50 protein-coding genes and 3 pseudogenes (1 of these 53 running past the window's edge) are annotated in these 57,671 nt (G+C 37.9%); 50 read left to right on the forward strand and 3 right to left on the reverse strand.

Features of this window, described 5'->3' with window-relative positions; translation table 11 throughout:
• The first annotated feature begins 255 nt into the window (after positions 1–255).
• The 12 genes from I2484_RS21480 (at position 256) to I2484_RS10495 (ending at position 17,863) form a co-directional block, all read left to right on the forward strand.
• Positions 256–741 (forward strand): DUF6431 domain-containing protein, encoded by a 486-nt coding sequence (locus I2484_RS21480; RefSeq protein WP_346014182.1) that lies wholly within the window; start codon positions 256–258, stop codon positions 739–741.
• Positions 742–789: 48 nt separating this feature from the next.
• Positions 790–2,142, forward strand: coding sequence for a DDE-type integrase/transposase/recombinase (locus tag I2484_RS10445; protein WP_207150971.1), 1,353 nt, complete (start codon positions 790–792; stop codon positions 2,140–2,142).
• Positions 2,135–2,935: an ExeA family protein gene (locus tag I2484_RS10450; protein ID WP_207150972.1), complete on the forward strand. Its 801-nt coding sequence runs from the start codon at positions 2,135–2,137 to the stop codon at positions 2,933–2,935. Before I2484_RS10445 ends, I2484_RS10450 begins: the two co-directional genes overlap by 8 nt.
• Before the next feature lie 118 nt (positions 2,936–3,053).
• Positions 3,054–4,259, forward strand: coding sequence for a BREX-1 system adenine-specific DNA-methyltransferase PglX (locus I2484_RS10455; protein ID WP_207150973.1), 1,206 nt, complete (start codon positions 3,054–3,056; stop codon positions 4,257–4,259).
• Between the two features lie 137 nt (positions 4,260–4,396).
• Positions 4,397–6,907 (forward strand): BREX-1 system phosphatase PglZ type A, encoded by a 2,511-nt coding sequence (pglZ, locus tag I2484_RS10460; RefSeq protein ID WP_207150974.1) that lies wholly within the window; start codon positions 4,397–4,399, stop codon positions 6,905–6,907.
• A gap of 51 nt (positions 6,908–6,958) precedes the next feature.
• Positions 6,959–10,132: a DEAD/DEAH box helicase gene (locus I2484_RS10465; protein WP_207150975.1), complete on the forward strand. Its 3,174-nt coding sequence runs from the start codon at positions 6,959–6,961 to the stop codon at positions 10,130–10,132.
• 40 nt (positions 10,133–10,172) lie between these two features.
• The gene (locus I2484_RS10470) at positions 10,173–10,706 is read left to right on the forward strand and encodes a hypothetical protein (protein ID WP_207150976.1); all 534 of its coding nucleotides are present in this window, start codon (positions 10,173–10,175) and stop codon (positions 10,704–10,706) included.
• Positions 10,707–11,083: 377 nt separating this feature from the next.
• The gene (locus tag I2484_RS10475) at positions 11,084–12,265 is read left to right on the forward strand and encodes a hypothetical protein (protein ID WP_207150977.1); all 1,182 of its coding nucleotides are present in this window, start codon (positions 11,084–11,086) and stop codon (positions 12,263–12,265) included.
• The gene (locus tag I2484_RS10480) at positions 12,262–13,341 is read left to right on the forward strand and encodes a hypothetical protein (protein ID WP_207150978.1); all 1,080 of its coding nucleotides are present in this window, start codon (positions 12,262–12,264) and stop codon (positions 13,339–13,341) included. The genes I2484_RS10475 and I2484_RS10480 overlap by 4 nt, the downstream gene beginning before the upstream one ends.
• Before the next feature lie 720 nt (positions 13,342–14,061).
• On the forward strand, positions 14,062–14,916 hold the full coding sequence (locus I2484_RS10485; protein ID WP_207150979.1) for a tyrosine-type recombinase/integrase: 855 nt from the start codon (positions 14,062–14,064) through the stop codon (positions 14,914–14,916).
• A gap of 821 nt (positions 14,917–15,737) precedes the next feature.
• Positions 15,738–17,165, forward strand: a complete 1,428-nt coding sequence (locus I2484_RS10490) for an MATE family efflux transporter (protein ID WP_207150980.1) — start codon at positions 15,738–15,740, stop codon at positions 17,163–17,165.
• 20 nt (positions 17,166–17,185) lie between these two features.
• A complete protein-coding gene (locus tag I2484_RS10495; protein ID WP_207150981.1) occupies positions 17,186–17,863 on the forward strand; it encodes a hypothetical protein in 678 nt (225 codons plus the stop codon).
• Between the two features lie 281 nt (positions 17,864–18,144).
• Here the strand turns inward: I2484_RS10495 and I2484_RS10500 are convergent, their stop codons facing one another.
• Positions 18,145–19,080 carry a metal ABC transporter solute-binding protein, Zn/Mn family gene (locus I2484_RS10500; protein WP_207150982.1) on the reverse strand — a complete coding sequence of 312 codons (936 nt, stop codon included), beginning with the start codon at positions 19,078–19,080 and terminating at the stop codon, positions 18,145–18,147.
• Between the two features lie 543 nt (positions 19,081–19,623).
• Here I2484_RS10500 and I2484_RS10505 point away from each other — a divergent pair.
• From I2484_RS10505 to spoIIP, 5 genes and pseudogenes are all read left to right on the forward strand, one after another.
• Positions 19,624–20,172 (forward strand): TVP38/TMEM64 family protein, encoded by a 549-nt coding sequence (locus tag I2484_RS10505; RefSeq protein WP_207150983.1) that lies wholly within the window; start codon positions 19,624–19,626, stop codon positions 20,170–20,172.
• A gap of 466 nt (positions 20,173–20,638) precedes the next feature.
• Complete coding sequence (locus I2484_RS10510; protein ID WP_207150984.1) at positions 20,639–21,004, forward strand: DUF5412 family protein; 366 nt, start codon at positions 20,639–20,641, stop codon at positions 21,002–21,004.
• A gap of 553 nt (positions 21,005–21,557) precedes the next feature.
• A pseudogene (locus I2484_RS10515) lies at positions 21,558–22,151 on the forward strand (rod shape-determining protein); the annotation flags it as partial.
• Positions 22,152–22,436: 285 nt separating this feature from the next.
• Positions 22,437–22,847, forward strand: a complete 411-nt coding sequence (locus I2484_RS10520) for a rod shape-determining protein (RefSeq protein ID WP_481886400.1) — start codon at positions 22,437–22,439, stop codon at positions 22,845–22,847.
• A gap of 130 nt (positions 22,848–22,977) precedes the next feature.
• On the forward strand, positions 22,978–23,934 hold the full coding sequence (gene spoIIP, locus I2484_RS10525; protein WP_255551298.1) for a stage II sporulation protein P: 957 nt from the start codon (positions 22,978–22,980) through the stop codon (positions 23,932–23,934).
• A 199-nt stretch (positions 23,935–24,133) separates the two neighbouring features.
• Here the strand turns inward: spoIIP and resA are convergent, their stop codons facing one another.
• The gene (gene resA, locus I2484_RS10530) at positions 24,134–24,670 is read right to left on the reverse strand and encodes a thiol-disulfide oxidoreductase ResA (protein ID WP_207150986.1); all 537 of its coding nucleotides are present in this window, start codon (positions 24,668–24,670) and stop codon (positions 24,134–24,136) included.
• Between the two features lie 222 nt (positions 24,671–24,892).
• Here resA and I2484_RS10535 point away from each other — a divergent pair, with 222 nt between their 5' ends.
• The 24 genes and pseudogenes from I2484_RS10535 to I2484_RS10650 all read left to right on the forward strand — a co-directional run bounded on the left by I2484_RS10535 (position 24,893) and on the right by I2484_RS10650 (position 49,281).
• Positions 24,893–26,254 carry a sensor histidine kinase gene (locus I2484_RS10535; RefSeq protein WP_207150987.1) on the forward strand — a complete coding sequence of 454 codons (1,362 nt, stop codon included), beginning with the start codon at positions 24,893–24,895 and terminating at the stop codon, positions 26,252–26,254.
• A 19-nt stretch (positions 26,255–26,273) separates the two neighbouring features.
• Positions 26,274–26,951 carry a response regulator transcription factor gene (locus I2484_RS10540; protein ID WP_207150988.1) on the forward strand — a complete coding sequence of 226 codons (678 nt, stop codon included), beginning with the start codon at positions 26,274–26,276 and terminating at the stop codon, positions 26,949–26,951.
• Between the two features lie 15 nt (positions 26,952–26,966).
• Positions 26,967–27,887: a F510_1955 family glycosylhydrolase gene (locus tag I2484_RS10545; protein WP_207150989.1), complete on the forward strand. Its 921-nt coding sequence runs from the start codon at positions 26,967–26,969 to the stop codon at positions 27,885–27,887.
• 22 nt (positions 27,888–27,909) lie between these two features.
• A complete protein-coding gene (locus I2484_RS10550) occupies positions 27,910–28,644 on the forward strand; it encodes a cytochrome c biogenesis CcdA family protein (protein WP_207150990.1) in 735 nt (244 codons plus the stop codon).
• Between the two features lie 81 nt (positions 28,645–28,725).
• Positions 28,726–29,436, forward strand: a complete 711-nt coding sequence (locus I2484_RS10555; RefSeq protein ID WP_207150991.1) for a cytochrome c biogenesis CcdA family protein — start codon at positions 28,726–28,728, stop codon at positions 29,434–29,436.
• A 170-nt stretch (positions 29,437–29,606) separates the two neighbouring features.
• Positions 29,607–30,290 (forward strand): cell division ATP-binding protein FtsE, encoded by a 684-nt coding sequence (gene ftsE / locus I2484_RS10560; protein WP_207150992.1) that lies wholly within the window; start codon positions 29,607–29,609, stop codon positions 30,288–30,290.
• Positions 30,280–31,164 (forward strand): permease-like cell division protein FtsX, encoded by an 885-nt coding sequence (gene ftsX, locus I2484_RS10565; protein ID WP_207150993.1) that lies wholly within the window; start codon positions 30,280–30,282, stop codon positions 31,162–31,164. Before ftsE ends, ftsX begins: the two co-directional genes overlap by 11 nt.
• 661 nt (positions 31,165–31,825) lie before the next feature.
• Positions 31,826–32,749, forward strand: coding sequence for a plastocyanin/azurin family copper-binding protein (locus I2484_RS10570; RefSeq protein ID WP_346014179.1), 924 nt, complete (start codon positions 31,826–31,828; stop codon positions 32,747–32,749).
• Between the two features lie 303 nt (positions 32,750–33,052).
• A complete protein-coding gene (locus tag I2484_RS10575; protein ID WP_207150994.1) occupies positions 33,053–34,096 on the forward strand; it encodes a C40 family peptidase in 1,044 nt (347 codons plus the stop codon).
• Between the two features lie 222 nt (positions 34,097–34,318).
• Positions 34,319–35,090, forward strand: a pseudogene (locus I2484_RS10580) (ZIP family metal transporter).
• Positions 35,091–35,224: 134 nt separating this feature from the next.
• On the forward strand, positions 35,225–35,512 hold the full coding sequence (locus I2484_RS10585; protein WP_207150995.1) for a metal-sensitive transcriptional regulator: 288 nt from the start codon (positions 35,225–35,227) through the stop codon (positions 35,510–35,512).
• A gap of 84 nt (positions 35,513–35,596) precedes the next feature.
• Positions 35,597–35,800: a copper chaperone CopZ gene (gene copZ, locus I2484_RS10590; RefSeq protein WP_186668905.1), complete on the forward strand. Its 204-nt coding sequence runs from the start codon at positions 35,597–35,599 to the stop codon at positions 35,798–35,800.
• Between the two features lie 152 nt (positions 35,801–35,952).
• A complete protein-coding gene (locus I2484_RS10595; RefSeq protein WP_186668912.1) occupies positions 35,953–38,370 on the forward strand; it encodes a heavy metal translocating P-type ATPase in 2,418 nt (805 codons plus the stop codon).
• 266 nt (positions 38,371–38,636) lie between these two features.
• On the forward strand, positions 38,637–39,167 hold the full coding sequence (locus I2484_RS10600) for a hypothetical protein (protein WP_207150996.1): 531 nt from the start codon (positions 38,637–38,639) through the stop codon (positions 39,165–39,167).
• A 309-nt stretch (positions 39,168–39,476) separates the two neighbouring features.
• Positions 39,477–40,988 carry a multicopper oxidase family protein gene (locus I2484_RS10605; protein WP_207150997.1) on the forward strand — a complete coding sequence of 504 codons (1,512 nt, stop codon included), beginning with the start codon at positions 39,477–39,479 and terminating at the stop codon, positions 40,986–40,988.
• A 184-nt stretch (positions 40,989–41,172) separates the two neighbouring features.
• On the forward strand, positions 41,173–42,252 hold the full coding sequence (locus I2484_RS21485) for a stage II sporulation protein P (protein ID WP_255551300.1): 1,080 nt from the start codon (positions 41,173–41,175) through the stop codon (positions 42,250–42,252).
• A 130-nt stretch (positions 42,253–42,382) separates the two neighbouring features.
• Positions 42,383–42,709 carry a four-helix bundle copper-binding protein gene (locus tag I2484_RS10615; RefSeq protein WP_186668924.1) on the forward strand — a complete coding sequence of 109 codons (327 nt, stop codon included), beginning with the start codon at positions 42,383–42,385 and terminating at the stop codon, positions 42,707–42,709.
• A 112-nt stretch (positions 42,710–42,821) separates the two neighbouring features.
• Entirely contained in the window at positions 42,822–43,385 is a 564-nt protein-coding gene (locus I2484_RS10620) for a YdhK family protein (RefSeq protein WP_207150998.1), read from the forward strand.
• A 526-nt stretch (positions 43,386–43,911) separates the two neighbouring features.
• On the forward strand, positions 43,912–44,805 hold the full coding sequence (locus I2484_RS10625; RefSeq protein ID WP_207150999.1) for a DUF6744 family protein: 894 nt from the start codon (positions 43,912–43,914) through the stop codon (positions 44,803–44,805).
• A gap of 25 nt (positions 44,806–44,830) precedes the next feature.
• On the forward strand, positions 44,831–45,025 hold the full coding sequence (locus tag I2484_RS10630; protein WP_207151000.1) for a hypothetical protein: 195 nt from the start codon (positions 44,831–44,833) through the stop codon (positions 45,023–45,025).
• 87 nt (positions 45,026–45,112) lie between these two features.
• The gene (locus I2484_RS10635; protein ID WP_207151001.1) at positions 45,113–46,279 is read left to right on the forward strand and encodes an AAA family ATPase; all 1,167 of its coding nucleotides are present in this window, start codon (positions 45,113–45,115) and stop codon (positions 46,277–46,279) included.
• A gap of 76 nt (positions 46,280–46,355) precedes the next feature.
• Positions 46,356–47,798: a VWA domain-containing protein gene (locus I2484_RS10640; protein WP_207151002.1), complete on the forward strand. Its 1,443-nt coding sequence runs from the start codon at positions 46,356–46,358 to the stop codon at positions 47,796–47,798.
• A gap of 354 nt (positions 47,799–48,152) precedes the next feature.
• Entirely contained in the window at positions 48,153–49,070 is a 918-nt protein-coding gene (locus tag I2484_RS10645; protein WP_207151003.1) for a YIEGIA domain-containing protein, read from the forward strand.
• Between the two features lie 4 nt (positions 49,071–49,074).
• On the forward strand, positions 49,075–49,281 hold the full coding sequence (locus tag I2484_RS10650) for a capping complex subunit for YIEGIA (protein ID WP_207151004.1): 207 nt from the start codon (positions 49,075–49,077) through the stop codon (positions 49,279–49,281).
• A 235-nt stretch (positions 49,282–49,516) separates the two neighbouring features.
• Here I2484_RS10650 and I2484_RS10655 read toward each other — a convergent pair.
• Positions 49,517–49,657, reverse strand: a pseudogene (locus I2484_RS10655) (multicopper oxidase domain-containing protein); the annotation flags it as partial.
• A 241-nt stretch (positions 49,658–49,898) separates the two neighbouring features.
• Between I2484_RS10655 and I2484_RS10660 the strand changes: the two are divergent.
• The 9 genes from I2484_RS10660 to I2484_RS10700 form a co-directional block, all read left to right on the forward strand.
• Positions 49,899–50,099: a hypothetical protein gene (locus I2484_RS10660; protein ID WP_207151005.1), complete on the forward strand. Its 201-nt coding sequence runs from the start codon at positions 49,899–49,901 to the stop codon at positions 50,097–50,099.
• 1,103 nt (positions 50,100–51,202) lie between these two features.
• Entirely contained in the window at positions 51,203–51,400 is a 198-nt protein-coding gene (locus I2484_RS10665) for a hypothetical protein (protein WP_207151006.1), read from the forward strand.
• 92 nt (positions 51,401–51,492) lie between these two features.
• Complete coding sequence (locus I2484_RS10670; protein ID WP_207151007.1) at positions 51,493–51,669, forward strand: hypothetical protein; 177 nt, start codon at positions 51,493–51,495, stop codon at positions 51,667–51,669.
• A 616-nt stretch (positions 51,670–52,285) separates the two neighbouring features.
• Positions 52,286–53,644, forward strand: a complete 1,359-nt coding sequence (gene mtaB, locus I2484_RS10675) for a tRNA (N(6)-L-threonylcarbamoyladenosine(37)-C(2))-methylthiotransferase MtaB (protein ID WP_207151008.1) — start codon at positions 52,286–52,288, stop codon at positions 53,642–53,644.
• A gap of 115 nt (positions 53,645–53,759) precedes the next feature.
• Positions 53,760–54,431: a deoxyribose-phosphate aldolase gene (gene deoC, locus I2484_RS10680; protein WP_207151009.1), complete on the forward strand. Its 672-nt coding sequence runs from the start codon at positions 53,760–53,762 to the stop codon at positions 54,429–54,431.
• Between the two features lie 105 nt (positions 54,432–54,536).
• Positions 54,537–54,710, forward strand: coding sequence for a 30S ribosomal protein S21 (gene rpsU, locus I2484_RS10685; protein WP_067208368.1), 174 nt, complete (start codon positions 54,537–54,539; stop codon positions 54,708–54,710).
• Positions 54,711–54,900: 190 nt separating this feature from the next.
• Positions 54,901–56,235, forward strand: coding sequence for an NfeD family protein (locus I2484_RS10690; RefSeq protein WP_207151010.1), 1,335 nt, complete (start codon positions 54,901–54,903; stop codon positions 56,233–56,235).
• Positions 56,235–57,248 (forward strand): flotillin-like protein FloA, encoded by a 1,014-nt coding sequence (gene floA, locus I2484_RS10695; protein ID WP_207151011.1) that lies wholly within the window; start codon positions 56,235–56,237, stop codon positions 57,246–57,248. Before I2484_RS10690 ends, floA begins: the two co-directional genes overlap by 1 nt.
• 37 nt (positions 57,249–57,285) lie before the next feature.
• Positions 57,286–57,671, forward strand: the 5' portion of a protein-coding gene (locus I2484_RS10700; RefSeq protein ID WP_207151012.1) for a hypothetical protein. The gene runs 115 nt beyond the window's last position; only the first 386 of its 501 coding nucleotides appear in the window; its start codon is at positions 57,286–57,288; its stop codon lies off the right edge, out of view.

The raw sequence follows: 57,671 nt of genomic DNA on the forward strand, positions 1-57,671 counted from the left end.
CTGCCTTATTTGATACTGCATAAATATTGTTAATGCTGCATTCAAAGGTCCAATTGTTGACGGGGTTATCTGTCCAAGGCTTGATGGCTATACTGTCCATTAGAGTCTACAGAAAGGAAAAACGTCTTCCATTTATGTATAACCATTCGAAGTGGTTATACGGAAGACGTCCCCAAAAACACATGATTATTATATCAGATTATCGCTTAATTGAAAACTTTGAAACAGGCGTTTTCAGTTACCAGTACAGAACAAGTGCCTTGCCCTTGTTGCGGAGAGCTTGATTATAAAGTTATTGGCAGCCGTATACGAAAGGGAAGAATTGAAACAGGTGAAAGAAATCTCTACTCTATCCGAAGATTGCGATGTCAACCATGTTGGAAAATTCACCATGAACTCCCGGATCTATTGATACCCTATAAGCGTTACGAAGCTTTCGTTATAGAAGGATGTATTGAGGGGTTTGAACCATTGGTTCTTGAAGTGGATGAGTTAACGACAGCTCGTTGGATATCCTGGTTTTCAAAATTGGTGGAGTATTGGATTCAAATTATTATTTCCCTACTCGTTCAAAGGCAACTTGAGTCTACTCTAGTGACGGTTTTGTCCGACCGCTCACTATCTGTACTGGAACGAATCGGATGTTTAACAGGTGATGCTCCTGATTGGCTGGCTCGTCTTGTCCAACCGGTAGTAAATCATCATTTTTGGCTACATACCCGTTTTGCCTGTTTGTCCTGAAAAGATTGATTTACACTCAAGGTAATTAAACCGAAAGGAATGAAACCCTTGAAAAATCAACAAAAGGATGAGGAAATGGCCGCTTCGAAGTATCAATTGATTGCACCGTTACTCGAAGATGGACTGGACCCGGCGAAAGAGAGAGAACTCAGGATGAAAATCAGTGAATCTTGTGGTCTTTCTGAGCGAAGCTTACGGCGATATGTGGCCAACTATCATAAGAATGGATTTATGGGATTGAGGCCTGCGCCCCGAAAAGGGCAGGCTTCTTCAGATGCGATCAATAAAGCAGTAGAACATGCGATACTGTTGCGTCGAGAAGTACCTGGACGAAGCGTCTCACAAATTATTCAGATACTGGAGTGGGAAGGCGTTGTAGAAGTTGGAGCGTTGAAGCGATCTACGCTCCAGGAGAGATTATCTGAAAAAGGATACAGCTCTAGACAGATGAAAATGTATAGACAGACTTCGACTGCCACACGTCGCTTTCAAAGACGGCATCGTAATCAACTATGGCATTCAGATATCAAGTATGGCCCTTACCTTCCTATCGGTCCCGCTGGGACAAAAAAACAAGTGTATCTTGTGGTTTTTATAGACGATGCAACACGCTTTGTAGTGCATGCATCTTTCTATGCGTTACAAGATTCGCATTCCATCGAGGATGCTTTTCGCCAAGCAATTCAAAAGCATGGTGTGCCTGAATCCGTTTATTTCGATAACGGAAAACAGTATCGGACAAAATGGATGAATCGGACCTGTTCTAAAATGGGCACACGTCTCCTTTACGCAAAACCATATTCGCCCGAATCAACCGGGAAAGTTGAACGTTTTAATCGAACGATTGACTCATTTCTAAGTGAAGTATCTTTAGAAAAGCCGAATCGTTTGGATAAACTTAATGAGCTTTTGGAAGTGTGGTTAAGTGAATGTTATCAACATAAGGCGCACACATCCCTTGGTGAAAACGTAAGTCCAATGAGTGCTTTTCGAAGCGATCAAAAAGCGCTCCGATTTATTTCGTCGGAAGAATTGATAGATGCTTTCCTACATTGTGAAGCCCGTAAAGTAGATAAGTCAGGCTGTATCAGTTTCCTAGATAAAAAGTATGAAGTTGGAATTTCTTTTGTTGGATGCAAGGTTGATGTTCTATATGATCCAGCGGATGTCTCTGAGCTAACCATTGAATATCAAGAATATTCGCCTTGGAAAGCTACGGAATTAGTTATAGGGGAGCAGACTGGAAAACGGCCAGAATTACCCGAAACTCTTCAGAAGCTTCCGGTGGATAAATCACGTCTATTAAGAGCAGCAGAAAAACAACGTGAATCTAGACAAGAAATACAGCCTCCAGCCGTCTCTTATCGGAATGTGAACAAGGGTGTGAATACAGATGTTTGAGAAGTTTTACGAAATGTCTCATACACCGTTTTCACGTGACATTCCTCCGAAGGAATTGTATCGATCAGTAACGCAAGATGAGATTCTTGGTCGTCTTGAATATGCGGCAAAGCGACAACTATTTGTCGTCATGACAGGTGATTGTGGGGTTGGAAAAACAACAATTATTAGACAATTTTCGTCTCAGTTGGACGAAGCTAAATACAAGTGCCTCTATTTATCTGATTCAAAGCTCACCCCTCGAAATTTTTATAAAGGATTATTGGAACAATTGGGCTGCGAAGCGAAGTTTTATAGGGGCGATTCAAAAAGACAACTTCACCGCGAAATAGAATTGATGAAAGGGATTCATGGTATTATTCCGGTCGTCGTTGTAGATGAGTCGCATCTTCTCGACCGGGAGATGCTTGAGGAAGTTCGTTTTCTCTTGAATTTCAAAATGGATGCACAAAGCCCGATGGCGCTTGTTCTTGTCGGACAAAGCGAACTCTGGGATCGGCTCAGGTTACAGTCCTTCACTGCGATTCGGCAGCGAATTGACCTTCAGTGTAAACTCGTCTATCTGGACCGCGCGGATTCAGATGGTTATGTAATGAGACACTTGAACTATGCAGGAGTAGAAAGGGACATCTTTTCAGAAGCAGCATTGGAAGAGATTCATCGGTACTCAGGAGGAGCCGCAAGGCTCATTAACAAATTAGCAACTCACTGTCTACTGTATGGAGCACAAAATGGTCAACGAATTATAGATGATCGCATGGTAATTCGAGTGATCGAAGGGGAACTATCATAGTTCCCTTTTTCTCTAATTTACGTTGGACATTAATTTAGCAATCATTGGACAATGGTTACCGTCAATCGATGGACATTAAGCCGTGTCAGTAACAACAATATCGAGCGGAAAACTATCAATGAGATTCAGTCCAGCTGGACATTTATTTGAAACAAAAGGTTCAGTCTGTTTTGTTAAACAAAACGAGAACACTAATTATTTATTGGGATTATTAAATAGTATTATAGTAAATAATTTGTTGTTAATCTTATCTCCTACATTAGATTATCATGAAGGACCAATTGGGAAATTACCAGTTATAATTGAAAAAGATATTATTGAAACAGTAGATAGTTTGGTTTCTATAAATATTTCCACATCAAAAATCGATTGGGACAATTTTGAAATGTCATGGAACTTTATAAAACATCCTTTATTAAAATTCGCAACAGTTAATCTTCAATCCGCATTTTCGGCATGGAAACAGCACACTGAATTTCAATTCAACCAACTAAAAGCGAATGAAGAAGAGTTGAATCGTATTTTCATTCAAATTTATGGCTTGAAAGATGAACTAATGCCTGATGTAGAAGATAAAGATATAACGATTCGCAAAGCTGAATTAGTGCGTGATACGAAGAGTTTTCTTTCTTACTTTATCGGCTGCACAGTAGGTCGTTATAGCTTAGAGGTGGAAGGTTTAGCCTATGCCGGAGGGGAGTGGGATGAGTCGGAGTATGCTTCATTTAAGCCAAATAAGTATGGCATTCTGCAGTTTACGGATGCGGAGTATTTTGAACATGATATCATTGCTCGTTTGCGTGAGTTTTTGGCTGTGGCGTTTCAAGCGGATACGGTGGATGACAATCTACAATGGTTAGCGGAGGCACTTGAGATGAAGAAGGGCGAATATGCGGAAGCACGTTTGCGTCGTTACTTTATGGATGAGTTTTTCACGGATCATTGCAAGCCGTATCAAAAACGCCCGATTTATTGGCTTGTGGATTCTGGAAAACAGAAGGGCTTGCGTACGCTCATTTATATGCATCGTTATCAACCAGATACGATGGCAACGATCCGTTTTGAACATTTGCAGGAGATTCAAGCGAAATACAATAATGAAATCGATGCACTAGATATTCGCCTTGTGAATCCAAATTTAAGTGCGACGGAAAAACGTAATTTGGAAAAGCAAAAAGATCTCTTTAAAAAACGTCTGGAAGAGTTGCTTGAATTCGATAAAAAGTTAGCTAAATATGCGAATGACCAAATTGGAATTGATTTAGATGATGGTGTAAAAGTCAATTATGCGAAGTTTGATGGGGTTCTTGCGAAGATTAAATAAAGATTACCGAAAAAAGAAAATAACTATGCCTGTTAATCCGAATAGCCGTCATGCCTTTGTGCATGCGGCTATTTTATAAATAGTTTGATATTTACTGGTATACTATTCACATATATATTAATAGATGAGGTGACACTATGGATATCGTGGAAATGCTACGGGAACGGATTGTAGATGAGAAGAGCAAAAAAGCACGTGCTATTGTGTTCTGGTATGACGATTCTGCGCAGGAAACACTGGCTAGTTTAACAGAAGCATTTGCTGCAGACGATATTAAGGTCAGGGTACTAACGACAAACAATTTCTTTTCATTAAAAATAGACATAGAAATTGAGCATAAGGATGATTCCTTTTTATTATATGCACCTTTTGCAAAACTAGCGGACGAGGATAATCTTTTACTTGATATGCAGCTTTACGGAATAGAGTTTAAGGCGGATCAGATTGCAATTTTGGCTGAACAATTGCTTGTAAATGATTCTATTTTACGTCCGATGATTCAACGCTACCCATCATTCTTTAAAAGTAAAGGGCGCAAAGACAAACTTAAAAAAGTATTACCTCCAAATGCGAGTGAGCGTGATATCGAGTACAGCATGTTGGCGGTGCTAGCAAATTCGCCGGTGGCCAATATGGCTGTAATTACTCGCCACTTGCTTGTTGATGGGTTGGATGAACAAACAAATATGGTGTATAAAAATATAGAGAAACATTTCAGTACAGGGCGCATGTGGATTTTATTAACAGAGTATTTTGGTATGGGAGTAAATACGGCTCATCAATCTTTACAGCACTTGCTAGAATATTTATTAGTTGCTCACTTTCAACGAAATGCATTATTTGAACTTACATCGCTTGGTGAAAAGTATGCGACAACACGTGGAAATGCTTGTGCGCTCTTTATTGATGACTGGTTACGTGCGAAAGAGAGTGAGGTTCAAGTTCTTGAAATGTATGTGAAGAACGTTGAAAATACATTACAAATTCGCGAATTATTGCAAGAACTTCCTGTAGAACAATATGATGCGATTTCGACATTTCCACTCATTGATGTATTAATTATTGAGAAGGTAACAGCTGAATTATTGCATCAAACATCAGATTTAACTGCTTGGAATGATCGTCTTCAAAAACGTTTGAAGACGCACTGGGCAAGAAGACAGGATTCTATTGCGGGTCTTTATCAAGTGATGTTGGAAGCGGTTCGTTTAACAGAATATAAAACGTACGTGAAGGAGTATGATACACGCGAGAATCTGTATGTGCAATATACCGAAAAGCTCTACTTAGTCGATCAAGCATATCGTCGTTTTATGTTGGCTACCACACAGCTTGAGCACCGTGAATATGTAGGGCAGTTAGTAGAGTTATTAACGAATTGGTATGAAAATAATTACCTTCGTAAGCTTGTAGAGGAAACGAATCATGTGTTGGAAAATGAAACGGCTATAAATTTGCCAAAGCAGCAGTTCTTCTTCAATAAAACGATTCAACCTATTATAGATAAAGAATCTACGCGTGTTTTTGTCATTATTTCCGATGCGCTACGCTTTGAAGTGGGTATAGAGTTAACGGAGCGTCTAAATAAGCGTGCAAATGGAGCAGCTACAGTTTCACCGATGATGAGCAGTTTGCCGTCTTATACACAGCTTGGTATGGCTTCTCTATTACCCCACCGCACCCTATCAATCAGTGATAATAAAACAGTAATGGCAGATGGATTGCCGACAAATGGACTAGCAAATCGAACGAAGGTTTTACAACAGGCACATGAATCGGCTGTGGCGTATCGTTTAGATGAGATGCTGGATTGGTCTCCAAAGGAAGCGGACGAGTATTTTAAAGGCAAGCGTGTTGTGTATTTATATCATGATATTATCGATGCGACAGGAGATTCTATAAAATCTGAGCGTGAGACATATGCTGCTACTGAACGTGCGATTGAGCTGTTGCAACGAGCGATTGATCGTTTATCTCGTTTACAGGCGAAACGTATTTTTGTTACTGCCGATCATGGATTCTTATTCCAGTATTCAAAAATCGGAATGGATGTGAAAGTGGAAGCGGTACAAGGAGATATTGTTGAGTCTAATCGGCGTTTTGCAATCGGGAAGAATCTTCAAGTACCTGCTGGCGCGGTCAAACTAAATGACCTATTTACTCCTTTGAAAAATGTCGAAGTCGTTATTGCTAAAGGTGTGAACCGTTTTATCGGTGGTGGTGGTTTGCAGTTTGTCCATGGTGGTGCGATGCCACAAGAAGTAGTCATTCCGCTCATTGATTACCGTCGAATAAGCCAAGCAGACTTGGTTGATATTAGTGTGGCAATGCCTAAGCGGATTATTACTAATTTCCGTATTCAAGTCCCGTTTTATCAAGAACAATCGGTATCAATAAGTTACTTACCGAGAACTGTGAAAGCTGCACTTTACATTGAGGATGAACGTGTATCCGACGAAATTGAGTGTACATTCAATTTTACAGGAGATAACCATGAACGTAGAGAAACATTAACATTCAACATGGTAGAAAAATATTATGAATCTGGTCAAGTATGTACGTTGAAATTAATGACTATTGAAGACGACATAACAACACTCTATACGGAAACACCATTTACCATTCATATGTACAATGCACTGTACTAACCAGGAAGCCTGTTTATGATGAACAGGCTTCCACCGAAGGGGGTTCTCTTAATGCTAAAAGCAGGCGAAATAATAAAAGGTCCTTTTTGGCCAGAGATTGTCGAGATAAAACACTGTGAGTTAATTGACGATGATTTGTATGTTGTAGAATCCATTGGGCGAAAAACAAATAAGTTTTATGATCATTATTTAGAACAGTTTCAACTGGAGCAGCTTGAGAAAATTCAACAAAAAGATACATACTTTAATTCAGACCGCTTACAGCATTATCTTCAATTTCATGTGTTAAAAGCGGAAGAACGTTATTCTCAGTCAAGGGCTAGGGGGAACAGCAAGATTATACCGTTACCGCATCAAATAGAAGCAGTTTATAGTCGTATGCTCCAATCTCCACAAGTTCGCTTTTTGCTTGCAGATGATCCGGGTGCAGGCAAAACGATTATGTCTGGTATGTTGATTCGGGAACTATTGGCTAGACAAAGTATAGAGCGGGTACTTATTCTCGTTCCACCGCTTGTTCTTAAACAATGGCAGGGAGAAATGAAAGAGAAATTTAATGAAGATTTTACAATCGTTACCCGCAATCTATTAAATAGCTCGAACGAAGTTAATCCTTTTGAAGCAAATGACAAGATAATAAGTTCTGTTTATTGGGCTTCAAGGGAAGAAATCAAATCCCTCATTCTGAAATCTCAATTCGATTTAGTAATTATTGATGAGGCGCATAAAATGGCAGCGTATACACATGGGGTAAAGAAAAGAAAAATACAGCGCACAAAAATGTACCAACTTGGTGAAGCTCTGTTAAGGCATACAGAGCATTGTCTACTATTAACAGCAACACCACATAAGGGAGATAAAGAAAACTTTCGACATTTAATGAGTTTAGTTGATCATGATATTTTCTCACATTTAAATAGTAGCGAATCGATGTTTGAAAAAAGTAATCCATTTATCATTCGTCGTTTAAAAGAATCGATGGTCAATTTCGATGGAACACCGATTTTTCCTAAGCGAACAACAAAAACATTGTCTTTTGAACTTAGCTCGGAAGAAAAAGAGCTGTATGAGGATGTTACTTCATACGTCAGTGAGCATTTTAATAGGGCAAGAATGAACAATAAACCAAACGTGGCATTTGCGATGATGATTTTACAACGAAGATTAAGCTCTTCACTTGAGGCCATTTACCTGTCACTTGTACGTAGAAAAGGGAGACTAGAAGAGCTACTCTATACTCAGCAGCAAGAACAACAAGTAGATGTAGAGAATTTTGATGACATAGCTGCGGATGAACAAGAAGATTTGGAAAGTCAATTGGAAGGTGAAGCAGAAACCTTCGACTTGGCTGAATTACAAGTGGAGATTGATGTACTCAGTAATTTGATTGATAAAGCCTATAATATTCGCCAGATAGACGTCGAACGAAAATATATAGAACTCGAAAAAACTCTTTTTGGATCCAATGGCCTTTTAGCGCAGGAAGAGAAAATATTAATTTTCACGGAATCGAAAGATACACTTTATTATTTAGAAAGTAAATTACTCAATTTTGTTCCTGAAGTAGCAAAAATTGTAGGGGATTTTTCTATGGAGCGACGTGGGATAGAAGTAGAAAAGTTTCGTAACGAATTACAGGTAATGCTAGCTACAGATGCGGGTGGTGAGTCGATAAACCTTCAATTCTGTAATCAAATGATTAACTATGATATTCCGTGGAATCCAAATCGATTGGAACAAAGGATGGGACGAATACACCGTATTGGTCAAAAAAATGAAGTGTTTGTTTTCAACTTGGTCGCAATCAACACTCGTGAAGGTGATGTGCTAGTTCGTTTGCTAGAAAAGATGGAGCAAATGAGGACTGACCTAGGACAAGAGCTAGTGTATGACTTTGTCGGTGAAATATTAAAAGAACAAGGTGTGGATCTATCGAATTTGATGGAAGAAGCTATTAGCGGTAGGGAACATTTAGATGAACTGATTGATAAAATGGAGAAAACATTGTCAGAAGAACACAGTCGCTTGTTGAATTTAGCCAAGCAAGAAAGGTTGGACGAACATAGTTTTGACCTGCCAGGGATGCGTAGGGAATATCAAGAGCTGTCTATTAATAGCTTACCTTCAAGAGTATATGGAGAGTTCGCGGTGAAGCAATTTGAAGAGACAAGAATTCGGCTGAACATTTCCAATGACGGAGCAATCGGTCGTATTGATAGGTTTCCGAAAAATGTCCGTGAATTAGCAAAAAGACGTCGAATTTCGCTGAAATCAGATCAGTCAATTAGGTTTGCACTAAAACCTGATAAAGAATCGGCAGAAACACCATTATTACAAAATGACCATCCTATATTTAAACTAGCTTTGGAATTAGGCGGTACTGAAATACAACAGGTAGCAATTCCAGTCTGTCGTGTAAAAACATATGTCAGTGAAAGAATTATAGTTGAGCTAAACCAAGTAAGTGTTGTAGATGGTACCGGCAGAGAATTAAACCGTTCAATAATTTTACTGGGAAAACGAAAATCTGAAGAATGGATTCAAGTAGATCCGTATTGTTTATTTAATATTGATTTCGAAATGATTGATACCGACAGTGCAAAGGATTCGACATTCAAAAGAGAAGCGATTATTGAAGCGCGTAGGACTTTGCAAGAAGTCCAAATGAAACGGAATGATTACATTAATAAAAAGAGCATTTATTTACGGAAATCATTCGACGAACAAATGGGCACACTCCAAAGTCGTCTTTTTGAATACGAGCAAAATAATATAGAAAATAAAAATAGTGCTTTGATTAACCAAACATATACACAAATTGAAGATCTCGAAGAACGTAGTAGCGAGCGTTTGGATGATATTGAACGGGAGCGTAGTATTCAACTACAGCCAATTAAACGCATTGCCCAGCTGATTTTGGAGCCTATGGAACAAAGCAGTGGACGGTTAATTCCCGATGATGTATTCGAAAGTATAAAGGAATATGAGTACAGAAGCGGAAGATTAAGTATTCAGAAGAGAAAAGCGTTCGGTCTCGTGGATTTCACAAGTGAAGGTGCAATGGATGAATCACGTTTTATTATTGTTACAAATTCATTGGCAGATTTGGCGAAGGTCATTCAATATGATGATTATATTGGGATTGAAGAGTTTGTTTATATTTATGTGGTGGAGAATGCAAAAGTGAAGGAAGAGCTGGAGCTAGGAAAATTAATGATAACCTGAAAATACTTATTCTTGTTATATTTCATGGGGGGGATAGATATTGAGCGAAACCATCTTAGTTGGGGTTATTGCTTTGATTGGTGTTATAATTGGAAGTATAACTACTTTTTATAGTCAACATTTATCTAATCGTTCCAAGGAAAAAATTATTCTTGAAGAGCAAGAATGTTTGAAATTCGATAATCATTCAAGGGTTTTTAGAAAGATTAGTTATGAAATCGACAAATACTTTTCCAAAATTAATAATTTAAATATTCATCAAGTAACTGAGGCGGGAAGTATAGAAATGTATACTAGAAATTTAATTTCCCAAATCGAATTACTTGATGACTCGAAGATTAATGGGACAGGAATAAAAATCTATTATGATATTTTATATTTATTAAAGGATATTGAATTGAACTGCCTGGTTTATCAAGAAATAACAAACCCGTTAACTAATGAGGATGCAGAAATAGCCCATGCCAATGGGGATTATATTGATAATAGGGTTGGTCAACTAGCGGTCTTAAACGATGAAATCAAAATGAAACATACAGAAAAGACGAATGATATAAACAAAAAGAATAAATAATTTTTCGGTCAGGTTACCTGCAAGAACTTTTGCTGGCAATTGAGAAAGTGAGCATACCCCTATCAAAGAACTTATATAGTAACGATTGCTTTTGCGTTGTATAGAGGGGGAGCCAATTATATTTGTTGAAATTGGTGTAGTAGATACTGAAGAAGGGCATAATTTATACAAACGTTTTAAATACAAGTGCTTCATACTTTAAAAATAAACAGTAATCAGAATACGTGAGTTGGAGAGTTGTGAGTATTTGTAAATATTTTTAACCTTTTATCTATTGAAGAAGGGGGTCTTTTGAATGATTCACTGTTATGGAGTACACTATTCAAAATTAACGCTATTTAATTCAAATCAAATAATCTGAAAAAGGAAGTGCGGAATTGGATATTATTAAAGACTTACGTGTAAATTGTTATTCACTCATGATAAAAATGAAAATAGAAGATTACTTGAAATATATCGACTTCTCCTATAAACATCAAGGAAATTTAGGTGGGCAGCGTGCTCCGTTGAAAACAAAGTCTGCGACGGCAATCAGAAAACGAATGCAGCAAGATATTATAGATGGAACTGTTTTACCGCCTGTCGTAATTGGAATAAAAATTGGTGAAAATAATTTTAGTAAAATTGAAGAATATATTCAGGAAACTGACTATGAACAACTAAAAAAACGAATTTTCGATGTCGACCCGAAAAATATTTCCATAATTGACGGTATGCAGCGAACGACATCAATTATGGAAGCGAGTGAAATTCATAAAGAGGTGCTCGAACGGGAGTTGCGTGTAGAGTTTTGGATTGCTAAAAGTATGAGTAGTTTAATATATCGTATGCTTATTTTAAATACTGGTCAAATACCTTGGAATTTAAAGAGGCAAATGGAAACGGTTTATAATCCACTTTTAAAAGAAATTGAAGAGAAAGTTGAAAAACTGAATGTGATTGAAGTAGATGAAGGTACTCGTAGAACAAGTGCTGGAATTTATCAAGGTGATAAAGTGATTGAGCTATTTTTAGTGTTCGGGGCAAGAGAAGCGAAAGTGGATGCAAAGGAAGCGCTGGCGGATGAATTTACACGTCTTGATTTTATAAAAGCAACGTCAAAAAATGATATGAGTGATTTTTTTGCGGAATTTTTGAAGCTTATTATTGAATTCGATGAAATTGTTTTTCCGCTTTCATTTGAAGAGAGTGTCAACAAGGAAAGTCATTTCAAATATGGAAAAGATTTATTTGCGAGTCAAACGCTGAAGGCAGGGTTTATTGCAGCGATTGCACAGCGTATTTTCGGCTTACCTGGAGAAGATTACAGCAAAGAACGTTATTTGAAAAATTACGAAACGGTACGGATGCAGTTCATTGTGTTATTGGAGAAACTACGTAGTATGGAAGAAGAACAGCTGAAAGAATTTATAGATATTATGACACTCAATGAAAGTATTATCGTCAACAAAGGGATTGGTGATTTCCAGCGTAAATTTTTCACGCGTAGCTTTGAACTATTATTAAACAGAAACTTTGATCTTGATAGTCTGACACCTTGCTGGAGAGTAGGCAGATGACACGGACGACAAATTTTAAAGAAATGAATCAATTACTTTTCGGAAAGTTTTATGCTTTAATGGAAAGCTATCCAAGAATTTTTGATCGTGAACCAAAATGGATTGTGTTAGATGATGAAGAAAAACAAATTTGTAATCGTTCATATGTTATTGATAAATTACTGCTTGAAAATGGCGTTGAGTCTTGCCTTATAGAAAAAGAAGATGATTTGTATTTTGCGATTGTTGGGGATCAAGGGTCGGAAGAAGCACAGGCGGAATTTTTTCACGCTGTGGACGTATCGAAAGGCTTCTTTTTACGTATTATTAGCGATCTAGATAGCAAGCCTACTATTACAACACTGTATGAATTGGAAGAAACCCTTCTTTTTTACAGTAAGGAGACGCCGGGCTATATAGGGCATGATGTAGAGACTGTTATGAGTTATTTTCCGAAAATTAAACTGTTTCATTTGGATAAGCAATTTTCATTCTCAGAAGCACCGCTGACGAATTTGACAGGGTATTTTGTATGTGAATATAGTCGAAATAGGGAAGTCGCTTTGAATGTGGAAAACCTAGAGACTTATAAACAATTATTTATCGAAAACTATGAAACGTTAAATTATACTATTTTACTTCGAAGCCTATTGAATCCGTATAGGAAAGACGTGTTCATGGATATTTACCGCTGCATTGAATATTTATACAGGGCGATTGGTATTAAAGAACTCCAAAAAAGTATGAATACTACCCTTGGTATTGGGGAGACGTATAATTTCATTACAAGCAATCTGCAATACAAATTTACGGAAAGCTACTGTGTTGGCTTGATTTTTAATAAACTATCTGATGAGGTTAAAGAGAAGATTCGAGCGATTGTTCCAGACATAGTAGAAGGTAAGGAAGGCGAATGGTTCTACGGCCTTAGAAATTCTCTTGTTCATGGAAAAAGAAAAGAACATGAAATAAAGTTATCCAATAGCCAATGGGAATTATTAATTGGGGCAAGTTTAGAAATATTGCGTACTATCAATGTCTACGCGAACGAGAACAATTTATCTGCGGATTTTGTGAATAGTATACAAAAAAAGTAGTGAGATAGCCCTTACACATCGACAATTTAAGTGTCATTTTTAATGAGAATACATAAAAGGTGTATGCTTTTGGAAAAAACAATCAAATGTATCCATGGTGTAATCATCAAATGGAAGATAAGCGCCAAACCAGGCGCACCTTTTAACCTTTGAATTATTTTCTGATATTCAACTTACAATCAAAAGTCAGGAGGTTTTGTGGGATAAGTGACAAACGATATGTGGCATGCCCGCATTGATTCATTCAATGCAAGTAGTGAATCCAGTGTCGATACCTGGTGTGCTGAAAATAACATCAGTCACTAATGTATGTATGTATGTATGGCTTAAAAAAGGACTGGCCTAAAGAGGAAACTAGAAATCTAGCCCTTCAGCTGGTTTCTTTAAATGAACTGATTCAAGAAAGTAAGGGTCCCCATGCTTTAACGCTTACATAAATGAGTGTTGCTTTACGATCGATTGCCTTGCTAAATCTAAGGGCATTGCCATTGGATTATATTAATTTATCGTATTTTATCTAATCGTATTCAATATTCTATTATAGATACTGTTTTGATATATATAAACGCTCACAGCAAACACCGAGCATTTTCCTTTTACAACATAATATAAATTATGTTGTATTTTTGTGTTTTATTAGATATTATTAAGGTTATAATGCAACATAATTTATGAATTGTGATTAAAAATAAATGCAACATAATTTACAGGGGTGATATTATGAAGGAAGCTTTCCAGGAATATTTAAATTCAAGTGACCTAAGTGAAAATACCATCAAAGGATACACTCAATCCGTTAATGGATATTTTAAATGGTTCGATGAATCAAAAGGTGTTTCATTTACAAAGTTGCACCGGGAAAATATGCGAGAATATATATCCTATCTTAAAGCAATTGAAACAGTAGGTCCTAAAACGATTAACACAAAATTAAGTGGTTTAGTTAAATTCAACGAGTTTTTAATTCATATCAAAAAACAATCGGATCTAGTTATTGAAAAAAGTGATTTTGTTAAAGTTCAGCAGCAGTATGCATCTCTTGCAAAAGTTGAATTTCAGGATGCAGAAATGTTTCGTCAGTTAGTACTAGATAGTGGGAAAGCAAGAAATTACGCAATCGTAACTGTTCTAGCCTATAGCGGATTACGCATTTCAGAGACACTCAATTTAAAAGTAACTGATATTAACTTGGTATCCCGTGAAATACTTATTGTAGACGGGAAGGGAGATAAATCTAGAACAGTTTTTATGGGAGAGAAAGTGAAGATTGCCTTACAGTCTTGGCTGCGGGACAGAAAAGAGAAAGGAATAGATTGCGAAATCCTTTTCCCAAGCAATCGAAACAGAAGGTTGGATCGTACTGTTGTGAATAGGCTGTTTAATACGTATTCAGCCAAAATTGGAAAAGATATTACTCCACATGATCTTCGACATTTTTTCTGTTCAAATGCGATTGAGAAAGGTATGAGTATTCATGAAGTAGCGAATCAAGCCGGGCATTCAAATATTCATACGACGATGTTATATACGAACCCTACAAAAAAAGATATATTGGAGAAAATGGATCGTCTTTAATAATGAATCTAGCTTACAACAGTGGAGATTCTATACGACAACTAGCGGAAAGCAGGGGGATTGTAATATAAGAAAGAGTGATGCAGGTTAATGAACATAGATTAATGGTCAGAGTTTTGTTACGTGTAATTGATTCAAAATGATATCTTTGGGAACCCCTAGTGTCGCGTTTAGAAAAGGACGAGTTTAGTTACATAGACGATTAGGCATTCATCATAAGTTCTATTACCATATTATAATGCTCACCTTTCAATCCCAGGATAGCGTGAGATTTCTAATATCGAAAAGATGTAGTTTAACCTGAATTATTCACGCCTGTTCAATCAACCATCCATTTAGCAAAATTCATTTGTTTTATAAGTTTTTGAAACTGAACATAACTTGTCGTCTTTCCAAAAATGTCGGATTCCTGATTTCCATAAGGATCTGCCTAAATTAAAAATAATTGCTTTGGATTTTCTATAACGATGTACTTTATCGAGCAACGGATGATTCTCCAGTTATAAACTTTTGAAGGATTGTGCATCAAATTGTATCCCAAAACGAGCTAAACTCGGTTGAGAAGCAATCTTAGTTGTGCTGAGGAGTTGTGTGGAAGATGGTCCCTTTGTTAATTGATTCGCGCGTCATCCTCCGCATAACCACCAGTTATTTGATAAATCTTTTAGCGAAAAAAGGCCACTTTCAATCAGTTCTTTTCATAATTCAATCCTCACCTTTGTATGCCTGGTATCAGATTCTTAATCTCAATTAATATGCTTCTTAATCTAAAGGTTAAGAAGCATATTAACGGTAATACTAATAATCTTGGGAGGATTATCGTGAAAAATAATGATGTTACCATACCTAATTTAGAAAATACAAAGGATAAAATTAAGATTATTTTAGTGCTGGCAATGCCAGCAGTGATAGAAAATTTATTTCAGACGATTCTTGGCTTTGTTGATACTTACTTTGTATCGAAAATTGGCCTTGCTGAAGTTTCAGCAGTTGGTGTCACTAATGCTTTACTTGCCATTTATTTTGCTTTGTTTATGGCAATTGGCGTTGCAGCTAATGTACGAATTGCAAATTTTATTGGAGCAAAACAGCCAGAAAAAGCTCGGCATATTGCCCAACAATCGGTTATATTGGCTATTTTGTTTGGCATATTGACGGGAATTATTACTATTTTCTTTGCAGAACCATTATTAAAGCTGATGGGAATAGAAGATAATGTGCTAGAGGCAGGGGTTATTTACTTTAAAATCGTAGCTATCCCCTCTGTATTTATGTCTTTAATGTTTGTACTAAGTGCGGTCTTAAGGGGAGCTGGTGATACACGTGCTCCAATGAAAGTCAGTATTTTAATTAACATAGTAAATGGCGTGTTGGACTATATTTTGATTTTTGGGTTCTGGTTAATTCCTGAAATGGGTATTACCGGAGCCGCTATAGCAACTGTTGTTGCAAGAATTATTGGTAGTCTCGCTCTCGTTTATTATATAAAGCGCACACCCGTTCTTGCCTTTAGGAAGGATTATTGGAAACCAGATAAGCAACACATAAAGGAATTAATATCTCTTGGAGGCCCTGCTTCTGGTGAGAGGCTTGTCATGAGGCTTGGACAAATCGTTTACTTTGGATTCATTGTCGCACTTGGCACAAATGTTTTTGCAGCTCATCAAATTGCAGGAAACGTGGAAGTTTTATCTTATATGATTGGTTACGGTTTTGCTACCGCGGCAACCATTCTTGTTGGACAGCAAATTGGCGCAGGAAACGTAGCGGAGGCAAAGAAATATGCAATCCTCTGTACAGGGTTAGGTATTGGTTTAATGACTATTATAGGCGTACTGCTTTTTACTTTAGGTGACTGGGCAGGTAGCATATTTACAAATGACGCTGAGGTAATTAAAAATATTGGAACCTCCTTAAAAGTATCGGGTGTTTTCCAACCATTCCTTGCTTTATTACTCATTCTTACTGGTGCATTTCAAGGAGCGAATAACACGAAGTTTCCAATGTACCTGACAGCCGTTGGTATGTGGGGAATTCGAACATTACTTGTGTATGTATTAGGAATACAACTTGGATGGGGACTTCTTGGTGTATGGATTGCAATTGGTATAGATATTGCTTTTAGGGCTGTGGTTTTAACTATACAGTTCAAACGTGGTAAATGGATTTCTTTTGAAAAGGATGCTGAAGATGAATGTCATCCTCAAACATCAAAAGAAACTATGTCTGGATGCGTTAATAACTATTAATAAAATTGGAGGAATTTGAAATGGAACAACATCATAAAAATCATATAGATACAACAGTGGAAAATGAAATTCAGGTAACTATTTCTTATCAAAATATGGTTGCTAAATTGCATTTAGAAGATGATAAGGGAAACGTACCGGAATTAGAGCTTAATCACGAGAAACTACTACATCTTATTATTGTAAGTGAAGATTTAAATGAATACTTTCACTTACACCCTATTCAAAAGAATGATAAAGCATATGAAATCGATATTGTATTAACAGGTCACTCTTATAAGGCTTTTGTGGACATTAGACCTAAAAGGGGAAATTACACTATTAAAGGGATTACCGTGCCAACAGATGATAACATTGATCGTCATAATCTGAGTACTGGTTTAAATGTTGATGAACAAGGGACAAAAGAGATTAACGGGGTAATAGTTGAATTCCAGCATGATACATTTGAGACTGGAAAGGAACTTAATCTTAATTTTAACATCAAAAACGCTATACCTGAACCTTACTTAGGAGCATTAGGTCATGTGGTAATTATTGATGAAAAAGTAGAAGACTTTATTCATGTTCACCCCATTTCAGATGAGAGTACTTTGTTTCAAACACAATTTGATAAACCGGGGTTATATAAATTATGGGCAGAATTTAAATTTGATGGAGAAGTCACAGCCTTTCCGTATGTGATTAAAGTAGTGTAAGAGGAAAAAGTGGAATACCAACTATGGTTCTTGATGTCGATACTTCTACGGTAATGAATAAGAAGGGAATACATTATCACAGTTAAAGCATACGCGAGCAGATTTTTGTTCATTTGAATAAATTGGTGACGGTAATTTTGCAGAGGAAAGTGGGGGAAAGGAGAGCATGTAGACGGTGTCTATAATTAAGAGTTGGTTTAAATAGTTCAAGAATACTAAAAAAATCAAGGTCTGTCCTATACGACGGAATATTACCGATATGTAGGACAGCCCTTGTTAACTTATTTATCGCTTAGAGCCTTCTCAAGCGTTTGAATATTGTAGTTCATTAATGAGAAGAAGTCTTCTTTATTTTTCACGTCATCAACCGTCAATACTCCAAGATTATGAAGCATAAGTGATTCGGCCCCGATTTCTTTTCGTATTACTTCTGTTAGCTTTGAGGACACGTTTTGTTCGAAGAGAACATACTTCACATCTTGTTCTTTCGCATATTCGACAAGGGATGTCAATTCTTTTTGAGAAGGCTCACTTTGTGAATTCAAACCAGCAATTGCAACTTGCTCAAGGCCGTACGTTTCGGCTATATTACCGAATGCAGCGTGTGAAACGAAGAATGTTTTTATTGATGCATTTGATGCCATATCTATAAATTTCCGATCTAATTTAAGTAGATCATCCCGTAATTCTTCAAAGTTTTTCTCGAAATCTGCTTTTTTATCGGGAGCTAGTTCAATTAAGGCGTCTTTAATTGAATAAGCAAGTGCATCACTCAAAATGGGCGACATCCATACATGTGGATCGAAGTCATCGTCATTATGTTCGTGTCCTACATCAAGATGCTCCCCACCAAGCATTTCTTCTGTTATTGCTTCAGATGTGGCAACCATTTTCACATGTTCATCTTTCAGCGTTTTCTCGGCATTCTCTACAAAATCTTCAAGACCAAGTCCGATATAAAAGAATAAATCCGAGTCGGCAAGAGTCATCATTTCTTTTTGTGTAGGCTTGAAAGTATGCTCTTCTGCACCTGTCGGATAGATTGATTTCACATCGACATGATTGCCACCAATTCGTTCTGTAAAGTATTGGAGTGGGTATACGGTTGTGTAAACAGTTAGTTGGTTTTCACTCTCTTTCTCATTTCCTATATTGCTACAAGCAGCAAGCAGTACCATTGTGAATAAAGAAATAATGATAAACAGTTTTTTATTCATTAGATAAAGTCCTCCCTTTTTTAAATAGTAACCATTACGGTTTAAATTAATTGCATTTTTCATCATATAAGAAAAGAAATCATTTTGCAACTAAAAATTAATCGAATGAACTGGCTCTTTTGCAAAGCTTTTGCACATTTAAAAGATATACTAATAAACATCTTCAAAATGCTTTAAAGTCGTATTGAACATTTCGGTTTCCGGTATTAAACGAACCATTTTTTTAATATGTTTTTAAATTACAAAGCTAATAATTGGAGAAAAGTATGGATAATCAATTCGTTCCTAATAATCACAATAGGTCGTATGAATAGTGGAAATTGCAATTCTCAATAACATTAATATAGGTATGATGGGGAGCATATTATTACCGGTGGTCCACCAAATACTGTCTTTCATTTTCTAGAAAATCGCCCTTTATATTCTAATAATATTCACGACACAGAGCGGATTATTCCTAACAATGATGACATCAACCTTCAACAAACAATTGGAATGCAGAAAATAAACGGTTATCACAATTTATGAAACTCGGTGGTGTTTATGGTAGAAGAGATTCTGCAATGTTTTGAAAATAATAGTTTACTCGCTGTTGGGATAAGTATCATTCTAAATATTAGTATTAGTGTCTTGGGTTTTATACCAAGTGTATTTATAACGGCGGCAAATATCAGTTTCTTTGGATTTGGAAAAGGTTTAATTTTATCTATTCTAGGAGAGGCTTTGGGAGCAATGATAAGCTTTTACCTATATCGAAAAGGTATAAACAAAGTGAAAACTAATGTCTCTATTAACAATAAACATTTAAATAGATTACAACAAACTAAAGGGATGGAAGCTTTTTTACTAATTTTAGCATCAAGGGTATTCCCGTTTGTACCATCAGGTTTAGTTACTTTGGCGAGTGCGGGTAGCAACGTTGGAATGTGGAATTTTTCGATAGCCAGTACACTTGGAAAAATACCTGCTCTTGTTATAGAAGCATACTCTACTCAGCAAATTCTCAATTGGAGTTGGCAGGGCAAAGTGATCTTAGGAATTTCATCGGTTATCATTATTAGTATATTAATAAGAAAGAGAACCTCTAAATAAATAACGGGTTCTCTTCTGTGGGATAAAACAACAAAATAGTATGGTAAATCACATACCTTTTCGCAATAGCTGATAGGTCCCATTCTTTTTGGTGTCTAGCCATTCATATGATTTCATCATTAAAAAACGCAACAGGTTTAGCAAGAACTTTACAATGTACAATGGTCATTGTACAAAAAGCTTATACTGCGATTTTAAGGGATGTTATATATGCTGAAAAGTAAGCCATTATCGTATAAAAATAAAAGACATTTTGCCTTTGCATTGAAATATAGGCTATATTAAAGGCTAGTGTTGTTTTTTGTATTCAACTAACGGGCAATAATTGAATAAGGAATATTAGAAACCTAATTAGTCTAAAAGGAAAGAAAATTCGAACCTTTTTGTGCTGATTACGTCCATAAGATAAATGAATTTTTGTATGAAACTACAAATATGAATGATTTTATGGAGAGGTTTGAGAAAAATGAGTAAGTTAATAAAGATTTTACTAATGGTTATTGCTGTCACTATTTTGTTTGGCATAATATTTATGTATCAGGTATTAAACCCAAGGCTAAGTATTATTCAGGTGAATGAGGAAAATGCAGAAGGAATTTATGTTTCACCAGATGGAGAGAAAAGTATAACGGTTTATTTTAACGGAGGGCTAATATTCCATAACGATGTAACCTATGTGGGGGTGCTTCAAGATTCTAAAACTGGTTTGAGAAAGAATATTTTTCTAGTGATGCCAAATGTTAAAGAAGTCCGATGGGTAAATAATGAAACGATTGTTGTTAATGGTATAGAAATTGCTATTGATGATACCTATGACTTTAGGAAGAAATAAAATAAAAGAATTTGAACAATTGTAGACCATTACGGTGGGTTGAATGATGAATGGAATTAGAGAGTTCTTATTTACTAACGCACCTTTAGTGGAATTATTAAGCGTTTTCAAAAAAAAAAGCATCGGTGCTAACCGATGCTTTTTTGGTCGTTAAAATAGGCGTTATTTTTTATGTTTTTTTATCAATTGTCCCCCTGAAGTGAACTCGTTACTAAATAAAGTGGACTCTTTTTTGTTGTCAAGTCACTTCGTTTTTTGGTAAAATTTGGTGGAATTCTACTCGCAATCTACCTTTGCGACACTATTACTTCATGTATTGACTAAGATTCACACTTTTATTTTTAATAATTGCCCAAATCAGATTATTAATGAAATTTAACTACATTTTAAAAGAACGGAAAAAGTATAGATTCTCATTCTCCATATTTCCTGCAAACTTTTAAAGTAGAGTAAATGCTGCACCTTTATTTTTGAAAAACTATAAATAAGGCAGAAAACGAGCTAAATATTTTTGGATTTTCAACAATTAGATGAAGGATAAGGAGAAAAAACTATGTTTGGTATGGGTGCAAGATGTTTTGGAATTGATTTAGGAACAGCAAACACCCTTATTTTTGTTAAAGGGAAAGGTATCGTTGTTCGGGAACCATCCGTTGTTGCGATGAAAACTGAAACAAGACAAATTATTGCCATCGGAAATGATGCGAAGAATATGATTGGTCGTACTCCGGGAAACATTGTGACCGTGTGTCCGATGAAAGAAGGTGTTATTGCGGATTATGAAACTACGGCAATGATGACGAATCATTTTATAAAAAAAATACAAAACCAAAGTATTCTTCGCAATAAGCAGTATGTAATAGTTTGTATACCATCTGGGGTAACAACGATAGAAAGACGTGCTGTCATCAATGCAGCTAAACAAGCAGGGGTGCGGGATGCCTTTTTGATTGAAGAGGCGTTTGCCGCAGCAATTGGATCTGGTTTACCAGTATGGGAACCAACTGGGAGCATGGTTGTTGATATTGGCGCCGGTACAACGGAAGTCGCGGTCATTTCTTTGGGCGGAATTGTGATTAGCCACTCCATACGTGTCGCTGGTGTATTTTGCAAAAACGAAGTACAGAGAATTGCAAAGGATTCGTACATAGTTTTGCAAAGTATACTGCAGACTCCATGGTGATGTGACATGGAGCCTCTACGGGCAAGATGCACGAGCCAAGAAGCCAGGCACCACTAGGACCTGGCTCTGCCAATGTAGGCTATCATGCCCGCCTCTCCATGTAAAATCTTGCTCAAATCGGTATGTATTTTTCTTTGCATTTCTCTGCATCATCATATTGCAATACTATGTACTGTTATTTTGCATTACACAGCTGGTAATGAAATGGATAAATCAATCATTAGATGTATTAGAAAAAGATGTAATTAAATATTAGGTGAACGGACCGCCGAGAGTATTAAAATGGAAATTGGCGCTGTTGGAGATATAGAAGGAATTGCGAGTATGGAAATTCGTAGTCGGGATCAACTAACCGGTCTACCAAAAATTATTGAGATTCAGGCAGATGATATTCGGAATGCATTAAGCGAAACGGTTTATTCCATTATCGAATCAGTGAAAAACACATTAGAAAATACACCTCCAGAACTGGCTGCTGACATTATGGACAATGGAATTAGATTAACGGGTGGCGGAGCTTTGTTGCGTAATTTGGATAAAGTTATTAGTGAAGAAACTCAAATACATGCTCTAATAGCTAATGACCCACTCGATTGTGTAGCTATTGGAATTGGAACAGCTTTAGAAAACATTCACTTATTTAAAACTAAAGCAAAATAGATTATTAGCATTATGTAAATCCCTGGTCATAAAAACCCTCTTAACTTTATCTCTTAAAATTACCTAGGTAAAATTCGTGATGTGCATCTTCGTTAAAAAAAAGCGATTAACAGTAATAGGGGCGTTCTTCTTGCTTTTAATAATTTATAACAATAAAGAATTTAAAGATGCGGTCATTACAATCCAACTTGTAATGGAAGAACTTTTAATTATTAAAAAGACTTCTATATCCGACATTGTGCTACATATATTAGCTGACGGAGGAATGCCTATGAAGAAGTCGTTGAAAGTTTGGGGTGCACTTATCTTCTTTCTTTTCATATTTCCAGTTATCTTAGAACAGATCCCGAGTGAAACCCCAGAAGAAGTAGCAGTCGTCGCTCCATTGAATAACCGGCAATTAGTATATGCGACAAATCTCATCGAACCGGAACAACAAATCCAAACAGGCATGCGTGCGCTTTTATTTGCTACACATTCACATGAAGCATTTGAACCTATCACTCAACAACATGATGGGAAAATTGCGGTTTCTCATCCGGAAGCGAATATTATGAAGCTAAATGAAACGATAAAATCCCAGTTGGAATTCAATGGAATATCAACTGAAATTCTTGATGTCGATACTGCGGCGGTAATGAGTAAGAAGGGGATACCTTATAGTAAGTCGTATGATGTGATTAGGCCGTATGTACAAAAGGCGTTGGAAGACGTCGATTATGACATCATAATCGACATTCACCGCGATTCCCTTAAAGCAGACAGAACGACACTCACGTATGAAGGAGAAAAGTATGCAAAAATCGTTTTTGTTATTGGCGGTGAGCATAGTAACTTCAAATTAAATAAGGAATTGGTCGAAAGATTGACAGCCGAATTAGAGAAAATTGTTCCGGGAATAACTAGGCCTCTTGTTTTCAAAGCAGGACACGGTGTAGACGGGAAGTATAACCAAGATCTTGATCCGCGGCTCGTACTTGTTGAAATGGGTGGGATTGGTAATAATGAAGAAGAACTGAACAGAACATCAGCCGTTATTGGAAAAGCTGTATCACAAGTGCTACAGAAAAATGAGGAATGCTGTTGAATGAGTATGCTATAGAAACTAAGAAAAAGGCAGCCCAAAAAGTTGGTTTTCTCAACTTCGGGAACTGCCTTTTTATTATTTATTGGATTGACTGTAAGGATAATAGAAAGAACTGCTTGACTATCTTATCTTTCCCAACTGATAAAAAAACTGCCCGGCTATAAGAATATCCTTGTTTGTTTATGTTCATAAAAATCCTTTATTTAGTCTTAATGCTTTCCATATATCCTTGAATGTCTTTTTCGCTCATTTCACCAGTAATGATTTTTATAATTTTCCCATCTGGATTTATAAGAATAGTCGTAGGTAACGGACGAATACTATACGCTCCCATAACACTTTTTGTTTTATCAATGAGGGTGGGAAAAGTCATATCATATTGTTCGGCAAATGTTCGAACTTTCAAGTCAGACTCTGCGATATTGACAGCTAATACTTGAACCCCTTGATTTTTATAAACCTCATATTGCCGATCCATCGCGGGCATTTCCTTTTTACAAGGAGCACACCAAGTTCCCCAAAAGTTTAAGAACACACCTTGGCCTTTATAACCCGACAGTTGATGACTTTCACCGTCTAAGTCGACTAATGCGAAATCTGGTGCAACGTCCCCGACCTTCAATACATCATATTGTTCTTTTGTGAAGCTGCTGTATATTGTGAAAACAACGGCACCAGCCAACACTGTTAGAACGAATAAGCGCGTGATAAAACGATTTTTCTTATTGTTACTCATCTTTCGGTTGCCCCTTTCGAGACCCTACAAGCCGCTAACAGTATGCTTGAAATGTCTTTGATATGATAAGTACTATACTAAAGATATATCAAAAAAATATGCAGACACAAAGCTGTCATGTTCGTTAAAAAAAATCGTTACCTTTTGTCATGTTTAGTTCTCTCTGCATAATTTCTTCATATTTATTCTCTATACTAAATTTTGAGAGGAGAGAGTGTTCAGATGAACAGAATCTCTATAAAGCTGGCCGCTTACTTTTTTATTACTGTGCTTATAATGGAAACATCATTAATCTTTTATCTCCATCAGAATATCATCCATGCAAGGATTGATGAAGAATACACTCGATTATTGGCGAACGGTTCAAATCACCGGGACGTGTTGGAAGACAATTATTCAGATATGACGTTAAAACATATCGCATTGATGGAGACAAATGGTGAGCGGGAAGTTGTTATCACAGATGGCCAAGAAATCATAGCCAGTAGCTCCGATGAAAACAATTCGATAATAAAACAATACTCTTCCCTAATAAGGGATCTTGACTTGGATGAAGACAGGATTTTGGTTTCCGACTGGAAAGAGTCAGCGTATATTATTAGCGCTCATCCTTATAAAGTAGATTCTACTCATTCCGGATACGTTGTAATGTTTCAAAGTACTCGTTCTATTGAACGGTTAGTTAGTAAGCAAAACTTACACTTCGGCTTGGCGGGAGGAGCAAGCGTAATCGCGCTGTTCATCATCTATGCGGCCCTTTCTAAATTCCTTACACGCCCGCTCATCCGTATGAAGGAAGCGACAGAAAAATTGAGCAAAGGAGAATTCGACGTAAGTCTTCCCTTTGTTGGTAATGATGAGCTAGGTGAGTTATCGGGCTCAATCCAAAAACTTGCGAGTGATTTGGAACGGTTAAAAACTGAACGTAATGAATTTCTGGCGTCAATTGCTCATGAATTAAGTACACCACTAACGTATTTGATTGGGTATTCAAAAGTGGCAATGAGACAAGAGGTGGACGAGAAGGAACGCAGGCACTTTCTTGCAATAATTGCAGAAGAGTCGGACCGAATGAAGGATCTCGTTAAAAATTTATTGGATTTAGCGAAAATGGATGAGACAACTTTCACGGTGTCAAAGGAATCCTTTTGGGTGCGTCCATTCTTTGAGGATCTCCATAGGTTAGTTGGACCATCTTATAAACTGAAGAAACTCAGTCTTGACTTACTATGTGACGAGGATTTCCAAATCCAGGCTGATCCATTACGATTGGAGCAGATTGTCCTGAATTTACTGGACAACGCCTCCAAATACTCAGAAGAAGATACAACTGTAACGTTAAACGTGTATAAAAAAGAGGGGAAAACAGTCATTTCCGTTACTGATGTCGGAATTGGAATTCCACCGGAAGATATTGAATTTATCTTCGAGAAACTATACCGCGTAGAAAAATCGCGTTCACGTACATCCGGGGGATCAGGTATTGGTCTGGCAATCGTCAAGGAACTTGTCGAAGCCCACGGTGGCCGTATTCAAGTGGAAAGTAGCCTTGGGAAAGGAAGTACGTTCACCGTTATAATTTAATGGGAGGCCTGAGGATAACATGCGGACGATCTTACTAATTGATGATGAGAAGAGGATGTTAGATTTAATTGAATTGTTTCTGATTCCGCATGGGTTTAAATGTATTAAAGAGACTAGCGGACAGACAGCGATTGAGATACTTAAACACAAGAAGATTAGCCTTGTCCTATTGGATATCATGATGCCGGATTTAGATGGATGGGAAGTATGCAGAAGGATACGTAAATTCTCCGACGTCCCCGTCATTATGTTGACAGCGAGGTCCGACAAACTCGATTTGGTTAAAGGGCTAGACACAGGTGCGGACGATTATGTTACGAAACCATTTGATGAGGGGGAGTTGGTTGCGAGAGTAAATGCACTATTGCGTCGTCTGCCTGATGATGAATCAGATACGGAAAAGATTATTTACGGTGATTTTAAGCTGGATAAAGAAACCTATTCATTACAATTTAATGATCTGAAAGTGCAACTTACGCTAAAAGAATTCTATATTATTGAAGCTTTGATAGCACGTCCCCAAAAAACTTTTACACGGGAACAGTTATTGCATGTTGCATGGGAATATAACACCTACACAGATATCCGTACAATAGACTCACATATACGTAATTTAAGGGATAAATTAAAAACTGCTGGATTCCCAATTGATGAATTCTTAAAGACAGTATGGGGAATCGGATACAAGTGGAACTAAAGGAGAATTGTTAAAATGAATAAAATTAAAATATTAGTGGGATTGATGTCATTGGTCGCCATCATGTCGGCCTGTAACAAAGAAAGTGAGTCATATTCATTTGATAAAGTGAAAAATAGTAAATTTGAACACTTACATGGCTTGGGCTATATAAATGGTGGACCTGAAATTGTGATTTCAACACATGATGGACTATATGAATATGGCGAAGGTGGATGGAAAGAAGCAAACAGTGAAAAGCACGATTATATGGGTTTTCAGGCAATACGTGAAGGTTTTTTCTCGAGTGGTCATCCTGAACCAGGATCTAACTATAAAAACCCTCTCGGACTTGTCAAGAGCACGGAAAAGGGGGCAAGTTTTGATCAATTAGCATTCTACGGAGAAATCGATTTCCATTACCTTGCGGCTGGCTATGAGTCGAAAGTAATTTATGTATTGAATGAAATACCAACAAAAGGGATGTCCACAGGACTTCATTATTCCACGGATGAGGGTACCACTTGGAAAGAATCCTCCATGAAAGAATTCAATTCCGAATTTATTTCGAACTTGGCCGCTCATCCCACACGTAAGGAAATGATTGCTATTGGCAGTAAAGAGGGATTATTCCTCTCGGAAGATTATGGCGAAAAGTTCAGCTTGTTCAATGAAGCGAAAATGGTCACTTATGTGACATTGACTGACGCAGGTGGATTCTATGCGAATCTAGAAAATGAAAAAGTGATGCTTACATCATTTGCATTAGATAGTGATCAAGAAATAGAAATTCAGTTGCCAAATAATCAACAGATTGAACCAATTGCCTTTATCGCGGTGAATCCTAATAACCCAAAAGAAATTGTCATCGCTACGCACAATAATGATATTTATTTAACAAAAGATGAAGGACTCAATTGGAAGACGCTCGCAGAAAGCGGTGAATTAGCAAAATAAGGAGTTTGGAGGTGCTTCATCTATGTATGGAATGATGTCGAAAATCAGTCAAAAAATTAGTGAACCGCTTACGATTCTTGTACATTCATTTGCAGATGATCCGCTTATCTATGCGCTTTTGTTGGGTTTAATAGGTGCTGTTGCTCCCTGTCAATTAACAGGGAATATGAGCGCAATCACTTTCTATGGGAATCGTACAGTTCAATTGAAGACGGATTGGGTAGAAATTCTTTCCTTTATTTCCGGGAAAATTGCTGTCTTTAGTTCCCTTGGCTTTCTGGCATGGCTATTTGGCCAATCGTTTGAAACAACAATGACAGCGTATTTCCCTCTGTTCCGTAAAGCGATTGGCCCGCTTATTATAATGACGGGACTTGTTTTGCTGGGTGTTCTTAAACTAGGATTTCTTCAACGCATAACAATGCGTATTCCTATGAAGTTGCGGGAAGGAAAGCTTGGCTCTTTTTTGTTGGGAGCTAGTTTTTCACTTGCCTTCTGTCCGACCATGTTCGTCATTTTTTTCCTCTGGCTTATGCCCGTTGTTGTGACGGCTTCGTATGGTTTTGTCCTGCCAGCAGTTTTTGGTATTGCAACTTCACTACCTCTTCTATTCCTGTTCTTATTAATATGGCTTTTCGATGCGAAGCGTCTAATTATGAAGCGAAGCATGAAAGTAGGAAGAGTTATACAACGTTTTGCTGGATTTGTACTTGTAGTTATTGGCGTTTTAGATACAATCACTTTTTGGGGGATTTAAATCATCATGGTTGTTACACCTAAAAGTGGTGTTAAGGACGATTTTGTTCTGATGAATTGTTCAAAAAAGGAGATTACATAGATGTTTACAGATTTAAATTTATTTATTGCTTTTGGTGCTGGCTTCCTTAATTTCATATCGCCTTGTACACTGCCGCTATATCCTGCTTTTATTTCTTACATTACGGGGATGTCGCTTGATGACCTTAAATCCGATAAAAGAAAGTTCAACAAAAGCGGGATTTTCCATACAATTTTTTTCCTAGTGGGTTTTTCAGTTATCTTCATTTTTCTTGGATACAGTTCATCGTTTGTTGGGACGTTCTTTTTCCAGTACCAAGATCTTCTACGACAAGTTGGTGCAATTTTCATTGTCATATTCGGTTTGATGATACTAGGTTTCTTTACGCCCAAGTTTTTAATGGAAGAGAAGAAATTACAATTTAAGAATCGTCCAGCCGGCTATTTTGGTACGTTCCTTATAGGACTCGCATTCGCTGCAGGCTGGACCCCATGCACCGGACCGATTACTGGGGCTGTATTTATGATTGCCTCCCAAAATCCAGGTTCGGGTGTATGGTATATGAGTGCATACGTTCTTGGGTTCGCAATCCCATTTTTCCTTCTGTCCCTTTTCATAACACGGGTTTCTTGGATTCAAAAACACAACCGGACAATTACGAAGGTCGGGGGATACTTTATGATTGCACTTGGTGTGCTCCTATTCTTCGATGGGTTGACTTACATTATCATATGGCTTAGTCCGGTTTTTGGAGGATTTATGGGATTCTGATGTAGTTTCAAAGTCATCCTTTATCAAACCTAATAATAAGGACAGCGAAATTTAAGGCAACTATCATGGGAAATATGGATAATATTCAACTCATTGATAAAAATATAAAATAGGGACAAATAAATAGGGGGAAAGTGTATGAAGGATATGAAAATTCAGGTGTTCTTATCATGATTGTGATGAAAAATGTGTACAAGAAATACCCCAATGGCGTGGTTGCAGCGAATGGTCTTAACGTCGTAATCGACCCAGGAGAATTCGTTTATGTAGTCGGTCCGAGTGGTGCTGGTAAGTCGACATTCATTAAAATGATGTATCGTGAAGAAGCACCAACAAGCGGAGATGTTATTGTTAACGGCATAAATCTAGCAACATTGCGGAATAAGCGTATTCCCTATTTGCGAAGGCAGATTGGTGTTGTTTTTCAAGACTTCAAGCTCTTACCTAAATTGAATGTTTATGAGAATGTTGCGTTTGCACTAGAGGTAATTGAAGAATCACCAGCAGAGATTCGAAAAAAAGTGAATGACGTCCTTGGGCTTGTCGGACTTACGCAAAAAGCGCGGATGTTTCCAAATGAATTATCAGGCGGAGAAGAACAGCGTGTTTCTATTGCGAGGTCAATCGTCAATGTACCGAAAGTTGTTATTGCAGATGAACCGACAGGAAATCTTGACCCTGAAACATCATGGGAGATCATGAGGATGTTCGAACAGATCAACACTCGTGGTACGACGATTGTCATGGCCACCCATAACAGGGAAATTGTTAATACAATCAAACACCGTGTCATTGCGATAAAAGGCGGACTCATTACCCGTGATGAATACGGGGGTGAGTACTATGAAGGCTAGAACACTTAGTCGGCATGTACGCGAAAGTTTCAAAAGCATTCGCCGTAACAGCTGGATGACGTTTGCGTCAGTCAGTGCTGTTACTGTCACTCTTTTGCTTGTCGGTGTATTTATCGTAATTATGATGAATTTAAACCAACTTGCGCAAAGTATCGAGAATGACGTGGAAATTAAAGTAATTGCAGATCCTGCAGCGAACGAGGCGGCAATTAAAGTGTTAGTAGAAAAAGTCCGTTCGACAGAAGGTATACTCGAAGTGGTCTTTTCGTCTAGAGATGAAGAGTTGGACAAGATGATTAAATCATTTGGTGACGAACTTAGCTTATATAAACAGAGCAATCCGCTTGGCGATGCACTGTATGTAAAAGCGAAGGACCCGCAACAGACTGCTACTATTGCAAAGAAAATTGATACATACGACTATACATATGAAGTCGTGTATGGCGAAGATAAAGTAGAAAAACTTTTCAACGTACTGAACATGAGCCGAAACGTCGGTCTGGTTCTGATATTGGCACTGTTATTTACGGCGATGTTCCTTATTTCAAACACAATCCGTATAACAATCGTTGCTAGACGAACTGAAATTGAAATTATGAAATTAGTCGGAGCGACGAACAACTTCGTGCGTATTCCGTTTTTATTGGAAGGAATGTGGCTTGGCATTTTGGGGGCAATCGCTCCAATGCTCATCATTTCCATATTCTATTTCAAACTATATGAGTATTGGGAACAGAAATTGCAAGGAGAACTATTACAATTGCTAAACACGACACCATTCATTTTCCAATTGAATGGACTAATCCTATTCATGGGAATCTTTATAGGTGTTTGGGGCAGTTTTATGTCAGTGCGTAAATTTCTTAAAGTATAATTGGAACATAATTTTGAAAAGAAGAAATGGGAAGTTAATAAAATATAAGTGATAGCTTCTTTGTATACAAAAACTCGATGGAGAATGTTATTCTATCGAGTTTTTGAATTACCTCTAAATCAAATTTTTAACAATCGACCATTAATTGCGACAATAACTGTACTCAAAGACATTAATATAGAGCAAACAGGATGTACATGTCTCCGTTAAAACGCCAATTAACGCCAAGAAACATTTGAATCATAGGAGAAAGGACCGAAATAGGAATCGTTACGAGAAATGAGATGTAAAAACGTTCTTTGAGATTCTTTACCATATGGGTGTGATGATTGTGATGACCTTCATGACCATGTTGTTCTTTGTGAGTCAAGTGTTCTTCTTTTGCAATATGCTCTTGCGGTTAGTAGTGACCATGTGAATGATTAGTCATGCGATTTGCTCCTTTCATAATTACCAGGTTATAGGTATATCGTCCATATACCATTAAATATGCATGAATTATGCAAAATCTTCGTTTTCTCTATATTAAAGAAACGCACGATTACTCCTGTGAACGATTCATGAAGATTGGTCATGTTACATACCCTTACAAGGTATATAACCATTACATGCAATATGTGAACAAAAGCATTATTTCAATTTAGAAAGAGGTGGGGGATTAGTGGGGAACTATCAATTATTTGTATTAGGTTCACTTGCTTTGTTAACACTTGTAGTCGTTATAGTAGCGATAATCTGGAAAAGAAAATTTCGAACGATGCAAGGAATGATGATTTCAATGTACTTTGGGATGAATGTAGGTTTGACTGCCGGTGTTCTATTAGGTGTTACTTATCAAGGTAACCTATTCCTTTCAACGATACTTTCAATGGCTATTGGTGTGCTTGCAGGTTCATTATGTGGTTTATGCTTTGGAATCCTCTCTGTATTGGAAGGAATAATGGCTGGTTTAATGGGCGGCATGATGGGGGCAATGCTAGGCGAGATGATTCGTGTAGATCAGTCAATAAGTTTGATACAGCTATTTTTAATTCTATCCCTAAGCACAATTTTTATTATGGCTATTTTGAAAACACCAAGAAATTCGAGAATACATACTAAAAAGTGGTTATTAAAACCAATTTCACTCTCAAGTATTATGGCTGTTTATATAATAGGGGGTAATTTGATTGTAGAAAAATATGTAAATACAATAGGATTAGAGTTATCAAAAAGTCATCATTCAGCGACAACTACGTCAACTGAAAGTCTAGATAGTGAAAGCCAAATGATTGTTCTAGAAACCGTTGATATGAAGTATTCAACAAAAGAAATTAATGTTAAGAAAGACAGGGCGGTCAATTTAACTCTCACAAACCTAGATCAGATCGAACATGACATTGAAATCAAAGTTCCATCCCTACCAATTGATAATGGACCCCAGCATAATCATGGAACAGAAAAAAACGTGATACATCTCCATGCCTCACCAAAAAGTACGAAGACATTGACATTTACTCCGACTGAATCAGGAGTCTATGAATTCATTTGTACAGTTCCAGGACATAGGGAGTCTGGTATGGTTGGTTTGCTCATTGTAAGTTAAATCATATAGAAATAGATTAATACCTTTTTTAGGGGATTATTGCAAGTTTCAAGATACAAGAGCATAGAAAAAATCGCTTAGATTATGAATCTAGGCGATTTTTTCTATTTTGCGTGTCGTAAATGCAAGATTAAGTGCTAAAATATTGCACTAATTCTCCTTAATTAATCCTTAGTTTTGTCATGCGAATGTATTGTGATTGTAAAACAATAATCATAGTTACCATGCTAAAGTTATACAGGAAGTGATAAATAAAGATGTCGAACAAAAAAAGAGACATCAATAAAACAGTTGGGGTGGAAAATGAGAAATCGATTTATTCAAATACTAATGGCTGTGTTTCTTATTAGTACAATACCTTTTATATCGACAAATAAAGTTAGTGCGGCAACGTCGAATGAGATTGCAGCGTATGCGGAAAAGTTTTTTGGTACGCCATATAAATTCGGTGGGACAACTACGTCTGGATTTGACTGTTCGGGTTATATCAGATATGTATTCAATAATTTCAACATGAGCCTACCGAGAACATCAGAGGATCAGTTTAGGGTGGGAACTACAATTAGTAAAGAAAATCTGCAACCTGGGGATCTTGTATTTTTTGCAAATACATATAAAAAAGGTATTTCACATACAGGAGTCTATTTAGGGAACAACGAGTTCATCTCGGCTAAGAGCCATGGAGTCCTAAAAGCAAATCTAAAGACAAATCCTTATTGGGCTCCTAAATATGCAGGAGCAAAACGTATATCAAACACCCAAGTAGCTTTTGAACCTGTACAGGTAAAACCTGCTGATCAGATGAGTGAAGCATTTAAAGATCTATCGAAAAAACATCCTGCTTTTGAGGCAATCATTGCATTAAACGAGAGTGGAGTAATAACTGGCTACGAAGACTTCACATTCAAACCGGAAAAATCAATTACTCGTGGACAAGCAGCTGTAATGATAAATCGCGAGCTTAAATTAGAAGCATCAACCGAAGTGACATTTAAAGATGTCGCGCCAAATCACCAATTTGCAGCTGACATTGCGGCTTTGAATGAAGCTGGAATCCTTCAAGGATTTGCAACAGGTGAATTCGGTATTAACGACAAACTTACACGTGCACATCTTGCAGCCATCGTCAATCGAGCATTTTATCTCCAAGGACAACTGGATGGGAAAGTACAAGTCGCATCTAATTATGATGATGTCCCAACAAGTCACTGGGCCTCAGAAGCAATTCATGCATTGAAGACTCTTGATCAGACAAAAGTCTTTCAGACACCGGGGTTTAACGTAGGAAAAGAAGCAACTCGTGCAGAATTTGCTGCAGCTGTATTCACTGCAATTTCATACAAATAATTTCTTATGACAAGCTATTGGCGTACATATACTATAAAAGATGTACGTCAATTTTATGTTTCTGATAGAAAAAAAGATATCAGTTCCTGAAGTTTAAAATGTGGAATGTTGCCCTGGCGGAAAATTTGAGCATTAAATGATATGATTATTTTTATTATTATAGATAACGAAAGAGGTTATGTAAATGACAAATCTTATTGTTCTTGTGAACTGAGAAATAAAATGATTGAATTTTTTGCAACGTTAAGTCCGGTAACCCAGACACTAATTGCAACCTTATTCACATGGGGAATGACCGCAATTGGGGCTGCCTTAGTATTTACGACAAAGACTGTAAACCAAAAGCTAATGGATGGAATGTAAGGCTTTGCATGAGGTGTTATAATTCCAGCGAGTTTTTGGTCGTTGCTTTCGCCTGCCGTTGAAATGGCAGAAAGTAGTTCTTTGCCCTCATGGTTTCCAGCAGTCTTTGTATTTTTATTGGGTGTTTTTTTTCTATGGGGGGCTGATAAGATTATTTTACACTTACATCTTACTTCTTACTTCCCTAATGAAAGAAGCAGAGGAGATAAAATCTGAAAATTAGCGACGCAGCACACTGCTCGTTCTAGCCATTTCACTTCATAATATACCTGAAGGTCTTGCGATCGGCGCTGCCTTTGGTGCTGTAGCTGCGGGTTTTCCATCCGTATCTTTGGCAGCAGCAATCGCTTTGACGGTTGGGATAGGTATTCAAAACCTACCTGAAGGTACAGCTGTTGGAATGCCTCTCCGTTGAGATGGTATATCTCGTCGGAAAAGTTTCTCATATGGAAAGTTTTCAGGAATGGTAGAGCCTATATCAGCCGTGGTAGGAGTTCTTGCGGTTACGTTCATGACAACACTCCTCCCATTTGCATTAAGTTTTGCAGCAGGGGCGATGATATTTGTAGTAGTAGAAGAGGTTATTCCGGGTTCTAAAGAAAAGGGCAATAGGGATTGGGCCTCGATGTGATTAATGATTGGATTTACAGTAATGATGAATAATAGGAATAAGTAAAAGTTGCGGAAATTAATAAATTGACCTTCAATAAGAAAAGAGTTAATATAGGGGTAGGGGGTATAGGTACTTGTTAAGGAGGGTGAATTATGAAGGAGCCAAACAAAACAACGGTTCAACCAAATAAACTACAGCTCCTCAACCGGTTAAAACGAATTGAAGGGCAAGTGAGGGGTATCCATCAGATGGTCGATAATGATCGCTACTGTGTGGATATCTTACATCAAATCAGTGCCATCCAATCAGCAATGAATAAAGTTTCTTTGGCCTTGCTTGAAGATCACACGCACCACTGTGTAGCGAATGCGATTAAGGGGCAAGACGGTGAAAACGCCATTAAGGAATTGATGGATGTTATGAAAACGATGACGAAATAATAGGCTATAGAAAAATTTTTCAATTGACATACTATACAGGGGTATAGTAAATTTGGAATAATAACTAAAAAGGAGGTCGTCAAAATGAAAGATATAGTAAAAGTACAAGGGATGTCATGCAATCATTGCGTCGGTTCAATCGAGGGAAGTGTTGGCAATCTTACAGGTGTTTCTTCCGTGAAGGTGGATCTTGGCAGTGGTGAAGTTTCCGTAGAGTTTGACAATCAGGAAACAACTTTGGATCAGATCAAGGAGACGATTGAAGAGCAAGGGTATGACATCGTCTGATTTCGTGCATTATGTGTTAGAGGGTTTAGTCAACTAATAATCTTCCGCTTCTACCATATGGGGGTAGAAGGCGGTGGATAAGATCGTACCTTCTGGTATGGTCTTTCTTTTTCGAATGAGTATACCCCTACTACGTATAGGAGTGATAATAAGTGGCAACTAATGAAAAAACGCTACAAATTAATGGAATGACTTGTGCTGCATGCGCAAACCGAATTGAAAAAGGGCTTTCCAAAATAGAAGGCGTTGAGCGAGCAAATGTCAATTTTGCATTGGAGCGTTCTACAATCGTCTACGACCCGGATAAAACGAATGTCAATGAGTTTAAGGAAAGAGTTGAAAAACTTGGCTATAGTGTCGTTCAAGAAAAAGCTTCTTTTGATATTTCTGGCATGACATGTACGGTATGTGCGACGAAGATAGAAAAAAGAATTAGTAAGATGGATGGAGTAGCCAATGCAAATGTCAACTTTGCGTTGGAAACGATTTCGGTTGAATATGACGGTAAACAGGTCGAAACGGCTGATATGATTACGGCTGTTAAGAAAATGGGCTATGAATTGATTCCCAAGCAAGACGGTAAAGACAAGATGGATCATAAAGAGCAGGAAATCAAAAAGCAATACAGAAAGTTCATCTTTTCGCTCATCTTGACGCTTCCGTTGTTATGGACGATGGTTGCTCATTTTGAATTCCTATCATTCATCTATATGCCTGCTATTCTAATGAACCCATGGGTACAACTCGCGCTTGCAACACCGGTTCAATTTATCGTCGGCGCTCAATTTTATAAAGGTGCTTTTAACGCGCTTCGAAACAAAAGTGCCAACATGGACGTATTGGTAGCACTCGGTACGAGCGCGGCATATTTCTATAGCCTTTATCTTACGCTGGAATGGAAAATGGCAGGTAGCACTGGAATGCCTGAGCTCTATTTTGAAGCATCTGCTGTCATTATCACATTAATCGTACTTGGTAAGTTATTTGAAGTTCGTGCAAAAGGGAAAACAAGTCAGGCAATTCAAAAGCTTCTTGGCTTGCAAGCTAAAACAGCCCGCGTTCTGAGAGACGGCATAGAAAAAGAGGTGCCGATTGAGGAAGTCATAGCAGGAGATACAATCCTTGTGAAACCTGGTGAAAAGATTCCGGTGGATGGAGCAATCATCGAAGGGCGCTCCGCAATTGATGAATCGATGATCACAGGTGAGAGCATTCCAGTTGATAAAGTCGTCGGTGACGTAGTGATTGGCGCAACCATTAATAAGAATGGTTCATTGCAAATAAAAGCGACAAAAGTAGGGAAAGACACAGCGTTAGCACAGATTGTAAAAGTGGTCGAAGAAGCACAAGGATCTAAGGCGGAAATCCAGCGTTTAGCCGATAGGATTTCAGGAGTTTTTGTACCGGTAGTAGTCGTTATCGCGATTGTCACGTTCTTTATTTGGTATTTTGCTGTTACACCGGGTGATTTCCGTTCAGCCCTCATTCCGACCATCTCTATTTTGGTCATCGCTTGCCCATGTGCACTTGGTTTGGCGACACCCACTTCGATTATGGCAGGTTCGGGTCGAGCCGCTGAAATGGGACTTCTCTTTAAAGGCGGAGAACATTTGGAAAACACGCAGTCAATCGATACTGTTGTCTTAGACAAAACGGGAACAGTTACAAAAGGCGAACCTGCCTTGACAGATATTTCGGTGGCTGACGGCTTTAACGAAGAGGAAGTTCTCCAATTGGTTGGAACGGCTGAAAACCAATCCGAGCACCCTTTAGCACAGGCGATTGTTAATGGCGTAAAAGAAAAAGGCATTGCACTTCTTGAAACAACTGATTTTGAAGCTTTGCCGGGCTATGGAATTCGGGCTGAAGTAAGTGGTAGAGAAGTGTTAGTTGGAACAAGAAAATTGATGAAAGAACATAACATCGCAATCTTGGATTCGGAAGCAGCGATGGAAAAACTAGAGAGCGAAGGGAAAACAGCGATGCTAATTGCTGTGGATCACAAACTTGCAGGTGTCGTTGCAGTCGCCGATACAGTGAAAGAAACGTCGAAAGAAGCGATTGCAAGAATGCAGGAGCTTGGTCTAGAAGTCATCATGCTTACGGGTGATAACCAACGTACCGCAGAGGCCATTGCCCGTCAAGTCGGTCTGTCTAACGTAATTGCGGAAGTGTTGCCGGAACAGAAAAGTGAAGAGATTAAAAAGCTTCAGGAACAAGGCAAGAATGTAGCGATGGTAGGGGATGGTATCAATGATGCGCCAGCACTTGCCATGGCAAATGTCGGAATGGCAGTCGGTACTGGAACGGATATCGCCATAGAAGCAGCTGACATTACACTGATGCGGGGGGATTTAAATAGTGTTGCGGATGCAATTATCATGAGCCGAAAAACAATGCGAAATATTAAGCAAAACCTGTTTTTCGCTTTCTTCTACAACACGATTGGAATACCAGTCGCGGCAATTGGTTTATTAGCCCCTTGGGTGGCGGGGGCAGCAATGGCGTTCAGTTCGGTATCGGTAGTGTTGAATGCATTGCGTCTACAAAAAGTGAATTTAAAAAATTAACAAGAGAAGAATAACAAAAAAGAGCCAATGCCGATTCCTTTAAGAGTTGGCATAGGCTCCTTTCAATTTAACATACAACCTTACAAAAGGCGCGAAGGCACCATTTTAAAAAAAATTATGTAACGAAACTTTAAGAACACTATGACGTTACAATTGATAGAGAAAGGAGTTTGACAAATTTTTGAGAAGGAATGGAAAAGGGGCTATGCTTGAATATATTATTAAAAATTATAATAATCGAAAAACAGGTAAAGGAGTAGGTGTTTATGTCAATATTATTGGTACTGGGTTCTCTTTTGATAGTTATTTTCTTGCTTAACAAACAAGCTTTCATTCAAATGCCCAGTACAAACACATTATTAGTCCAAAAATTGTCGAACGCAAGATGGTTTAAGAATGAATGGCTTAGTGGCATATTTTTATTTTTCATTAATGCTTTATTGTTTAGTGTTGCGGTATCATTATTTTTTTTATTGGGAGTCCTAAATATTCCTTTTCTCCATTTGGTAATCATGCTATTAGCAACATTCGTAAGCATATATTTGTGGATAGCAATTCATAATGCCGGAAATAAAGGAAAGAGAGAAAGATTAATCATGAGTACAATCGGCAGTAGTTTTTATCTTTTCCTGCTGCTCACTTTTATTTATATGATAGCTAATCTTGGGCCTGGAACGCCGGAAAATGATACATTCATGGCTTTTATTGGATTACTATTTGCATTGTTTGTTTCCTTCGTTGCATTAGTTACATGCTTTTGTATAACGGGCCTAAAAAAAAAACAATACAGGATTTAATGATGATATAACAGAGCCCTTAATGACCCACATTGGAGTCATTAAGGGCTCTTGCGATTTAATTAAAGCCCGCCATTACAACCACCACTAGCATTTTTTTAAGCTTTTAATCGGTAACTCCTTGTTTGGTTGTTTTGAATGGGGTTGTTCTGTTGTTGCAACACCCTTTAATTTGGAATTCTCATCAATTATACAAAGACTCTGCAATAATTATGACGATTTTCATACATACCTTTCTCGTGCATAGTTTTTTCATATTTTCTTGTTACACTAAAAAAGAAAAAATCCAGACGAGAGGGGAAATAATTGATGGGAATAAAGATAAAGATTGCCGCATTGGCGATTAGTATATTGGTTATCGGCGGCTGTGGTAGTAACAATTCGAAGCCTAACGAAGAAATGGATCATTCAACTATGAATCAAGACATGGAAGAAATGGATCACTCATCTATGGATCAAGACATGATGGGAAATGATCATATGAGCCATGACGAGGTTGTAAGTTTAAACAACTCAACAGGGGAAAATGAACTGAAAATACCTTCCATGCTTGAACGTGATAATGAGGAAGGAGTCGTATACACAGTTAGAGCACAAAAAGGGAAAACGGAAATATTTGATGGTGTTGAAACAAATACGTATGGCTACAATGGGACGTTTTTAGGACCGATGCTTCGTTTTGATAAAGGTGATACAGTTAAAATTAGAACGATAAATGAACTAGATGAGGAGACGACTTTTCATTGGCACGGGCTGGAAGTATCGGGGGACGTAGATGGTGGGCCACATAATTCTTTAAAACCGGGAGAAGAAAAGGTTATCGAATTTGAAGTGGCACAAGAAGCGTCAACGTTATGGTTCCATCCTCATCCAGAAGGGAAAACTGCTGAACAAGTATACAATGGACTTGCAGGATTGATTTATATCGAAGATGACAATTCAAAGGGTCTTGGACTTCCAAATGACTATGGGAAGAATGATATTCCATTGATTTTTCAAGATAGAACATTTGATGACGAGAAGCAATTGAATTTCAGCGCTGTATTGAATGATGATGGTACTATTGGAGATACGTTATTGATCAATGGGACGTTGAATCCCATGTTGACTGTAAACAAAGAGAAAGTACGTCTCCGTTTATTAAATGGATCGAATGCGAGGAATTACACATTTAAATTGAATACAGGGGATTCCTTTGTTCAAATCGCTACGGATGGTGGTTTTTTAAATGAACCGGTTGCACTGAAAGAAATTACACTAACACCATCCGAACGGGTGGAAATAGTTGTTGATTTTTCACAACTTAATACAACAATTGACTTGGCACTAATAAATGAAGATGGATCTATCCTTTTACCATTTGAGGTTTCTGATCAAAGCGGAAAAATTAGCAGGATTCCGGGAGAGATGAATAATTTTTCATTGACAGAAGAAGAGATGGAAATGCCAGTTACAAAAAAAGTGGAACTCTTTGGGATGATGGACCAGGTAACGATAAATGGAAAGAAATTTGATGCGGAAAGAATTGATTTCACACAACAGCAAGGAGTCACTGAAGTATGGGAAATTTACAATAAACCGGACATGATGGGCGGAATGATCCATCCGTTCCACATTCATGGAACGCAATTTAAAATAATTTCAAGAGACGGAAAAGAGCCACCGGAAAATGAACGAGGATGGAAGGACAGTATTTCCATAAAACCAGATGAGAGAGTGAAAATAGCTATACAATTTAAGCATAAGGGTGTGTATATGTTCCATTGTCATATTCTTGAACATGAAGACAACGGCATGATGGGACAGGTAAAGGTGGAATAAACTCAATCCAATAATATGTGGAAGTCCGTGACATTAACGCTAAAGCATATTGTAAAATGACGTAATTCATTATGTAAACAGCCAGTGTGCATTAGCCACACTGGCTGTTTTAAAATTTGCATAAATAAATAATAAAATAAAAAAGTCAATGTTTCATTGCTTTTTAATAAAGGTGAGTTACATAATGTCTCCAATACTCAGTAAATCCAATAAAAAAGATAAGAAGAAAAGGCCTCTACTAATAACTTTACTATATATAGCAACCATTCTATTTCTCATTTGGTTGCTCATAGTCTTATTTCTAACATTCTTTTTTTTTCGTGAAGAAATCAAAGGAAATTCTTTGCCGGATAAATTGTATTTTATATCCGATTTAAAAATGGATACGTTGAAGGGCCCGTCAGGTATACCTAAGCTTTTTGGGAAAATAAACGAATCCTCTGACGGAACATTCAATGGAATAGATATTCCGAAAATTAATTTGGACCAACCAGATAGAGATGAATTCAAACCTGCTATGAAAGACCTTTTAAAAGATAGAAGCTTTGACAGAGAGGGTTTCGATGCGATTTTTGAAAATATGAAATCACCCAAAATAATCCCGATAGATTCTTTGCACTCTACTTTTGGAAAGGATGTCATTTATATTTATCACTCCCATAGTAGGGAATCTTTTTTACCGTATTTTAAAGACACTGATAAACCGAAGGATGCTTACCACTCGAGAGCGAATATTACGTTAGTAGGTGAAATGCTTGGGAGGGCATTGGAGAAAAGAGGAGTAGGGACGAAAGTGGATTCAACTGATATCGTACAAGAATTAGATATAAGAGGGTTAGACTTTAACAGTTCTTATAAGTTATCGGGGGAACTTGTACGCTCTGCACGTGCGAAAAACAAAGATTTGGAAATTTTCTTGGATGTTCATCGTGATTCATTGCGTAAAGATTCTACCACTAAAGAAATGAATGGAGAAAGTTTTGCACGTCTGTTATTTGTAGTTGGTACTGGACATAAAAATTATGCAAGCAATCTTTTGTTTACAGAAGGCTTGGATAAACTTCTTGCTACTCATTATCCGGGTTTGTCAAAAGGAATACTTAAAAAAGATAGCAGTCAAGGGAACGGAGTTTATAACCAAGATGTATCTCCAAACTCAGTTATTGTAGAAATTGGTGGCGTCGATAATACGTTAGAAGAACTTAATCGGACTACCGAAGCATTAGCGGATGTACTAAGTGATTATTACTGGCACAGAGAATAGTAATCAGTTTCTTTGGAACCTGACATATAAAGAGAAATAAGGACTTTTTAAGGAGTTTTTTATTTTTAGTTTTAAAACGACTTTTAAGGGGAAAATACCACTGATTGTAAAAATAGCAGGAGGTGAGTCCATGAATACGGAATACGAAGAATGCCTGAAAGCATGTTTAGAATGTCTAAAGGCATGTAATACCTGTTTTGACGCATGTTTAAAAGAAGAAAATATGAAAATGATGGCCGAGTGCATTCGCTTGGACCGTGAATGTGCAGATATATGTGCGTATACAGCACAAGCGATGACGCGCAATAGTCCATTTACTAAACAGATTTTAGAACTTTGTGCAGCAGTTTGCGAACGTTGCGAGCAAGAATGTGCTAAACATGATCACGATCATTGCCAACGTTGTGCTGAATCTTGCAGAAAGTGTGCTGAGGCATGCCGACGAATGGTGGCTTAAGCGATATGCAGAAAATGTAACCAGCTATGGGCTGTTTCAAGAAATTAATTTGGATTTCTAGGAATAGCTTCTTTCTATTTGTGTATTATCTAAGAATAGGAGTGTTAATCAAATGAAAAAACAATTACTTTTTTTAGGTGCCGCTATAATCATTGGTTTAAGTGGATGTGGAAATAACACTAGCAACGAGAAAGGCCCAAACAACAATAATGAATCCAAACAGGAAGTCATGAAGATGGAAGTGAACCATTCTGGCTCAGGTGAAGTCCCTGAAAACTTGAAGGTGGCAGTAAATCCAACCTATAAGGTCGGAAGCGAAGCAATTATTAAAGCAAATCATATGGAAGGTATGGAGGGTGCTGTAGCAACAATCGTGGGTGCTTATGATACTACAGCTTACGCTATATCGTATACGCCGGTAACTGGCGGAAAAAGAGTAGAAAATCATAAATGGGTTATCCAAGAAGAGATAAAAGATGCCGGTGACAAAACTTTTGAACCAGGAACTGAAGTAACTATAGAGGCAGACCATATGAAAGGGATGAAAGGAGCAAGAGCAGTAATTGATTCGGCCGAAAAAACAACTGTTTATATGATTGATTATACTCCTACTACCGGTGGGGAAAAAGTTACAAATCATAAATGGGTAACAGAAAGTGAACTATCTGCTAAATGAAGATAGTACAAAGACGCATTAATGTATTGAAAACATATCTTGAATTAACGGGGTGTTACTGTGGAAACCCATAGCGAAAGTTCTAAATTAAACCGTAATTTTCAATGAAGTTGCTATCAGCCCCGGGTTTTGTTAAAGTAAAAGTATATTTCTTATGTTATTAAGTCACTGTTCCACTAGTGAAAGCCGTTATACTTTTTGTCTTTTGGTAAAGTGATCCGGCACAAATGTTCAGCCTTTGTACTCCTTCTTAAAGGGGATGTTAGGCAGACGTATTACACGTCAAAAATTTACTTAGGCATGTCAAAAGAAATACTTACGCATTTTGCGTGATATATATTAAAACCGATTTTTCCTATTCAGGAGAAGTCGGTTTTTTTCATTTAAAATGATAATGGAGGGGGATTGAAGAAGGTTTATTGAATTAGCACAAAACGGGTTATTTTAAAACGCATTTACTAAGCAATTGCTAGGTATTAATGTGTTTTTTTTATTTTAAATACAAAAATAGAGAGGGTTGTTAGGTATGTCAATTAATCTTGATAATATGACAGCTGTTCAAAACAAGCAGCAAGACGGTATTTTAGGACACTTGATGTGGTTTTCAGTTGGCAAGCAATTAGTCAAAATGGATGATTTAGAGCGGGGACTTGTTCAATCAGGATTGCCTGTTGAATGGATGCCAAATGCGATTCGTCCAGCTGATGCTTTCCGGAGAAGTACTAAAGAGATAGAGACTAGAAAATCTACTGGACACGCTGGCGTATTCGAGAACTTCCTTATACGTGAAGTGTTCTCGGACAAGAGCCATGTGCAAAGAAACATTGTAGTGGAAACAGTGAATCAGTCCGGTAAACGTCTTGATTACAACAGTCAAGCGGGAATTATCACACTGGATAAGCATAAAAGTTCTCTGACGTTTATTACGGAGAATGAAATTGCAAAAGAGCTGTGCTTTGAAGCAGAGCGTAATTTTAATATTTATAAAGACCATTATTCAGCTCAACAAATAAGAGTAATGGTGAGTAAAATACTTCAATCGCTAGCACCAACACCTGTACGTCCAAATGGAGGCGTTTATTTTGTCCCGGATTCGCATACGGAAGGTCTGAAGCAGCTCGTGAACTTCACATCCTCTCTAGAAAATAGTGAAGGATTCAAGATACCCGTTGTTAATACATTTGACAACAGGCAAATGGTAAACACAAAGCTTAACGATCATTTGGAATTGATTTTGATTGATTGTAAATCAAGTTCTAGGCTAAAAAAAGGACAAGTGAAAGAGATTATTGAAAATGCGAAATCTGTTATTGCCAACTATCGAAATTACAAAGGCATTGTCGCTAATGAAGCGGAAGCGCTAGAAAACAAAATTATTTCGATTCGTGCAGCGGTTACAAAAATGGTTGCGGATCTTTAAAGAATATAGGAATGGAGCGATCATAATGCCGGAGTTTTATCAAACAATAATGGGAAGAAAATTCTACGAGCGAGATATTGTTGATTGTGTGCAATCCATTAAGAAAATTGCCCAAGAGCTTGAACGTTCAAATGAATTGAAAGAACAAGAGTTGCAGATGAAAATGCGAGAGTTATCGATTAGAGAACAGGAATTATTTGTTCTTTCAGCAAAAATCTAAATGGTTATCTTAAAAGGGGATGTACGGTTGCATAATTAGCCGGCTTCCTATTTTTATTTACACTATAAATCAAAGGGGTTATTTAAAATGACAAACACTAATTTCGAAAAGTTAGAGGGAATCAGACAGGCACTTAATTCAAAGTTTTACGAACGAGAGAACGAGGTCGAGGGAATTCTTGTTGCGCTACTCTCTAGGCAACATATGCTCATGATTGGACCAGCAGGAACTGCGAAATCTGCATTGTCGGTTGAGTTGGCCAAAATTGTGCAAGGAACCGAGTATTTTCAATGGCTGCTGACAAGGTTCAGTACACCAGAAGAAGTATTTGGTCCGTTGTCGTTAAAAGACCTGGAACAGGGTGTATACAAGCGGAATACTGCAACTAAAATGCCAGAAGCGAATCTTGTTTTCTTGGATGAAATATTCAAGGCAAACTCGGCGATTCTAAACAGTTTGTTGACGCTAATAAATGAAAGGCTCTTTTATAATAACGGATCGCCAGTACACGTACCCTTGATCTCAGTTATTGGTGCTTCGAATGAATACCCAGATGAAGGGGAAGGGTTAGAGGCTTTATTTGACCGTTTCTTACTTCGGTTTGAACTAGACTATATTGCCGATGAAATGAATTTCGTCTCGATGATGAAGGGGACTGGTCAAAATCAAGTCATGCCTTCTATGACGATGGAAGAGTTAGTTCAGCTTCAATTCTTCGCGGACATGGTAGAAATACCAGACGAAGTATATGAAACTCTTTCAAAAATCCGGAATGAATTGCGTGATGAAGGAATACGACCTTCTGACAGACGCTTTAAACAATCTTTATCGGTGCTTCAAGCAAAGGCTCTGATAAACCAAAGACAGGTTGTAAAGGTTGATGATATTGTCATTCTTGAAAATGCGCTTTGGGAAACGATTGATCAAAAAGAAAATGTCTCTTTAATTGTTCGCAGTCACGCACAAGATGTCGTTACGCAAAAACTAGATGCAATTCAGAAGGAAGCAAATGAAATATATTCTTTCATACAGTCGGATTCTTCTACTGATGCCGGAGTGGAAGCTACCCAAAAAATGAAAACACTGGTTGCTGAGTTAAATAAGCTGAAAAAGCATAACCAAAGTCGGGATGAGGATATATATCCTTTAGTTAATAAAGTGAAGATGATGCAACAAAAGATTCTAGATCGAATATTAGAGCCGATGGATTTTGATGCTTCAAGTACAAGATCTACTATTGAAATACCTTTTTAAAAGTAAGGGGAGGAGTTGAATGTCGAGGAATGATTCCTTGGCATTTCTGTTTTTTAAATGAGAGGAAGTGTTTTGAGTGAAATTAACAAAAGTAAAAGACGAAAATCAATCTGTGTTGAATACAGATGCATTCGATAAAAGACGTTTCAATGAAATTTATGCTATGTCACAAGGTCTTCAAAGGTTAAGTGTTGATGGAGAGTTACCTACGTTTGAACCGTTACTTGCCGATATTTGGGCTTCATTATTTAAAATGAAACCTGAGTTGTCTGTAGATGATATTCCAGAAGATTTGAAAGTTAATCAGTCACTAATGCAACAAATTATGAGTGATGATTCGTTTGAATACTACAGAAAATATACTAGACTGGATGATTTATCGTCGGCCATTGGAACTGTGAAATTCGGGGAGAAAACGCATGAATGGTTAAAAGAACAAAAGGAACAAGATGGAGACCTACAAAAGAAAATGCAAGAAATACAGGCAATGCAAAGACAACTTCAAATGCAGGAGCAACAAAATGGAACTGGAAATGGTAATGAGAAACTTCAAGAAGACTTAAAAGAAGCGATGTCGGACTTAGATAGCCAACTTCAACTGTCGTTACAAAATAACAGCTATAGCTTTTCACAAGCAATGGCACAAGCTATGCAAGAAACCAAACAAACGAAAGATAGTTTGAAATCATTACTTGATGGCACAAGTGCTGGTAGTGGCGATGCAGAGCTGAAAAAAGTTCCTTTGTGGGACCAAATTTCATTAGCAGAGAAAATTGCATCTAATACACAAATGAAAGAAATTGCAGATTGGGCTGGTCGATTTAAACAGATTGCCCGTAACAAGCAGAAATCCAAGTATAGCGAATCAATGGAAAGAAGCGGGGTTACGTTAGGTAGCGATATTGAACGGTTATTGCCAATTGAACTAGGATTGTACATACATCCAATAACGAAGAAAGACTTCCTACGTCGCTTTATGGAAGGTCAAACGATGCAATATGAACAGAAAGGGCATGAGGTATTAGGGAAAGGTCCAATTGTACTTTGTCTGGATCAGTCAGGCAGCATGCACAAGTTAGATACCCAATCAAAAGGGTTTACGTTAGCGCTTATGTCTATTGCAAGGAAACAGAAGAGGGATTTTTGTTTAATCCTATTTTCTACTCGTACACAAATCTTTAAATATGAAAGAGGGAAAATAAAAAGTGCAGATATGATCAATTTAGCTCAAACTTTTTTAGGTGGAGGCACTGATTTTACGCTTCCGTTGGACAGAGCGATGAATGTAATTAGGGAAAGTCGTTTTAATCAAGCTGATTTAGTTTTCATTACCGATGGAGAGGACAAGGTGAAAGGTTCATTTCTTGAGACATTCAATAAGAAGAAGAAAGAAAAAGACTTCAATGTGCTTTCCTTAGTAATAGGATGTAATGCAAATACAGTAGCGCAATTTTCAGACAAAGTAGTGCAAGTAAAAGACTTTGATGATGCAGGAAGTTTTACAGCGTTTGAAATCTGAAATAAAAACGAGAAGCACTCATTTATAGCAACGAGTTCAGGTTCGGTATCCGGAGATAAAAGGACAATTTAAATAGAAATAACAAATCAATTATATATTCTTTAACAACGGATCAACAGTAAAATAGCATAAAAAAAAGCTCAGACTTAAATCTGAGCTTTTTTAAGGTTACAGAGTTTTTTTGTTACACAATCGCGCCCTTTTGGCATTAGGTGATACACGGATTTTTGGTAATTCTGAAATTATTTATTCGAGGTGTTGTGCAAAAATACCCAATCTGTCTTAGTTAGGTTTACTTTTTCAAAAACAAGTCCATTCTAACTAATAGTAAAGAAGTTGCAAGGAGGTTCGTTAATGGGCGGTCAAGAATCGATTATTTCAACGGATAATATTACATTAATCTTGACAGCAATGGCTATGGGAACGTTAGCTAGGATCTTAGTTTTAAAAGAGGACTATAGACAATATCCATCGTATCCAAATGGCTATATGATTCATATTTTTATTGGTTTCATTGCTTCCACGCTGGGTGCGGTGTTTGTGCCGGCGCTTATGGCAAGTAATTGGACAGCGGTAACATTCTTATCTTTAGCTATTCAACAGTTCCGGGATGTTAGAAAAACCGAACAGGAAAGCTTGCGGAAATTAGAAAATACTGAATTTACACCTAGAGGAGACGCGTATATCGATGGTATAGCTAAAACATTTGAATCTCGTAATTATATTGCATTAGTTGTCTCGATTTCTACGGCTGCTGCTATGCAGATTTACAAGGCTCCAATGTTGATATTAGATGTTGGGCTTGGAGCAATCACGGGTTTTATCATTTTATTCCTTTTGAAGCGATTTTCTAAAGGTAAAAAAGTTGGGGATATCGCAATAATCAAAGAAGCCCAAATTGAAGTAACAGAATCAAAATTGCTTGTCGATGGAATTTTTGTTAGCAATTTAGTTGGAACGGATAATGCGCAAAAGATGCTTCTGAAAGAAGCTTTTGCAGTGACTATTGAACCAAATGAAGATCATTATCGGATTACCTTAGACAATTTCGGGCAAAGAAAAGCCATTTTATTTGAAGCTACACGTACAATCGGTGTCAAACGATATCACTACGCCCGTAAAGATTTTGAAAGCGGTAAGACGATAATTGTTATCGTCCCGCTTATCCGTGACATGAATAAGCTAATACAAGCAGTAAAAAAAACACCTTTGCTTGAATCAGTTAAGAAAAGTCATGCACTTATGGATGCGAATGTAACGTCAGGAGAGTGAAAAGATGGGAAGAGAGAGTACCCAGAAGGAAACGTACAACATTATTGCTGCTGTAACATTGGCCCATCACAAAGTTTCTGGAGGTAATTCATTTGTTGTAGAAGCTCAAAATGAGGATGAGCAAAAACAAATTATGCTCGATATCGCTAAGGCTGTAAACGGAGATGTAACCAAAACAAGCAATGGAATACTTATAATTCTTAAAGGTTAAAATGAGGTACTAAGAGGTGTAAGTCCATCGCTTTTCGCAAAAAATCCCTTAGAAAAGTGTCTGATTTAGTGTTACCAACCTAGTGCCTGTAATACGTTGTTTTTTATACAGGGGTTCAATCTACTTTTACTGAAAATGTAAAATAAAAGAGCTGCTTAGAAACATGTTCTTGATAATTTGACTAATGCGGCTAGTGTTCCTAGCCGCATTAGTCTTTTTTAATATCCTGATTACCTTATTCTGGCTGGTTATTTGTTTCTGAATTGGGCGTAAAACTAGGTTCAAATCTTTCATAGTTTACTTGTGTGACCATGCCGGCTGAAGCATGATGCAAATCATGACAATGGAACATCCAGTTACCATGATTTTCCACTTTAGATGATAGTCTCCTCTTGTTTTAATTTTAGGAAACCCTTTCCATCATGATTATTCTAATTGTTTCATGTATCCTTAAAAAAAATCCTTACACTTAATTAGTCTTGGACCTACAATTCATTCGATATACCTCACCCACTTAACGGCAGTATCATTAATTCCTGTAAAAACCAGTACTGTAAAAAAACACAACCGATAAATCCATTTAATTGAGGAAAGATAAGATAAGAATGGAGGTGAGAGTGAATATGAAAGAATGTTGTTCACCAAGTGAAAACAATCAAAAAAAAGATCTGCCTAAAGTCGAAGAAAGTTGTTGTTCACCAAGTCAAAGCAGTCAAAAAATAGACTTGCCCAAAGTCGAAGAAAGCTGTTGTTCATCCCGGGAAAAAGATTACAAAAAGACAACCATGGAAGAGGAAGAAAATGGTTGTAGTTGTTAACATTATTTCTGTACTGAAAGACATTCCAGGTCGATTTCTTGGTTTTACATCCCTGTAAGAAATCAAAGAATGTCTTCTTACAGGGAGGGGCATATATTTGGATTGGTATTAGAAGTGCTAGAGGTAAGAAAAAACGTAAAAACGGGTACAGCAAGCATTTATTCTTAAGCTGTGTTTAAACAATGGTTACTTTTGGAACAAAGGATATCGAGCGATGGCTGTTGGAAATGGGCTTTATCAGAAGATTGACACATAAGTCATCCCTGTAATACGCATAATATCCAAGGAGGGACTTAGGAGGTGATAAAATAACAACGAAACAGCAAATTCAACAATGTATTACAGATTGCACGAATACAGTAAATATGCTTCGTACAGCCATCAACGGTGTTCCGAAAGCTGGTATTAGAGATATACTGGCTCAGGGAGCTGTACATATGGAGATGTGCATTCGCTAATGTGAGCATGCGACGGAGCATGTACAGTTGCAAAATAAAATATTAAAAAGAATTATGGTGAGTTTTCATGACGGGAACTCCGGTAAACGATGTCCAGCAATGCATCCAGCAGTGCGAACAAACAGCTCAGAAAATCCGTTCTATAGGTCAATCAGGAAACCGATCAGATGGCTAAAATGTTGCTGACAGAAGCAGCACACATCTGGATTTATGCCTTGTGGAATGCTGATTTTCTTTGAAGGAATTACAAAAATCGGCAATGGTTTATTTCTAAAGGGACTGAAATTTGAGGTTCAGTCCCTATTTTATTGAGTATTTTTAGATAAATAGAGTTCAACAGTTCACAAAAATTAATCGGTAATATTGAATATTTATGTATTATAATCTTTCTCCATGTCTATGTATAATTTTTGATCGCTGCCGAGGTAGGCATATATCACATCAGATTTGTAAGAGGTATCCTGCTTTGCCAATTCGTCCATCTACCTCTCTTTTGTTAGATACATTTGTTCCAAACTTCGCATTATACATAATTCTATGTACTAATGACTAACCTCGTACTGTTTTATAGTCAAGGCTTTTTGATTCTTTCAAGTTGAACGTTTATAATAGAAGGAACAGATCTTATCGAAAGAGGTGGGGAACATGGCGATTATAATTCCTTTTAAAAATAGACAACAATTAGAAACAGAAAATGCGGTTAAAGTTATGCGTGATTGGGAAGCCCATTTAGAATGGGAAGATTCGAATTGGCAGAAGGTAGTAGATAGGCAAGTAAAAGAAGGGAATTTGTCAAAGGAAGAAATTGGGTGGCTGAATGACTGGGTGGGCGAAGAGAAATAATTAGCATAGAAGTTGATCAAGGGAAGCTTAAAGGGCTATATCTTCAGAAAGTAAAAAAGCATTTACAGGAACTTGAGTCAGGAGTATTTTTCATGAATTCAAAGCATCTAGCTACATATTTAAACATGTTTTGGAGACTTCAAAATAAAGAATACAATGCTGCAAAACATATTATTTATATTGCTGATTGCCGAACATTTCGGGAAATCCGTTGTATAAAAAAACGCTTACTCTACCGAAAGAGTAAGCGGACAAAAGTATACACTTAAAAAATATTACATGAATTTTACACAAAGATTGTCGGAAGTGCTGATTTAATAGTATCCATGGACGTAAATTGAAACCGGCCTCGGAGTTGTTTAGGCCGACACCGTGGTCACGGATCTAGGTCTTCCCAGACGTTTGTACAATGTTGCATAGGGATGGAAAGTTCCCTTTTAAAGTACTCACCGGAGGAAGAACAATCTAATGTTGTGTATTTCACCCTACTCTGACAAGTACACCGTCCCGTTTTTCACACTAATAAGTAATCATGTTTTTGAACATGATCCATACCACAACGGAATCGGATTTAACCAATTTCCTTTTCCGGATAATTGGATTCTTTACGACTATCCCTTGGTAGTTTTTTAATAAGTTATAACTTTGCTCTCGAAGTAAGCCATGTTCATACGTTCGCCATTTTCTTCTAGTATCGACTAACAAGCAGGACTTTTTTGAAGTTTGCAGACCATTTTTTCTTTCTAATAAGGTTGCGTTGTGCCCAATTTAACAAACCATCGTTAATAATTGATGACCTGAAAGGTTAGACCAATTTTGCATAATTGTGATATTATAGGATAAGTCATGTTTTTATTGAGTGTAATGAAAGGATGAAAAACAAATATGGGTAACAACGAGCTTCCGAAAACCGTATCTCTGTATACGCTAGGTTGCAAAGTGAATCATTACGAAACCGAGGCAATCTGGCAACTTTTTAAAGATGCCGGTTACGACCGCGGGAATTTCGAAAAAAATTCTGATGTTTATGTCATTAATACGTGTACAGTGACGAATACCGGTGATAAGAAAAGCCGGCAAGTCATCCGTCGCGCTGTTCGGAAAAATCCGGACGCAGTTATTTGTGTAACAGGATGTTATGCACAAACGTCTCCTGCGGAAATTATGGCGATTCCAGGGGTAGATATCGTTGTCGGAACACAAGATCGGACGAAACTCCTTGGGCTCATTGATGAATTCCGTTCGGAGCGTCAGCCAATCAATGCTGTCCGCAATATCATGAAAAACAGAATCTATGAAGAGCTCGACGTTCCCACATTTACTGATCGTACACGTGCATCTCTTAAAATCCAAGAAGGATGCAATAACTTCTGTACGTTCTGCATCATTCCATGGGCGCGTGGACTAATGCGTTCACGTGATCCACAAGAAGTAATTCGTCAAGCGCAACAACTTGTTGATGCGGGTTACCTTGAAATTGTATTAACCGGTATACATACGGGTGGTTACGGTGAAGATTTGAAAGATTACAATCTTGCACGACTGCTTCGTGACCTTGAAACACAAGTCAAAGGACTGAAACGCCTTCGCATTAGTTCGATTGAAGCGAGCCAACTGACGGATGAAGTGATTGATGTCCTGCGTGATTCAACAACTATCGTTCGCCACTTACACATCCCGATCCAATCTGGTTCAGACACGGTTCTGAAACGTATGCGGCGGAAGTATACGATGGCGTTTTTCGCAGAGCGTCTGGACAGACTTCGTGAAGCGTTGCCGCACTTGGCAATCACTTCGGACGTCATCGTCGGTTTCCCAGGTGAGACGGAAGAAGAGTTCATGGAAACGTATAACTTTATACGTGATCATGGATTCTCAGAACTTCACGTTTTTCCTTATTCAAAACGAACGGGTACTCCTGCCGCTAGAATGGAAGATCAGGTTCCGGAAGAAGTGAAAAACGAACGTGTTCACCGTTTGATTGAATTGAATGATCAGTTAGCGAAACAATATGCGTCTACTTTTGAGGATGAAGTGCTTGAAGTCATTCCAGAAGAGAAGTATAAACTTGACCCGGAAAGTGGTCTATATGAAGGCTATTCAGACAACTATTTGAAAGTTGTTTTCACTGCCGATGAATCAATGGTGGGCAAAATTGTTCGTGTGAAAATTGGACAAGCAGGTTACCCATATAGCGAAGGTCAGTTTGTCCGCGTTATAGAGGAAGAAACACAGCATGTTTAAGGTTTCTATAAAAGCTGTTTCTACTTGATTTTGAGTTGAAACAGCTTTTTTGGTGCAGAAACGACTTGTTCTTGATATGATGTGAGAAGTACGGACGACTCAAGGAGGAATTCATTTGAATACAAATTTTGCAACTTACATTGATCATACATTATTGAAAGCTGACGCAAAGAAAAATGAAATCGAAACGTTATGTGAAGAAGCTCGAAAATACACGTTTGCATCAGTTTGTATAAACCCGACCTGGGTGAAAACAGCAGCGGCAGCGCTAGAAGGATCACCTGTTAAAGTATGCACAGTGATTGGTTTTCCTCTAGGGGCTTCAACTTCTGAAGTAAAGGCGTTTGAAACTGGGAATGCAATTGCAAACGGTGCAAATGAAATCGATATGGTTATCAATATTGGCGCTCTTCGCGGTGGTGATGATGAAACTGTGAGAAAAGATATTGAAGCGGTAGTTAACGCTGCAAAAGGAAAAGCAATTGTCAAAGTCATCATTGAAACGTCTCTTTTAGCCGATAAGGAAAAAAGGAAAGCATGTGAACTTTCGGTCCTTGCAGGTGCTGATTTCGTGAAAACATCGACAGGTTTTTCAACGGGAGGTGCGACAGAAGAAGATGTGAAGTTAATGAGAGCTGTTGTTGGACCTGAAATGGGTGTTAAAGCGTCAGGTGGTGTCCGAAACTTAGAGGATATGAAGAAAATGATTGACGCGGGAGCTACAAGAATCGGCGCCAGTTCAGGCGTTCTAATCATGCAGGGCCTTGAATCCAAATCTGATTATTAATTTAAAAGTTTTATATTGACCTATAGTTAAATCCGCGGTATAATTTATGAGTACATGGCACTTGGTCATGTTCTAGAAGTGTGTTTGGAGGGAGGGACAAGAGATATGTCGAAAACTGTTGTTCGTAAAAACGAATCGCTTGAAGATGCTCTTCGCCGCTTCAAACGTACTGTATCCAAAAGTGGAACAATACAAGAGGTAAGAAAGCGTGAGTTTTATGATAAGCCAAGTGAAAAACGTAAAAAGAAATCTGAAGCTGCAAGGAAACGTAAATTCTGATTTCCTGTGGTGATGAGTTCGACCTTGTTTTAAAACTAAAATTTGGTAAACCGGAAAATCCTTTATGGGTTTTCCGGTTTATTTGTATATGCGGTAAAACAAAACTATTTAAGGGAAAGTGAAACTTCCGAGCAATTTAAACGTATATAGAGATATAATAGAATCTATAAAGAGAGAGGTGAAAAAAACTATGCATAAAATGATAGGAAGAATTATCCTGTTCATTTTATTCGTATCGGCATTCGCATTCCCACTCTTAGAAACAGGAGCGGCAACTTCGAAAGTCTATAAAGTTCCAGTTGAGGACGTTGTTGAGAAGGGATTATACGCATTTTTACAGCGGTCATTTGAAGAAGCGGAAGAGGCTGGAGCAAAGGCTATCATTCTGGAAATTAATACTCCAGGTGGGTTTACCGATGCGGCTGACCAAATCGCTAAGCTAATGGATGAGAGTCCTTTAAGAGTAATCGCTTACATTAATAATAAAGCAATCTCTGCTGGTGCATTCATAGCGCTTTATGCTGATGAAATCTATATGTCACCTACCGCAACAATGGGAGCCGCACAAGTAATCGATTCTGCGGGAAATGCGGCGGATGTCAAAGCTCACAGTGTTTGGGTTGCAGATATGATAACTGCGGCTGAGTCGAAAAAAGGCCGAGAACCGAAATATGCAGAAGCGATGGCAGATCCTGAAATTAATCTACCTGATTATCGGGCTGGAGTAGGGAAGCTGCTAACGCTAAAAGCGGATGAAGCAAAAAAAGTCGGTTACAGTAACGAAACAGTTGAGTCCTTCAATGAGTTGCTAAAAATAACAGGACTTGAAAATGCGGATATCATTTCAACAAAAGAAACATTTGCTGAGAGCATTGCACGTTTCGTCACACACCCGATTGTAGTGCCAATCCTCTTATCGATTGCAGGATTAGGGTTTGTACTTGAATTATACTCACCGGGATTCGGTGTACCAGGAACAATGGCTGGAATTTCGTTGGTTTTATTCTTTTACGGACATCTTGTTGCGGGGCTTGCTGGTTACGAAACGATTATCTTGTTCCTTATTGGGGCGGGTCTGGTCGTTGCAGAAATCTTCCTGCCGCATGGTATAGCAGGGGTCATTGGATCGCTCGCAATTATTGGAAGTATTATTATGGCGGGCGGCAATCCGATGTATATGGCGATTTCTGTCCTTATCGCGGTTGCTATCGCTGTTATAGGGATGGTGATTATTATGAAATTTTTCGGTAAAAAATTGCACTTGCTCAACAAGGTTGTACTAATGGATACAACTGATACGGAAAGCGGTTATGTTTCGAATGTGAACAGGATTGAATTACTTGGACGCATTGCTAAAACATCTACACCGCTAAGGCCATCTGGAGCAATTGAGCTTGATGGCGAGCGAATTGATGTCGTTTCTGAAGGAAGCTACATCGGCAAAGGAATAAGTGTTATCATTGTAAAGGTTGAAGGTTCCCGGACAGTAGTAAGGGAATCAAAAGAGAAAGGGGAGAATGAATAATGCCAGCAATCGCAGGTTCAGCAGGTTTAATAGGTATTGTAGCAATCGTTGTTATCGCAATAATAGTATTGTCCGTATTTTTCACACTCGTCCCTGTAGCGCTATGGATTTCTGCCATGGCAGCAGGAGTAAGAGTAAGCATCTTCACACTGATTGGTATGCGTCTCCGCCGGGTTATCCCGAGCCGGATTGTCAATCCACTAATTAAAGCACATAAAGCTGGACTCGATGTAACAATTAACCAGCTTGAAAGTCATTACTTGGCTGGAGGGAATGTCGACCGTGTTGTCAACGCCCTAATCGCTGCACACCGTGCAAATATCGAGCTTACATTTGAACGTGCTGCGGCTATCGATCTTGCAGGTCGTGACGTTTTAGAGGCAGTTCAAATGTCCGTTAACCCGAAAGTTATTGAAACACCATTCATCGCTGGTGTGGCAATGAACGGGATTGAAGTTAAAGCAAAAGCACGTATTACAGTACGTGCAAACATCGATCGTCTTGTCGGTGGTGCTGGTGAAGAAACAATCGTTGCCCGTGTTGGTGAAGGTATCATCTCGACAATTGGTTCATCAATCAACCATGCAAAAGTATTGGAAAATCCAGATATGATTTCTCAAACGGTCTTAGCAAAAGGTCTTGATTCAGGTACTGCATTTGAAATTCTATCAATTGATATTGCAGACGTTGATATCGGTAAAAACATCGGTGCAGAACTTCAAACTGAACAAGCAATGGCTGATAAAAACATCGCACAGGCAAAGGCAGAAGAACGCCGTGCAATGGCTGTTGCAAATGAACAAGAAATGAGAGCGAAAGTTGAAGAGATGCGTGCGAAAGTTGTCAGTGCTGAAGCGGAAGTTCCGCTTGCAATGGCAGAAGCGCTACGTAAAGGTAATATTGGCGTCATGGATTATGTGAATTATAAAAACATCCAGGCAGATACAGGAATGCGTGATTCCATCAGTAACTTTGGTGGAGATAAGGAAGCTACAGAAATTAAGAAGAACTAATAATTGAGAAGCCATTTCCTGGAAAGGGGATGCACGAATGGAACAGTTAATCATTTTTATCATTTTGGCAATTGTCGGATCTTTATTTAGAGGCAAGAAAAAAGAACCTGCAAAGGGTCCGCAGTCTAAGCCAGTCACGGCAACGGGGCGCGCTTCAGAGGGTCCGACAACAAAATTAAAAGAGATGTACCGTGAATTGCAAAGAGAAATGGCAGGAGCGGAACCGGAACAGCCTAGTCGCCAGCTATCAAAGCAGCAACAACAGGCACCAATAACGGTTCCTTCGTCTCCTGTAGTAGTACCACCAGCAAGACCGACTGCTGATAGAAAAGAACGTGCTAATTCATCAGCGAATCGTCACATCGAACGCCCCGATTCATCTGTGAATCGACATAGTGGAAGATTAGCTGCACATGGTGGTCA

This window comes from Sporosarcina sp. E16_8 (assembly GCF_017347095.1).
Taxonomy (GTDB): domain Bacteria; phylum Bacillota; class Bacilli; order Bacillales_A; family Planococcaceae; genus Sporosarcina.

Coding starts and splice junctions, on each gene's coding strand:
- I2484_RS10450 (WP_207150972.1), top strand. CDS start 2,135: ATGTTTGAGAAGTTTTACGAAATGTCTCATACACCGTTTTCACGTGAC.
- I2484_RS10455 (WP_207150973.1), top strand. CDS start 3,054: ATGAGATTCAGTCCAGCTGGACATTTATTTGAAACAAAAGGTTCAGTC.
- pglZ (WP_207150974.1), top strand. CDS start 4,397: ATGGATATCGTGGAAATGCTACGGGAACGGATTGTAGATGAGAAGAGC.
- I2484_RS10465 (WP_207150975.1), top strand. CDS start 6,959: ATGCTAAAAGCAGGCGAAATAATAAAAGGTCCTTTTTGGCCAGAGATT.
- I2484_RS10480 (WP_207150978.1), top strand. CDS start 12,262: ATGACACGGACGACAAATTTTAAAGAAATGAATCAATTACTTTTCGGA.
- I2484_RS10485 (WP_207150979.1), top strand. CDS start 14,062: ATGAAGGAAGCTTTCCAGGAATATTTAAATTCAAGTGACCTAAGTGAA.
- I2484_RS10495 (WP_207150981.1), top strand. CDS start 17,186: ATGGAACAACATCATAAAAATCATATAGATACAACAGTGGAAAATGAA.
- I2484_RS10500 (WP_207150982.1), bottom strand. CDS start 19,080: ATGAATAAAAAACTGTTTATCATTATTTCTTTATTCACAATGGTACTG.
- I2484_RS10505 (WP_207150983.1), top strand. CDS start 19,624: ATGGTAGAAGAGATTCTGCAATGTTTTGAAAATAATAGTTTACTCGCT.
- I2484_RS10510 (WP_207150984.1), top strand. CDS start 20,639: ATGAGTAAGTTAATAAAGATTTTACTAATGGTTATTGCTGTCACTATT.
- resA (WP_207150986.1), bottom strand. CDS start 24,670: ATGAGTAACAATAAGAAAAATCGTTTTATCACGCGCTTATTCGTTCTA.
- I2484_RS10535 (WP_207150987.1), top strand. CDS start 24,893: ATGAACAGAATCTCTATAAAGCTGGCCGCTTACTTTTTTATTACTGTG.
- I2484_RS10540 (WP_207150988.1), top strand. CDS start 26,274: ATGCGGACGATCTTACTAATTGATGATGAGAAGAGGATGTTAGATTTA.
- I2484_RS10545 (WP_207150989.1), top strand. CDS start 26,967: ATGAATAAAATTAAAATATTAGTGGGATTGATGTCATTGGTCGCCATC.
- I2484_RS10550 (WP_207150990.1), top strand. CDS start 27,910: ATGTATGGAATGATGTCGAAAATCAGTCAAAAAATTAGTGAACCGCTT.
- I2484_RS10555 (WP_207150991.1), top strand. CDS start 28,726: ATGTTTACAGATTTAAATTTATTTATTGCTTTTGGTGCTGGCTTCCTT.
- ftsE (WP_207150992.1), top strand. CDS start 29,607: ATGATTGTGATGAAAAATGTGTACAAGAAATACCCCAATGGCGTGGTT.
- ftsX (WP_207150993.1), top strand. CDS start 30,280: ATGAAGGCTAGAACACTTAGTCGGCATGTACGCGAAAGTTTCAAAAGC.
- I2484_RS10575 (WP_207150994.1), top strand. CDS start 33,053: ATGAGAAATCGATTTATTCAAATACTAATGGCTGTGTTTCTTATTAGT.
- I2484_RS10585 (WP_207150995.1), top strand. CDS start 35,225: ATGAAGGAGCCAAACAAAACAACGGTTCAACCAAATAAACTACAGCTC.
- copZ (WP_186668905.1), top strand. CDS start 35,597: ATGAAAGATATAGTAAAAGTACAAGGGATGTCATGCAATCATTGCGTC.
- I2484_RS10600 (WP_207150996.1), top strand. CDS start 38,637: ATGTCAATATTATTGGTACTGGGTTCTCTTTTGATAGTTATTTTCTTG.
- I2484_RS10605 (WP_207150997.1), top strand. CDS start 39,477: ATGGGAATAAAGATAAAGATTGCCGCATTGGCGATTAGTATATTGGTT.
- I2484_RS21485 (WP_255551300.1), top strand. CDS start 41,173: ATGTCTCCAATACTCAGTAAATCCAATAAAAAAGATAAGAAGAAAAGG.
- I2484_RS10615 (WP_186668924.1), top strand. CDS start 42,383: ATGAATACGGAATACGAAGAATGCCTGAAAGCATGTTTAGAATGTCTA.
- I2484_RS10620 (WP_207150998.1), top strand. CDS start 42,822: ATGAAAAAACAATTACTTTTTTTAGGTGCCGCTATAATCATTGGTTTA.
- I2484_RS10625 (WP_207150999.1), top strand. CDS start 43,912: ATGTCAATTAATCTTGATAATATGACAGCTGTTCAAAACAAGCAGCAA.
- I2484_RS10630 (WP_207151000.1), top strand. CDS start 44,831: ATGCCGGAGTTTTATCAAACAATAATGGGAAGAAAATTCTACGAGCGA.
- I2484_RS10635 (WP_207151001.1), top strand. CDS start 45,113: ATGACAAACACTAATTTCGAAAAGTTAGAGGGAATCAGACAGGCACTT.
- I2484_RS10645 (WP_207151003.1), top strand. CDS start 48,153: ATGGGCGGTCAAGAATCGATTATTTCAACGGATAATATTACATTAATC.
- I2484_RS10650 (WP_207151004.1), top strand. CDS start 49,075: ATGGGAAGAGAGAGTACCCAGAAGGAAACGTACAACATTATTGCTGCT.
- I2484_RS10665 (WP_207151006.1), top strand. CDS start 51,203: ATGGCGATTATAATTCCTTTTAAAAATAGACAACAATTAGAAACAGAA.
- I2484_RS10670 (WP_207151007.1), top strand. CDS start 51,493: ATGAATTCAAAGCATCTAGCTACATATTTAAACATGTTTTGGAGACTT.
- mtaB (WP_207151008.1), top strand. CDS start 52,286: ATGGGTAACAACGAGCTTCCGAAAACCGTATCTCTGTATACGCTAGGT.
- rpsU (WP_067208368.1), top strand. CDS start 54,537: ATGTCGAAAACTGTTGTTCGTAAAAACGAATCGCTTGAAGATGCTCTT.
- I2484_RS10690 (WP_207151010.1), top strand. CDS start 54,901: ATGCATAAAATGATAGGAAGAATTATCCTGTTCATTTTATTCGTATCG.
- floA (WP_207151011.1), top strand. CDS start 56,235: ATGCCAGCAATCGCAGGTTCAGCAGGTTTAATAGGTATTGTAGCAATC.